Genomic DNA, 55,242 nt, shown 5'->3' on the forward strand with positions numbered 1-55,242 from the left:
CAGAGACCAACAGTCCCAAGCCGCTTAACGAAACCGTCCACGCTGCGAGGGGATGGACAGTCTCGCTGATGCGCAGGCCCGCCCCGGCCTGCAGGTACACGGTCAGGCGGTACTGGGGTGAGATCTGCTTGGCGATGAGATCGACTTCGTACAGAGTGGGGATCTCGTCCTCGTCGACCGCGTGCGTCGCGCTGCGGGGCAGCTTGATCCCCTCAGTGGGGTCATCCGCCCGCCTCTTCTCCTTGATCGCGGTCTGGAAGAGGCTGGTGACCATCTTCATTCGATCGCACACGGTACTCGCGGCGAGCTTTTCACCCAGCGCCACGACGAAAACCTCGACGTCCCTGCGCTCCACACCCGCGATCGTCTTGCCACCCAGGCGGGGAAGCAGATGGATCCTGAGAAAGCTCTCATAGTTGCGGTATGTGGAGTCACTGATTACCTGGCACTCAAGCCACTCCGCGGCGTAGGCGCGCAGGCTAATCTCACCGCGCTTGGGGTCGAGGTAGAGACCCTCGTACTTATCGCGCTGCAGCCTGTCGGCGAAAGCTTCTGCTTGAGACTTCTTCTCGAAGCTCGGCTGCCGTTCAGCGCCGCCCGGTTCGCGATACCGGACCGTCCACGCGTGTCCGCACCGGGACTTTTCACAGGGGTAGTTCACGTTCCGCTTGTCGCTCTTGCACCTCTGATAAACGGTGGCCATCGAGCCTGACTCCTTGCTCGCTCGCTTCGGGCACTCGGTCTCACCCGTAGTGCTCCTCCAGGTAGTTCGCGATGTCGCGCTCGCGGAACCGCAGGAGACGGCCGACCTTCTGAGGTTTGATCCCCCAGGCGCGGTACTTGTTCCTGACGGTGACCTCACTGACCCTCAGCCACGCCGCGACCTCTTCCACGGTCAGCAGCCGGTTGCTTCCACCTCGCGTCATGCGCGCACCGCCCTGTGCGGATGCATGGTGATCTCCTCCGTGCTCGGGTCTCCAGGTGGTGCTACATGGCGTGGTGTCGGCCCGGCTGCCGCGCCGGGCGTGGACGATGGACGCTCCGTCTCGGCCATGTCGTCAAGCCCGCGATCTTGCACTATGAAGTTGGGCGGGAGTGGGGAGGCCGCCACTCGCCAGTTGATCGGCGGGAACCGCGGTCCGGACGCGTTCGACCGCCCACTCCCGCAGCACGGGCTCGGGAGCCGGTGGCAGGGTGCAACTCGCCAGGGACAGGGGGCAGATGGTTGTCGGTACGGGGTGGAGTTACGAGGCCGCGTAGCTGGCGAAGGGCAGGGCGGAACAGCGGGCATCGGCAGATGACGCCCGGAGAGCGGGACCGAATCCGTCTGGTGCTGACATTAAGTAATAGAGAAACCGACGAGCGAAATTGTCATCGCCACTGCGAATGTTCGACGCGCGAGGAGGCAGGAAAACGTGGCTGCCGTCCGCGGAAGAGCTATTCATGTGGTCGCGTTTCCCCAGTTCAGACGCATGGGAGCCACCAGCGAGCCACTGCCGAGTCACCTCTCCACTGGCTGAATTGAGGCAGCGCAGAATTTTCTTTGTTCGATCCCAAGTGGCGTAACTGCAGCTGCATTGCGGCTCGGAGATCAAGCCGCTTTGATCACGCTGCCGAACACCCGGGTTCCTGTCGCTCGCGCTCCCCCCTGGCAGTTCTGGTGATCCCTTGTTAGGCCGGCCCTGCCGTCTTCTCCGGCATTGGACGGCACACCCTGACCGGAGGGAAGCTGAGCTGGGTTCCTGCAGCCCACCACCCTTCGGTGGAGCGCCAGCACACCGCCCCCTCATGAACGCGTCGGGAAGGCTGCCGCCCACGGCCAGCGGATCGGTTGGTGCGACCGCCCCGACCGGGGCGGTCGGGGCGGTCGGGGCGGTCGGGGCGGTCGGGGCGGTCGGGGCGGTCGGGGCGGTCGGGGCGGTCGGGGCGGTCGGGGCGGTCGGGATGACCGAACTCACCGATCAGTCCCCGTGCAACCCTCACCCCGGCTATCAGCAGCCGCCCCCGCCGACCAGCAAACATCCGCCCCTCCCGCGCTCAGCCCCGTTACCCCGCACAGGCGCCCCGGCTTCCATCACGCCCGACGTTGCCGACGACGCGCCCCGCAGCCCGCACCCCGGCTGAACCGCCACCGCCCCGGGATCCGGGCGGCAGACGCCGACTATGGCCCGCTGCCGCCCCGCCCAGACCGCCCACCACCGGCCCAAAACCACCACACCGACCGCTCACCCCAGACCGAACGAACCCTGCTCCCCCGCCGACCGACCACACCGAACAGAACCCGACCAGCCGACCGACCGCCCCCAACCCCGCCGCCCACGTACCACCCACCTACCGCCTCAAGGACCGGCCCCCAACTCGCCCGCCACCAAACCTGGAACCAGCCCCCACACTGACCCACCGCAGAACGCCAAACACCACAACAGCGACGGCGCCGCAGCCGACGCCCCCCAACCGGCACGGGGCAAGAACGGGCGGCTTGCACCGGGAGCACTTCGGCAGATGGTCATCGACCACTTCCCGGCACGCCCCGGCGAGGCATTCACCGCCACCCCCATCAGCCGCGTCATCGAGAAGTCCTCCGGCGTCATCGCCAACGCTCTCATCAAAGTCGTCGCCACCGGAGTCGCCGAACAGGTCACCGACCAAGCCCCGCCCACCATGCGGAATACGCCCGCGCCCGGCTCCTCGTTGCTCCGGCGCGGAATGCGGCTTGTCATACCGTGGCGCAACGTCACCTCCCGCTACGCCGCGACTCGCCGCGCCTCCAGGTGTCCAGCACCGTTCAGTTCGCCAGCTGCAAACAGGAAGGGAACCTGGATGAAGTCGGGGCGTGGCGGCGGGTGCCGAAAGGTGCGTGAGGCCCGCAGGCGCCGGGGCCGTTACAGGTAGATCGGGATGCTTTGCTGCACCGATATACAGTCGCCCTCGCCCGCCGGTGGCTCGCAGGCCACCTGCCCAGCGGTTAAGGCCCGTTCGGGGTGTCGTATCCAAGCGCGTATACGGGAACGACGGGGGAAACGGCCCCCGAAACGACGGCGGAATCGCCAACTGGCCTTTCGACCCGCGACCGGGTCGCTCGCAGCGGGGTTGAGCTGCACTTTCACCCTATTCGGCGATTGAGGTCCGTGGTTCGAGCGAGAGGCGCTTGCGCTGCGGGCGGAGTGGCCGACCGGGCCGAGCTGACGGTCGAAACGGCGGCCCGATGCCGACGAACACGAGGGTGGCCACAGCGTGCAAGAGCTCGACCGCCCGGAGCGGGCAGCGCGACGGGGGTGAGGTTCGCTCACGGGTGGCTCCATCCCCCGCGGCGAGCCACCACCGTGACCTTGCCGGGGTCCTCAGGTGTCCAGTGCGCACCGCCGCCTCAGACAGGGCGGAGGATGAGCCGGCCGCTCAGGATGTCGGTCACGGCAGCGTTCTGCTCCCGGAGGAGATCGCGTACGAGGTCGCCGACTTCGGCTTCGGGTGTGGTCATCGCCGGTCGGCTCCCGTGGGGCCGAGAGGGGGCCAGGAATAGAAGACCTCGACACCCAGGGTCGCCAGTTCGGTGATCGCACGGGACCGCAGACGGGCGGTGCTCGGCCATCGCGCGATGACCGCGCCGATCCGGCCGCTGTCCGCCAGTTCCCGTACATGCAACCAGCCGTCGCGGTGGTGGGGATCCTGTTTGCCGTAGCGGTCGGTGATGGTGTCGGTGACGGTCAGCCCGTGTCGGGGAGCGAAGTCGCGCCCTTCTGCCTCGGCTCGCTCCGCCACCAGGGTTGGTCTGTGGGGGCCGCGCTCGACGCAAACGTACAGGGCCGCAGGCACAGCGGCGGGACGGCGGAGGGTGTCGGTTGTGGTCATGGATGCCTCACAGGGTGGGGCCGGGGCGGTACCTCATCCCCTTCCAAGGGCGGAGGATGGGACACCGAGTCCAGAACAAGGCCGGTGGCTGACCGAGTTGCTGCACTGACGGACAGTGAACGGTTACCGGTGGCTGTGGGACCATCACGCATGCGGCACGCGCATACGGTTACCCGCTGAGCGGGTACGAGTAGGCGCCCGAGGCCGCGCGGTCTCGTAGCGTGGGGGTGCCGGTGGACTGGCAGGCGGCCGCTGTCCGGGATGCGTCCCGGACCGGGGACTACGGCCGGGTTATCGAGCTGGCCCGGCAGGGCCAACGCATGTCGCAGACACAACTTGGCGAAGCGCTTGGGCTTTCGCAGTCCGCCGTCTCGCGGTTGGAGAAGCGTGGCACGGGCTCATACAGCACGGACGTCCTGGCAGCGGCCTCCGCCCACCTGGGGATCCCACGCCTGTTGTTAGGGCTCGCGGATGGTCGCCCGGGGCGGTCGAAGGGTGACGACGTGAACCGACGAAAGTTCCTCGGCGCGGTCGCGGCTACGGCAACGACCCCAGTACTGGCTGCGCCGCCCGATACCGCCGACGCGAACGGAGGCCAAGCCGCCGCGTTGCGGCAGTCCACCATGGCCTACCGCAGACTCGACGGTTCCACCCCTTCCCGCAGCTTGCCGACGCCGTCCACTCGCACCTGCGGCTCATCCAGAACATCACCCGGGACACCTCCGGCGACGCCGACCGCAACCGCCTCGCAGCCGTAGGCAGCGAGGCTACCGGCCTCGCCGGATGGTTGGCGTGGGACATGGGCGACAACGGGTCTGCCCGCACCTGGTACGGATCGGCTATCAAGGCCGCGCGGTCCTCCGGCGACCCGCTTCTCACTGCCTACCAGGTCGGTAGCCTCGCCCAGTTCGAGGCGTACGCCGGCAATGCCGTCCAGGCCCTCAACCTCACCCGCAGGGCACGGCGAGCACTCGGTGACCGCAGGCCGCCGGTCGCCGGTCGCCGACACCTGGCTGGCGTCCGTCGAAGCTCTCTCCCATGCGGCGGCCGGCAACCGGCACGAGGCAGACAAGGCGCTGACCGCGAGCCGCGTGGCGGCCCAAACCCTCCCACCCGAACCCACGCCATGGCCGTGGGTTTTCACGTTCAACGTGGAAAAGGTCGCCGCCTGCCGGGTCACCTGCGGAGCCCGGCTCGGCCTGCCCGCATGGGTACTCGCCGAGGACGTCACGGCCCTGGCCACCGGACACGCAAAGCAACGCGCGCTCCTGGTCCTCGACATTGCCGCCGGACACTTGGCCGCCGGCCGGGTCGAAGCGGCTTTCGCTCTCGCAGGACGGGCACTGGACACCGGCCTCCAATACCGTTCCGGCCGGATCATGGAACGGGCACGCACCGTGCGCCGCTCACTGACCACCGCCACCCCGCCCAAAGTGGTACGGGATTTCGACGAGCGCCTCCACGGCGTCTACCTCTAGGGAGATCAGCGATGCGCGTAGGAATCACCGGTCACCGCGGACTCGGCCCGGAAATTGAACAGCGAGTGCTGGCCATGCTGGACACGGCCTTGCACGCGTACAGTGCGGCGGAGCTCGTCGGGATCTCCTGCATCGCGGACGGCCCCGACGCCTGGTTCGCCGAGGCCGTGCTGAAGCACAGCGGACGCCTTGAAGTGGTCGTCCCGGCCACCGAGTACCGTGATGGCCTCCCGGAATGGCACCACGCCACCTATGACGAACTACTCCGCCGCGCCGCCGGCCTCCACGAAACCGGACTCACCACCTCCGACTCCGACGCGCACATGGCAGGATCGGAAATCCTCGTCGAGGCCTCTGACGAACTGCTGGCCGTGTGGGACGGCAAGCCGGCCCGCGGTACGGCGGAACCGCCGATGTGGTCGCCTACGCCGAGCGGACCGGTACACCGGTACAGGTCCTATGGCCGAAGGGCGCCACCCGCTGACCTCCCAAAACGGCTCGCATCGGCGGCTGCCCAACGGGCAGCGTGCAATATCTGCGCAGAGCAGTCCCCGCGGGCGCGCCTCCGCAGGCTCGGCGAGTGCCGGGGTGTTCGGAGGTGTACTACCGGCCCTCTGGGAAGAATTCACGGGAGCCGCTGCACTACTGAGGTATCCCAATCAAGGCGCCGAGCTTCACTGCTCCGCCTGCGCCATCTCGACAATGCGGCGAAGTTCGGCGATGTGCCCGGCCAGGGCCTGTCGCCCTTCGGGTGTGAGCGCGAGCCAGGTGCGCGGATGAGAGCTGCCACGAACCTTCGTGACGGAGACGTAGCTCGCCGCCTGCAAGACCTTGACGTGCTTGCTCAGCACCGAGTCGCTGACCATGAGCGCATCGCGGACCACGGAGAACTCCATGGCATCCACGGCGGCGAGCGTAGTGCAGATCCGCAACCGGTTCGGCGCGTGAATTACCTCGTCAAAAGCCGCGTCGGTCATCGTCCTGCCCGGATGTCGTGTCGCGCGACCGCGTCGACGCGGTACCCGACGACGATGGTGAGCACCCCGACCACCAGCCCGGCGCCGGCGATGGCCCAGTGCACCCCCGCGCCCCACTCCAGGCACATGCCGGCCACGACGACGAGCACGAAGGCCAGCGCGTAGATGCCGAAGAGCCTGGTGGCGCCGGGAGTTGCCGTATAGCGGTCGAAGGAGACCCCCGTCGCCCGCCGGACCGCCAGACCGAGGAGGACCACCACGCCGACGAGCAGCGGAACGGCCCACGTGGCCATACGCAGGCTCATCGAGAGGAACAACAGCGCGAGCGTGACCCCCATCCCCACGTGGTACCACCAGGGGCTGGCGACGTGTGCCGCCACCTGGGTCCGGGACGCGGCGACGGCGTCGAGGGCCTTGCGTGCGGAACTGGCGTCCACGCCATGGGAGTTGCGTGAAGTGTTTTCCATGATGGAAAACACTACAAGTCACTTTCCATCACGGCAAGTGACAGCGTCGGCGCGACACGAGCCGAATGACCACCCCGCAGCGGGCGGCTTGATGCAAGCTCGACGACCGAGGGGGCGCGTGGCGCATCGAGCGGACGTCCATTCGCGATCACTTGCGAACTGGCCTTGCTCTGCGGCTCTTCGAAGGTTCCCGCGGGACTATCCGCTACGTCGGTGAGTTCGCTGTCGACCCCGTGACGCCGTACAGGTATAGCCGTGCCCCAGAGACTGGAGGCGGCGCTATGCGGCAGGTCATTCGCTTCCACCTCGTGCCTGTGGGTGCTGACTCTCAGCCAGCTACCGTTCCGGTCGGTAGCGGCTATCGAGTGGCTGACGAATCAGTCGAGCCGGCAGCCGCGCAGCCCAGCACTCCGGACTCGGATCTCACGGGAAGAAACCTTAGGGCTCATCACCGGCTTCAGAACGACTTGGCAGCGGCCGCTTCTGCACAGGGTTTGACTGTCCTCTCACCCAGCGCCGCCGACCCGGACTTTGACCTTGCGTGGCGCCGCCAGGATGAGGAACTCGTTGTCTGCGAGGTCAAGTCGCTAACGCGGCTCAATGAGACGCGCCTGCTACGCGCCGGTATTGGACAGCTTCTCGACCACCACGACAGGCTTCGCGAACGGGCGGCTCGCGTGCGAGCAGTGCCGTGGGTGGAGCACGAGCCGGCTGACGCTCGATGGCTCCGACTGTGCGAGCGCGTTGGGATCGAACTGGCTTGGCCCGGCCGGGAGGATGACGTTCTGGGGTAGGTGCACAGTCATAGCCGATCTTCCTGGATCCGGGGCGTGTCCCAGCTGTCCGACTGTCCGGTTGAACCTGTGACCTGCGGAAACTAACCGGACAGCTTTAAGTATTGCCGTCCGGGCTGACCGGCTACAAACGGCTGCAACATCTGGGGGTGGTGTTACAGCCCGTCAGTGAAGTCAACCCTCCTCGGACGTAGCCCCAGAAGGCGACTCCCTACTCGCGGCCGACCCATCGCGTACCGAACCGCCGGTCAAATGGCGACAGAACGGAGGGGTCGTGACGGTCGGACACCCAGCAGCGGGGTGTGCCCTTGAGAGGGGCACGCCCCGTGACTGCTGGGCGGTCGTGGAGAACTACCGGGACGACGGCGAAGGGCTCGCAGTCGTCGGCACCGGGCGAGCTGCCGGTGCCCGGGCCGCATCCGCCGTTGAGCTGATGAGGAAGAGGGCGACTACGGCGGCGCCCGTAAAGACGAAGCCGAGGAATACAAGTCGCTGCTTCTGCATCGCTGCTACGCGACCTTTGGTGTCGCCTGCGATGATCTGGTACTTGGTCGTACGGTGCTCGAAGAACTTGCTGATCCAGTCCTTTGGCAGGTTCTTCACGACCCTGGCCAAAGCGAGCACCACGCATACGGCACCCATGGGGATGATGGCCCCCACGGGCGCGCCATCGAGAAGTTGGAAGAACACGGTTCGCTGACCCTTTTCATGAAGGTCGGCAAGACGAGAGCAACATCAAAGGTTTCCTCCGCCGCATGAGTGCGAGGGAGCTCGACGCCTGTGAGAGACGGACGCACGGGTCGCCACAGGGATGGCGGACCTGGGGAACGCCCGCTTCGCGCAGGGCGCTGCCCCCGGGATGACTCCACTGGGGATAAGCGGGTTCACCGGGAAGAGCAACGCGCTCAGGTCAAGCCGGTGTACTCTCGCCTCCCCTTGCGAGGGGAAGGCGCCGGCTCATCGTCGAGTTAGGCTTCGATGCGATTCTCGGCCTTGCGGCCCCTGTTCCAGGCGTTCGTGACGAGGCGGTACGCGGTGGCCACTCGGGACCCCGTGCCGCTGTTGTTGAATCCGCCGCGTGACGACTGGCTAAGGATCTCGGAGCGCCATTTGGCCGCTGTGCCCATGCCCGCGATCTTCTTGGCCAGGTCCTTGTCGTCGACAAGGTCGCCCCAACGGCCAAGGAACATGCCGATACCGCCCAGGAGCATGCCGTCCCAAGTCTCTGCGGCACGGCCCCACGCTTCCTCCGCGACCGTGAGCGTGCGGTCGAACACCGGCGAGCCGTAACGGTCCACGATCTGCAGTACACCGGACACGGCACCCACGCCGTTCGTGGACGTCGAGCCGAGAGTCAGCCCGTGCTTTTCCAGGATCCTGTCGGTGTCGACGAACAGAGGTACCCCACCGGTGAGCCCCACGTGGTACTCATCGATAGGGCGCGGCTTATGGGATTCCCTGTTCTTGATCAGGAAGAGAATCGCTTCCTGCGCCTGCGTCAGGCCGTGATGGATCTCAGCCATGATGGCAGGGACCCCCGCCAGCGCACATGCGCGCCATCGGTGCTGCCCGTCGACGATGTACAGGTCACCGTCAGAACGTTCCGACACGATCACGGAGCCAACGGCCTCGCGAACCATGTTGGTGGCGATGTTCTGCGCACGTCGCTCGTTGAGAGTCCGTTGCGCCTGAGGGTCGATGTTGAGGTCTTTGATCGCAACCTCAACCCCGTAGTCCACTCGGTGCTCAGGGAGTTCAAACGTGTACCGAGCCTTAGGCATAGTTGTGCCCTTCAGCGCTGCGTTAGGGGGATGTGTCGGCTAAGCCGGGATTTTGGGATACAGCGCAGCTGGCACTCCATCACACGCTGGCACATCAGCGCAAGTCGTCCTGATTCACAAGCAGTTCAGCATGGTCGCCCGCCGGCCGACTCGCCGGTGACACGCTCCTCTGACTGCGGGTGGGCAGACCCGGGCACTACCCCGCAGTGCCTCAGCCCTGGACTGCAATGGATACTTCTGATCGCGACTGTCCGGGGGTCCGGTTACGAACGGGCTACCCCCGGGATGTTGAGCGCTTGGCTGCAAGCTCAAGGCCAGCCGAGGCCATGCACCTGCACCCAAGCGCACGATGCCGTTCCCCCACCGCCAGCCCTACGGCGCCACGAGCCCCACTCCAGCCCGTCCGCGACATCCACAGGCAACGGGCATACGCAGTTCCGACCACCCCGCGCGTCCCGTCCGCCACGAAATCCGCAGCCGGGCACGTCCCGATCCGGCGGACAGACCGTCAACCACATCCAGCCTCGATCCAGCAACGGCACGGATGACCAGGGATGACGACAGGTGACGAGGCGTCAGGAAATCCAGCACGGATCCAGCGCGGGGCATGGCGACGGGGTCGACCCCGTATAGGACCGACCCCGTTTCACCTGCACATTTGCCAGATCGCTACGCCGATGCTAAGGCGCCCATCACACGTTGAACCGGAACGTCGAGCGCAGAGCTGTCACCTGCGGAAACGCACTCTATGAAGATCGCATCCAGCACAGATCCAGCACGGTCAGAACTTAACCAGCACATCCAGCACGTCAGGCCGCCGGACCGTATCCGGAGGACTCCTCCGGGGCCTCGCTCGGGACCTCGACGGGCACCGGCCCCATGGCCTTCTGCATGATGGCACGGCAACGATCCCACGCCTCGGGGACGAGGTGGCCGTAAATGTCGACGGTGGTCTTGATCGACTTGTGGCCGAGCCACCGGGAGACCTCGTGGATCGGGATGCCGGCCGCCAGCGCGGTCGAGGCGAAGAAATGGCGAAGCGAGTGCGGGTGGTACTTCGGCTTCCCCTCGGCGTCGACGAGCCCGGCCAGCCTGCACGCCTTCTTGAAGTGGTACGTGTAGGTATTGGCGGTGGGCATGACACCCTTCCCGCGCTCGCGGGGCGCGAAGTACACCTCGACCTGCCGCGCCTTGCCTGCCGCGTTCTGGAAGGTGAGCGGGATCGGTTCCCACTGCTCAACGTGGGCGTCGATCTCGTCGCAGACGAACGGCGCGGCTGGCACGTCGCGGTACTCGCCCTCTTCGCGGTGCTTGAGCGGCACGAGGCGGGTCTTGCAGTCCTCTCGATGGGCCTTCGAGCTGATCTGCCAGCGCACACGGATCACATCGTCGCGGAGACACCCGGTGTGGAAGGCGAGGGCCTCGCTGACCCGCAGCCCTGCCCCGGCCTGGAGCCAGACGGTCAGCTTGTACTGCGGAGACATGTGCTCGTGAAGGAGGCGGACCTCGGGGAGGGTGGGGATCTCGTCCTCGTCGACCGCATGGCTGCCGGGGGCGTTCTTCACCTCCCTGGTCGGGTCCTCCTGGATGATCTTCTCTTCCTTGGCGGACCAGAAGATGTGCTTCACCATCTTCATGCGGTCGTACACCGTGCTGGCGGCGAGCTCCTTGCTGATGGCCGCCTTGAAGTGCTCGATGTCCCGCTTCGCGACTCCGGCCATCGTCTTGCGGCCCAGCCGGGGTATCAGGTGCTTGTCGATGAAGCCGCGGTAGTTCGAGAACGTCGAGTCCCCGATCACGCGACGGCTGAGCCAGTCCTCCACGTAAGCCCGGACAGTGATCTTCCCTGCGTTGGGGTCGATGTACGTCCCGACGCTCTTATCGTTCTCGACCTTGCTGGCGAACTTGTCGGCCTCGGTCTTCTTGGTGAAGCTGGCTTCCCGCTGATCGCCGGTTCGGCCGCCGGGCTCCCTGTACCGGACGGTCCAGTCGTGGCCGCAGCGCACCCCTTCGCAGGGGTAGAGCGGGCTTCTCTTGTCGGTCTTGCACCTCTGAAAAACGGTAGCCATGGGCCCCTCTCTCTTGCCGGGGCATGGCAAAGCAGCCGTTACCCGTAGTTGTCGTCGAGGTACGCGACGATGTCGCGCTCACGGAATCGGAGGAGGCGGCCAACCTTTTGGGGCCGCAGTCCCCACGTCCGGTACTTGTTCTTCACGGTGGTCTCGCTGACCTTCAGCCACGCGGCCACCTCTTCCGGCGTTAGAAGCCGGTTACTGCCACCCCGGCTCAACGGGCGGGCCTCTCACCGCGCTGCGCGTCGGTGAGGGAATGCACGGTCTCCCACGCGAGGGCGGCCGACTTCAGCGCCCGCTTCTGGTCCGCCTTGAGCCTTCGGATGCGGGCCGGCACGAGTGCCGGATCGGCGACGCCGAGGAGCTTGGCCGCCTCTTCGAGGAGCTCCTTCGGGTCCTCTATCGGAGCGTGGGCGGGCTGGGAGTACACCCGGCACTCCTGGCCGGAGACTCCGAGGACCCAGCCCCAGCCGTTCTTGAGCGCCTTCTCGGTGTGGTTCAAGCGGCGGCTCCGTGGTACTCGCTGCGGGACTGGGAGGTCAGGTGGTACATGCCGAACTCGCACTCGTAGTAGCGGTTCTCGCAGTACAGGCCACGCCGAGATCCTCGGCGGTCCCCCGCCCGGTGACGCTTCGCCTGCGCCCTGCCGAGGGCCTTCTCGGCAACGCGCTCGTCCTCGAAGGCGCGTTTGGCGCCGCACTCGCATGTGCGGAAGTCGACGGCCTTGATGGTCATGCCTGACTCTCCTTGGTCTACTTGCGGAACTTGCTGCACGGGCAGGTCGGTATCTGGCAGGCGCCCCGTGCGGCGCTTGCTGCGGAGTGGGTGAACGGGGCGTGGCCGCACTGCTCGTCCTGGCAGTAGCCCTTCCACTTCTTGCCGTCGTGGTTGGCGAGCATCACGCCAGGCGAGTGGAGTCTCACGAGGCGGCCGGTCCCGCCGAACGCCATCTTCGAGGCGAAGGCGCGGGCCTCGGCTTCGTTGCCGAACGGCGCAAAGTTCAGCCCGCGGCTTCCGTCGTGCCACGTGTGGACGAGCGCAATCCAGTCGCGCATCTGGAGGATCTCCCCGACTTCCTTGATCAGCGCCTTGGCCATCTGGTCGGCGCTGTCGAAGCCGGGGTCTTCCAGGAGTGCCTTCACCGCGTCGATCTCCTCCTTGCGGGGGGTGATCCTCACGCGGCGCCGAGTCCCTTCACTGCGACGGGATAGGCGAAGAAGTCCGCCCTCACCGGATGCGCGAATCCTGGGACGAGGTAGGCAAACCCGCTCGTCTTCAGGCCGCTGTCACCCTCGGCGTCCTCGAACTCTGAGCCGTCCGGCAACTCGTCGAGCTCGGCTGGGCTGTTGATGGTGGTACTCACGAGGCTTCCCTCCCTTCCGCAGTCGAGATTACGCAATCAGGCCAGCAAGCGCAAGCATCGCAATCAGGTGGGTGTAATGGCCTCGACGCTCGCCCGGAACCCCTCCAGAGTGCCGGTGTTCAGGATCGTCACGTCGAAGTCGTAGTCGGCGAGGGCGTTCTCGCTGATGTGGTCGGAGTCCTCGATCAGGGCCTGACTGGGCCGCAGAATCTCGACTACCAGTCCCCCGCGCTTCCGGATGGCGTCGGCTTCGTTGGGGAACCGTACGTCGCTGATGACGGTGGGGTCGGTCCACGTTTCGTCATCACGGAACAGGGCGTTCACCCACACGTCCACGCCGAGCACCTGGCGGCCGGCCTCGGTGCCAAGCCGCTGGAGGTATCCCCGTACTTCCGGGAACTCTCGCTTCACGTAGTCCCATCCGTGGTGGTCTACCTCCCACGCAACGGTGGTCGTGCCCGCCTCGCTCTCGGGGTCTATCAGGACCGGGTTGACGGCGTACAGCATGTCCCTTACGGGGTCGGCGAACGCCCTGCGGAGCCAGCCGCGCTCGACGAGGAACGAGGCCGCGGTGTCCTTGCCGGAGCGTGCGGCGCCCGCGAAACCGATCAGCGGTGTGTCCATGGTGGTCAGCAGAGTCCTTTCATCCTTCGAGACTGTCGACGAGGCGGTAGAGGCCGGGCGCTCGGACGCGGCCTTCGCATACGTCGCAGTCGCAGTTGTGCAGGCAGGTTGGGCACGGGCTCTCGTCGCAATACGGGTCCGGGCCGTGCCAGTTGTGCGATGGGTCGGGGTCGGGGCAGTTCCAGGCGGCGCAGCTCCGGTCCTTGGACCAGGTGGGGTATCGAATGTGCTCGCGCTGGCCGAGGAGACCGTGCGCCAAGGGCTCGTCCGGGCATGGGAACGTCGAGCGCTGGGCGGAGGTTTCGTCGGTGAAGGCGGCCCGGCAGCGTAGGCATTGAAGCCGCTGCTCGGGCCGTCTCCGGAGGTGGTGCTTCACGTTGCGGTGGCCAGTTCGCGCGCAGGGGCGCCGAGCCGTTCCGCCGTCTCGTGGGGCCACAGCGTGACCGAGTTCGAGCGGGTGGGGGCGCTGCCGGGCTCGTCGATGTAGAGGCGCCACTTGGTCACGCGCCGCCCCCAGTCCTGCACAGGGACCTGCTTCGGTTCGACCAGGAGTACGCCGACCCTGGTCACAGTGCGACCCATGGTGTTGTTGCCCGTGGCCCGTACCTCCTCCCCGGCCCGGAGTTCGGCGATCGGCACTTCCCCGCTTTCGGGTTCCGACTTGAGCTCCACGACGTCCCCAAGGGTGTCCTCGGGTGCGTCCTCCGGGGGTGCGGCCGGGCGCTGTGCGGCGGCGATCTCCTCCAGGTCGCCAAGCAGGCCCAGGCGGTGGCGTATGCCCTCGATCGTCTGCTCCAGCTCCTCAGCTTCCGCGATCTTCGCCTCCAGGCCGCGGCGGGTTTCGAACGTGCGGGATCGGTGGCGAGCCCTGGCATACGCGGTTGCCTGGTCGTGTACGAGTAGCTCGTCAGCGAAGTGTGTTTCGAGGACGGCCCGGAGGCCGGCACGGGTTCGTGCGGTCCCTGCATCGGACAGCTCCGAACGACGGTGCTCACCGGTCCTTCGCCAGAAGTCGAAGCGCTGGGCGTCGCTGGGCTCCGCGATGTGGAACAGTTGCGTGTCGTCCAACTCGACACCGTTCACGGTGAACTCGGCGTGGGTCTCGCTGTACCGGTTCGAGCTCATCATTACCGCGACCTGGCTGGGCAACACCTCGAAGTCGTCCGTCCGGAACTGGGGCTGGACGTGCACCAGGCCCTTCATGCGTGGGCCGGTGACCTCGTAGGAGATGGTCCAGTCCCTCTTGTCCTTCGGTACCGTGTCGCTCGCCACGCGGCGGACGGTGACCTTCCCGTACTCGCTCTCTACCTCGGTGGTGTTCGTGCTGTCCATGTGACTCTCCTTCGGTGATGCGTCGGCCGGATGGCCGTAGATCTTGCTGAGATGGATGCGGAGCTTGTGCTCCCACGGCTCCATGAGGAGTGAGCCGATGACGACGCAGCCCATGGGCGGGGCGACGACATCGCCAATCTGCTGCGTGCAGGACGAGCGGGAGCCGGTCCAGGGGTAGCCGGGCGCGAAGCCGACCAGGAGCGCTGCCTCGTCGAGGCTGAACTTGCGGTCCTTGTCGCGTTCCCAGTACCAACCGCGGATTTTGCTGGTGATGCCGGTCGCGGGTTTGTCCGCGCTCCAGCAGTTGCCGCCCGCCGTCTTGCGAACGCCTCGCGTGTTGACGCGGATGCCTGCGGGCCAACCGAGGGCCTCGGCGGCTGTGGTGGTCGGCAAGGGTTCCTGGGGGATCAGGGCGGCCATGTCGACGTAGGAGTGCCGGGCGGCCATGAGGAAGACGCGCTTGCGTCGGGACGCGAGTCCGTAGTCCACGGCATCCAGCACGCGGTACTCGGCACTGCACCAGTCCGCCGACCAGAGCTCTTCGCGTATCCCGTCGAGGATGGTCTCCGGCAGGGCCGAGCTCTGCTCCATGGCCAGCCAGCGGAGGTTGTCCCACTGTGCGGTGAGGGTGAGCGACCAGATCAGCACCTCGGCGAGCAGGCCGATCCGTTCGTCGGTCATCTCGGCTATCGGGGCCCGTACCTCGTCCAGGGTGAGCAGGGGCCCAGTGAATCCGGAGTATCCGTCCCACTCAGGGTCGTCGCAGACCAGGCAATCGCCCTCCCACTCGCAGGGGCGGGATTCATGCCAGTGCCCGAAGGTCGCCTCGAAGGCAGCGGTGAACACGTCCAGGAGAAGTTCCTGGTTGCGCGGGTCCTGCCCAGCCCTCTTCCCGGCCGGGGTCCAACACTGGCAGGGAGCCGAGACGAGCAGCCCGCGCACCCAGCGGAGGGCCGGATGCTTCGGGTCGAGAGTCCGAACGTCCGCGACGATGCGTTTGAACCCCGCTGCGCGAGCGGTGGCCGACGCGTCCTTGTGTACTTCGACGCCAACAACGTCGAGGTCGTGTTGGAGCACGTCGCGCACTCCGGCATCCCAACCACCGGGCCCCGCAAAGAGGTTGACCACTCGGTCGGGGTCGCCAGGCTGAGGAGCGAAGAGCCAGTGCACCGGCCAGGGCGCCGCGACCTCCTCCAACTCGTTGGGCGACAGGTTGTCGAGGTCCAGTTCCTCGGGGGTTCCGAGTGCCCCGGCCGTGTCGAGGGTGAACGGAGCGGTGAGCATCACTCGCCCTCGTCTTCGAACAGGCAGTAATAGCCGAAGCAGTCACAGAACATGAACTCGCCCCAGAGTCCGCCGTATCCGCACAGGTTGCAGACGGCCCACTCTCGAACGGTGAGGCGGATCGACAGGGATATGCGGCAGCGGGGGCAGCCCAGATGGCTGGGGCCGTTCATGCGGCATCGCCCATCAGTCCGTACCGAGCGCGGTCGCGGGCGGGCATAGCGGTAGGCGGGTACCAGTCGAGGGGTTCGTGCTGGTTCCTGAGTTCCTGGACGGCAAGGTGATCCGCGGCTTCCGGCCGGCCCGCGAGCTGGGCGTGCTGGAGCACCTCGTCAAGAAGGGCGTTCGGGTCGACGTCTTCGGGGTTGTGGGCCCACTTCATCTCGTGCGAGAAGTGGATGGTCGGTTGTGCCTGCCGCATGTGGGCGGCGGCTCGACCACCGCCCCAGGTGACGACCACATGGAAGGTGTCGTTGGCGAAGAACCTGGCGCCCGAGGCATTGAAGCCTACGGCGCCATGGGTAGAGCGTGAGCGCATCGTACGTATCCTTGAAGGCGATGCTGGCTGGCATCATCAGGCGAAGCGCACCACCGCTTCGCGACCCGCCTCACCAGCGGGTTTCGCCGGGCGCCCGTCCCTCGCCACTTCCGATGGCAAGGGGCGGGCGTCTTGGTTCACGGGAGATCAGGCGTCGGTGCCGTACACGTCGGTCACATCACGGGCGACGTCGTGGGCGTCGTCGGTGTCGAGGTCGTCAATCCACTGGTCCTCGTTCTCATCGAGCCAGTCCTGAAGGGCCTCGTCGTCATCGGCGATGTCGGCGGGAACCGTGACGGTGGACTCCACGTCGGTGACCGTGGTCTCGGTGACCTCGAAGCGGATGGTCAGGGTGACGGTCTCGGGCTCGGTTACGGTCGTCACTTCTTCTCCAATCGGATGCGTGCACGGCAGGGGGTGCAGGTCAGGTCTTCGTCGAGGAGCTCGGGCACAAGCCCGCACTCGAAGCACGGTTCGGTGTTGCGGTCGGTCATGAACTAGTCCTTCAGCGCACGGTCGAGAACCGGCCAGTACCAGGGGCATTCGTCCTCGGACCAGAGGCGATCTGCTGCGACGCGGCGCCGGGCCTGGGTGGCGCAGTTAGCGCACATGAACTGATCTCCGAGGACGTGAGTCGTCCAGGGGCCGCGCCCGCGCACCTTCGGCGGGCAGGTCTCGCAGGGGCCGCCACCGCGGATGTGCTGGTACGAGAGGACGGTGTTCCCGGTGTGCGGGGAGGTCGTCCAGACGGCCGCGTGCCCGCTTTCCTCGGCCTGGTCGTGAGCGAGCCGAAAGGCGTCGCGGTACCCGTAGTCGAGGAAGGTCCCCTCGGCCTTCTCCATGCGGTCGTGGCAGTAGAGACCGTGACTCAGGGCATCCGAGTCGGGGCACACGTACACGTCGTATCGCCAGGTCACTTGGCGTCCTCCTTGGTGGATTCCTGGAGGGCGTCGAGGATCTCGGCCATGGCCGGGCTCGGCTGCTCCTCTTCGGGAAGCAGCTCGGCGGGGAGGCTGATCAGGAGCCTGTGCGTTTCCTGGGCAAGGGCAACCAGGGTGTACCACTCGGCGGTGCCGGGGTCGAAGTCCTCGCGCCACGCGGTGACTTCGCGGCACATCTTCAGGACGGTGCGGATTGAATCCTTGGTGCTGTCCATGTCGGTCTTTCAAGCTCGGGGAGGTGTCTTCAGGGGGCCGCCCCCGTCCGTACAGAAGGGAGCAGGGGCGGCCGATGGGTGAGGGGTCAGACGCTCAGTGCACGGCGGCGTTGACCGACACGGGTCTGTCCGAGGTCGGCGCGGCGGCCTGCTTCCTGCCCGGCCTTGAGGCCGGTTCCGCGTCGCCTGGTACCCCCGCCCTTCCGGCTGTCGGGGTAGGCGGCGTTGAAGCGCGCCATGGTCACGGCCTTGCGGTCGGCGACGACCAGTTCGGCGGAGCGTCCCGAAGCCGATGCTGGAGCTTCCTGCCGTGCGCGGGCCTCGATCTCCTGAAGTCGCTTGTGGACGGTCAGGATGAATCCGGCCACCCACGACTTCCGGTAGGTAATCGTGCTCTCGCCAGGGGCGGGGCGGCCCTGGCGCATGCCGTTGAACATCTGGAGGAGTAGCGAGGTAAACAGCAACTCCACACGGTCAAGGTCGGACTCGTAGCCGAAGAGGTGAACCTCCGCCTTCCCCCGGCTCTTGTCCTTCGTGATGCCGTGGCAGTTCAGCACATCGGCGATGTAACCGAGCAGGTATATCCGGTCGTTGGCGTAGTTCCCCTCGACGACGATCACGCGGTCACCGGGACGGTCCAAGGCCGGGTCGGAATCGGCGAGCATGGCCCGCTCAATTCCATACTTCGCCATCAGCTCAGCGGCCTTCGCGAAGTACGCCTTGGCCTCTTCGGCGGAGGCGGCGGTGTCTTCGGCCTTGGCCAGAAGTGCGCGAATCCTCGCGAGCATCGGGTTCGACTGCTCGTTGTCGTTCATGTCTACCTCGTAAATCTTGATGCGGCTGGCATCGTCAGGAAGCGGGCACCACCCCGCCCCGACCCCCGAAGGGGTTTCGCCTTTGCATCAGGTGGCGCTTATGAGGTCCCAACCGGTCAGCAGGTGCTTGATGAAGAGGTCGTTGAACTTCGCCTCCGCTGCTGCCTTGCGGGTTTCGTGGTCGTCGTCCTCGAAGGTGAAGGCCGTCTCCATGAAGGGCTCATCGACTCCGGGCAGGAAAAGCCCGGCCACCACCACATCGTCGAATCGGAGAACCAAGCCGAGCGCACCGGTCGCCAGACTAGAAAAGGCGGCCATCTCGTCGGGGTGCAGCATCATTTCTCGCTTTCGAGCAGGTTGAAGCCGCCCCTCCCCAAGGGGGAGTAATTGAGAAGGGGCGGCAGAACGGGGGATTAAGCGCGAGCCAGGTCGCGGTTGGAAGTGACCTCCTGAACGGAGATCCCGTGCTCGTGGATGACTCCACAGTCGTCCTCGCCGCACTCGCACTCCTGGCGGAGAGTCGTGGCGTGCATGTCGGCGCAGCCCTGGGCGTACTGCCAGGCGGACCACAGGCTTGTGAAGATCGATTCGGCGTCGCGCTCGTATCCTTCGGACTGCGTCACGACGACGCGCTCCGGCCCTTCGGCCTTGACCTCCCACAGCCCCACGAGGTCACCGGTTTCGCGCCACACACGCACCTCGTGCGCAGGCTCGCATTCACCCTCGAAGGTGCACCCGGACCCGTCGCAGTAATTCGTGAAGCAGTGCCATGTCACGGCCGGATCGCAGGTGTCCGGGTTTTCTCGACACTCGCGGCACTGACGGCGATCAATGACCTGGATGCCGCAACAGTCGCAATCGTGGTATCCGCGAACGATCTCCTCGGACTGGTCCTCAATCAGGTACCAACCCTCGGGGACGTATTCCTCGGCGTCGTCGGGTTCATCCGACAGGTAGAGCCAAACGTCGTCAGTCTGGGTTCCGGTAGTCCGGTCCCCCTTCCCGATGACCAAGTACAGGCAGTACGCGGCCTCACTCGGGTTTACGACTTGGGCACTCATGTGACCCCTGTTCATGCTTGATGCGGCTGGCATCGTCAGCAGCCGGGCACCACCCCGGCCGGACGCCCTGCCCACCGCTGGCGTGCGGGGACAAGGCGTTTCGCCTAGCTGGCCAGTTGCCAGACGTCCGCGAAGGCCCTGGACTTCTGGCCCGAGCACATCGGGCACCAGCGGCTGAATTCGCCGCGCTTCGGCGCCGGTTCGGTGACCGTCATTCCGGCACCACACCGCGCCACGGCGGACGTTCCGAGCTGGCCTCGCTTCACGTGCAGCAGTCGGGAGTAGCCCCCGGTGCGGAAACCGACCTCGATCGGCATGGGTCCTCGCTTCGACTCGGCGGGCAGCCGCTCACACTTCCGATGAGAGCGACTGCCACTTTGCTAAGTTCTCGCAATCGGCCATCAAGAAGCGCGCAGCACCTCGTACTTGCGCCGCCACTCCTCGGCCTGAGCCTTGTAGTGGTTGCGGTACGCAGTCATCTGCGCCAGCTCGCGCTTCAGATCGTCGATGACGTCCTGACGAGCGGTCGCCACGAGGGCAGCAAGCTCACGCTGGTCAGCCATGGCGAACACCATGCGGATCAGCTCGATCTCACCCTCCTCGGCCTCAGCGACCTCACGCTTCAGCGCATCCAGCTCACGAGCCACCTCGAAGAGTCGGTTCGACAGGTTGGCGTTCTGCTCCCAGAGGTCCGGGTTCGTCAGAACGTCGACCTTCTTCGCGAGGCTGACACCCTGAGCCTTGAACGTGGTGGCGGACATGTATCCCCATTTCAGATAGGGGTCGGCCCTCGGCCGGCCCCGACATACACCCCACCTCTTGATGGAGTGCTGCCACCCAAGCGCCACACCCTCTCGCTTGGGTCGCAGCACCCCACCGGACCGGAGCCCGGCGGGTGCATTCACGTTCGACAATGTGTCAGGCGCAGTCACGCCGTCGCTTCTCTTCGATCAGCACAGCCAGGCATCCCGCCCCAATGGGCATTCCAGGACGCCGACCGCCCGCCCCACATGGGCATCTCAGGCGGCTCGATGGCTGCGAACTATTCGCGTTCACTGTTGAGTTCTCAAGGATCGGGCGGTGCCTTTCTGTACCAACCCCTCTCGGGGTGGCCTCGGTCCGGCCGCCCCTGGCCAGTCGCCCAGCCAGGCCCGAGTTCAGCGCACTCGGAGCGCTCGGGCACTGCGGTCTTCGCTTCTCGCGCTGACCTTGCCGTACTCCCTGCAACAGCTCGCTTTGCAGAGCGGCCCCCCGCTCCCTCGGGGGTGGGGCACCCGATGCCCGGATGCTGGCGTGATGGTCATTTCCGCCCGGCCTGTCGGCCTTGCGGTGGTTCCGACCCTAGCGGATCTTCCTCGGTCTGCCAAGTTCTCGCATTCGCTTCAACTTGACCGCCTTGCCAGGCAGTTGGCGGCGCCGCATCGTGCGGCCCGTTCTCGGTTGCCCGGTTCGGCGTGGCCCCCACCGTAGTCGGCGGCTTCCGTTCGAGTCAAGTTCTCGCTTTCGCTGGAACTCGAAGCGGCTCAGCCTTGGGTTCTGCGCTGCGCGCCTTGCCCGTTGACCTGTCCGCTTGCCGCCTTGCCTGCCTGCCTTGCGGCCGGTCGGTGTTGGCGACGGGTCAGAGCTTGGCACACGTCGGCGAGTAAGCGCAAGTCTCGCAATCGTGGGCCGGTTGTCCGCCTTGGGGGGTGCGGGGGGTGTGCGTCAGTGCGTGGCGCGCGAGGGTAGCGGAGGCCCCGGCCGGACCGTGCGGGGTGGGGGTATGACCCCCGGTACGCGAAAGCGCCGACCGCCACGTCTTAGCCGCTCGAAAACTGCCACGGTTCCAGGGTCGACCAATGACGAAGGGCCCGCCTGCCACCTGGGCAAACGGGCCCGCACGCGCGCCAAAGAACGCACCGATTTGTCTGATTGCCGTCGCCTCAGCGAGGGCCGCCGTACCTTGGAGCGGGCGGTGACTCAGGCCGCCTGAACTGCGCCGAGGTAGCGGTATCCGGTCCGCTCTGAGCAACCGAGGCGTTCCGCCAAGGTCTTGCCGTTGACCTTCGTGCCTTCGGACACCATGGCGGCGACGGTCTCCTTCACGACTGTCAGGGGGACCGCCTTCTTGGCACTGCCGTTGTGGCAGGGCTTGGGCTCTGACACCCCGGCGGTTGCCACTTCGCCGATCAGTTCCTCTGCCAATTCGTCGGCTGCGACTGTCAGCTCCTCGGCCGCCTCGGTCAGCTCGTCGAGGGTGTTCTTGACGCCATGAGCCTTGGAGAGGAGGACTCGGCCTTCGAGGTCGAGCGACTCGGCGAGGTCGGTTGCCATGAGGAGGAGGGACTCCTCCAGCTCGGTGATGCGCTGCTCGGCTGTCACGGAGGCCGGCGGGGTCGCCGCCATGTGGAGCATGTGTGCCACGACGAGTGGCGGCACCGCTGATACGACGGCGACGAGTAGCGGGGACGTTGCCATGTAGCTCCTGTCAATCAGGTGTGCCACGACCTGAGCTGACAGTGCCAGCCCGAGGGCGGCTCCGGCGCCGATGGTGGCAGTGACACGGCCTGGCGCTTGGGCGCGGCGGCGCACTTCGGAGATGACAGCGGCGCACGCGGCGTAGGCGGAGATGGACACCGGCATGAGCCAGGTGATCCAGCCGTGCCAGCCTGCCAGTTCTGCCATGCGGATCTCGCCAGGCACGGACATGACGAGGGCGGCGACGAGGACGAGCGGACGACCGCCGGTGAAGACGGAGCGGGCGTACCAGGGCATGTGCATCGAAGACATGGGCTTGCCTTTCAGGTCTACCGGTGGCGGTCAGGCAGCGGCCAGGGCGGCGCGGACGAGGGCGCGGCCCCGCGTGTTGGTGTCGATGGCTTCGTCGACCTGGGGCGCAGGCGTGTCGCTGTCAGTGCCAAGGAAGGCGGCGGCGCGGTCGAGTTCATCGCGGCAAGCACCGCACACGGTGCCTCGGCGGCCGAGCGGGAATGGCGCGCGGCAGACCTCGCAGCGAGCGCGGGTGTCCGGGGCAGGCTTCGGCTTCGGCTGCGGCCGGGCGGGCATTTGGTTCTTCAGCCGGTAGGAGATGAGCGCTGCGGCGCTGTCGACCTGTTCAGGGAGTCGGGTGGTCAAGGCGTTGGTGATCTTCAGGGCGCTGTGGCCCTCGGTGAGCCAGGCGGCGGCGAGCGGGGCCAGGCGGAGCACTTCGCTGGTGCTGAGCTTCAGGCGCCGGTCGGCTTCGCCGAGTGCGGCGAGCGCCTGGGCGGCTCGGCCGGTTTCGGCGTCTGCCGGGTTGTGCTTGGTGTTGGGGACTTCCTCCTCCTCGCGGGCCCTGGCCTGCTTGGTGCCCTCGCTGTCAGCGGCGGAGGGGTCGGGGAGGAGGTTCTTCCCCTGGTTCTTTTCTCCCTTGGGAGAGCCGCCGATGGGCCGACCGTCCGGCTTACCGACCGCCGGAATGTGGTCAGTCGGAAGATCGGTGACATGGGTCTCCGTGCACCACGTGCCGGTGCTGGGGTTCTGGAAGCGCTCGCGGCGGAAGTAGCCCGCTGCTTCGAGCTGCCGGAACGCCTTGGAGACGGCTGCCCGCCCTTCCTCTACGGCGTCGGCGAGTGACTCGACAGTGACCTTCGCGTCGTCGGGCATGGACAGGAGCGTGACGAGTAGGCCGCGGGCGACCAGCGACAGCTTCTTATGCCGTGCGGCCTGGTTGGGCACGACCACGAAGGCGTGGTCGTGGCGGTTACGATGCACGCGCATCGAGAGACAACCCCTCTCGGTGTCGGCCCCGGCGAGGTGTTCGCGCACCTACGACCCGGGGCCGTTTGCTTGGATGCTGCGCAACCTACGCGATACTTTGACTGCATGTCCAGCACGGTGACGACTGAGCCAAGATCTCGCCATCGGATGTGACGGGCGTCACCTGCTGGCTCCTTTCCGAAAAGAAGCCACCGCTCCGTATATATAAGTAGAGGCTTGAGCGAATTAAGTTCCTCGCCCATTGGGGCCCCTTCGGGGCCCACAGATCGAATCTCCTTCGCCGCTGCGACTTTCTCCCTTTGGCCCCTTCGGGGCCCCTCGGAGAAGACCTTCGCCGCTGCTCTCCTCCTTGAGGAATGTCAAGTAATAGGGAGGGAAGTTGGCTTGGTCTACTTCAAGTCGAAGAGAACGTCTGCCAGCGAACTGGGAGAAGATTCGGCGCCGCGTCCTGAACCGCGACGGCCATGAGTGCACAGCCAGAGACCAATACGGCGTGCGGTGTGCCGAGCCAGCCACCGACGTGGACCACATTCGACCCGGTGACGACCATCGAGAGGCCAACCTGACATCGCTCTGCGGGTGGCATCACCGGGTCAAGTCCTCCCGAGAGGGAGCCACGGTCAAGGCTGCCGTACGTCGGCGCCAAGACCGCAAGTTCCGCAGGACCGAGTCTCATCCGGGCCTGCTGTGAGCGCGCAGAGCTCTGGGCTTCGAGCCTGTTGAGCCGCGCCGGCCCCCGAGGTCTCCCCTCCCTCGGGGGCCCTTGACTTGAAAGGAGGTGGGCGAGATCCCTGGCCCCGTACCGAACCGCGAGGCGGATCTCGCCCGCCCCCGCGAACGCAAGGGTAGTGATGTCCAGTCGGTGACCAAGGGTGTCCTCCGAGACGTCAAGGTCCCCAATGCCGACCGGAATTGGCACCCGATCGCAAAGCGCCTGTGGGACTCGCTGAAGTCCTCCGGCCAGTCCGACTTCTACCAGAACAGCGACTGGGCTTTCGCCTACTCGCTGTGCGAAGACCTCAGCTATTACAAGAAGGCTGGCAAACGTTCCGGCCAGATGCTTCAGACCATCTATTCGGCCTTTGAACGGCTTCTCGTTACCGAAGGCGACCGGCGTCGTGTGCGCATCGAGCTTCACGAGCCCGAGGCAGAGGAACAGTCCGCTGCTGTACTCGCCATCGCCGACTACAAGCGGGATCTCGGCCTCGACTGACCGCCGCTCCCCCTGAGTTACCCGAGGGGGTGAGACCCATCGCAGCCCTGACAGCAGAAGAGATCGATGCCCTCGAACCGTCCTTCCTTGGCCCCACCTGGCAGCGCGAGCCTGATGGCGCGTGGAAGCTGCCCGAGCACACCCTCGGGTGGCAGATCGCCGGATGGTGCGCCGAGTACCTGAAGGCCGAGGACGGCGGGCCCTGGCGCTTCACGCGCGAGCAGCTCCGCTTCGTTCTTCACTGGTACGCCGTTGACGAGTCCGGCCGGTTCACACACCGGAAGGGCGTCCTTCAACGGCTCAAGGGCTGGGGCTAACCCGGTAAGGACCCCCTCCTCGCAGTGATCTCCCTGGTTGAGTTCGTCGGGCCGTCCCGCTTCTCCCACTGGGACAGCGGACAGCCGGTCGGCGTCCCACATCCCCAGGCGTGGGTGCAGATCGCAGCCGTGTCCCGCGACCAGACTCGCAACACCATGACCCTGATGCCGTCTCTGATCTCGGACAAGATGATCGAGACGTACGGCATCAAGGCAGGGGCCGAGCTGATCCGCGCCAACGGCGGCCGGCAGAGGCTCGAAGCGGTCACCTCGTCGTTCCGAGCCCTTGAGGGCGGCCGAGTCACGTTCACGGTGCTCAACGAAACGCACCACTGGGTGACTGGCAACAACGGCGACCGCATGTACGAGACGATCGACGGCAACGCCACCAAGAAGGACAGCCGTTACCTCGCGATCACGAACGCCTACCTCCCCGGGGAGGACAGCGTCGCCGAGAAGATGCGCGAGGCGTACGAGAAGATCCTCGACGGCCGGGCCGTGGACGTCGGCTTCATGTACGACTCGATCGAGGCGCACCCCGCGACCCCTCTGACGCCCGAAGCCATGCGCATTGTCCTGCCGAAGATCCGCGGTGACGCGGTGTGGCTGCGCGTCGAGACGATCCTTCAGTCGATCCTCGATACGACGATGGCGCCGAGCCGCTCGCGACGGATGTGGCTGAACCAGATCGTTGCATCCGAGGATGCCCTGTACGGCCCGGCCGAATGGGATGTGCTCCGCGACGAGACGTTGCTGCTCCAGCCTGGTGACGAGATCACGCTCGGCTTCGACGGCGGCAAGACGGACGACGCGACCGCTCTGGTCGCGCTCCGTACGAAGGACATGGCGGCCTTCATCCTCGGTCTGTGGGAGAAGCCGGACGGTCCGAAGGGTGACGGCTGGATCGTCCCCCGTGAGCGGGTCGACTCGGCCGTGCATGAGGCGTTCCGTGTGTTCGAGGTGCAGGGCTTCTACGCCGACGTGGCGCTGTGGGAGTCGTACATCTCCGAGTGGGACGCCACGTACGGCGAGGGCCTGGCCGTGAAGGCGCCGGGCAAGGACCGTATCGGCTGGGACATGCGCTCCAGTTTGAAGCTGTCGACGCTCGCGCACGAACGGCTGATGCGCTCGGTCTTTGACCGCAAGCTCAAACACGACGGCGACCGCAAGCTCCGCCGACACTCGCTGAACGCAATGCGCCGCACCAACAACTACGGAGTCTCGTTCGGCAAGGAGCGCCGCGAGTCACCCAGGAAGATCGACGCCTACGCCGCGCTGATGCTCGCGCACGAGGCCCTGGTCGATCTGCGCGCCCGTGGCAAGAAGGTTCGCAAGCGGACCGGCCGGGGCTTTTTCCTTTAACCGAATGCGAGATCTTAGCAAGGGTGGTGTCTCTTGGCTGCCTCCGTTTCGCCCGCCGCGCTCGCGCGGCAGCTCCTCGCCATCCTGAATCGGGACGGCGACCGACTGAAGCGGGTCGACGACTACCTCCACGGCCGTCATGACGACCCGTACATGCCGCCACAGGCCGACGACGAGTACCGACTCCTCGCGCGCCGCTCGGTCTCGAACTGGATGCCGTTGCTCGTCGGCACCCCGGCCCAGGCCCTGTATGTCGACGGGTTCCGGCCGGGCAGCACCGAGGACGGGTTGCCGGCCGAGGTCGAGACGACCTCGCCGGAGTGGGAGCACTGGCAGCGGTCGCGTCTCGACGCGCGCCAGGCCGCCGTCTATCGCGGAGCCCTGGCGTACGGCCACGCCTTCACCGTCACCGAGCGGGACGACAAGGACGGACTGGTGCGCACGAAGGGGCTGTCCGCGCTCCGGACGGCCGCTCTGTACGAGGACCCAGCGAATGATGACACCCCGCACGCGGCGCTGACGGTCACGGCCTGGCCGTCGGGCGATACGCGCGGCAAGGCGCGGATGTGGGATGCCGCGCACGAGTACGCCGTGACGTTCCGCGGCTTGGACGACGAGAAGAGCATCACGGTCGCCCCGCTGCGGAGGCACGGCTCGTCGGAGTGTCCGGTGACCCGGTTCGCCTCCCTCGTCGACCTTGAGGGGCGGACGCTCGGAGTGATCGAGCCGATGATCGCCCTGCAAGACCGAATCAATCAGACGATCTTCGACTTGCTTGTTGCGCAGACGTACGCCTCGGTGAAGGTCCGGACGGCCACGGGGATGGCGCCGCCTATTCAGCGCGACCTCGAAACGGGCGAACCGGTCCTCGACGCGCAGGGCAACCCCATCCCCCTGCCGATCAACCACAACGCGCGCCGGTTCCTCTTCGCCGAGGACCCGGACGTTCGTTTCGGAAGCCTCGACGAGACTCCGCTCGGCGGGTTCATCGACAGCGTGGACATGTCCATAAGGCACTTGGCCGCAGTCAGCCAGACCCCACCGCACCACCTACTCGGCCAGATCGCGAACCTGTCGGCCGAGGCCCTTCTTGCTGCCGAGACGGCCCTGAGCCGCAAGATCGCCGAGTTCCGTACGGCCTTCGGGGAGAGCTGGGAGAGGGTATTCCGCCTGGCCGCCGAACTGGCCGGCCACTCCGCCATCGACTTCAAGGGCGAGGTCATCTGGCGCGACATGGAGTCGCGGTCCCTGGCTCAGGCAGCCGATGCGCTCGGCAAGCTGCGCGAGCAGCTCGGCATTCCCGCCCGTGGCCTGTGGCGACGCGTTCCCGGCGTGACGCAGACCGAGCTTGAGGACTGGGAACGGACGGCCGAAGAGGACGACTCGGTAGGACAGTTGGCCACCGCACTGACCCGGGCCACACCTGAAGTCCCGGCCGCACCTGCGGCGGTTGCGGCATGACCAGTGCCGCACGGCAGGCGGAGACCGATCGGGCATCAGTGGCCTTCCATGTCGCGCTGAGCCAGATCGGCGCGAAGACCACGGTCGAGGCCCTGTCCCTGTGGAACGAGGTTCCGGCCGCGCAGCGCGCGGCTACGGCGTCGGGCTGGCTGCGGAAGGCGATCACGCTGGTCATGTCGAGGAGGCGCATGTCGCGCGACCTCGCTCGGGCCTACTACCGGCTCGCCCGCGCCCTTCAGACGGGCCGCACCGTCGCCGACCCGTACCACCCGGAGCCGACGCACGTCACGCTCGGCGACCTCCGGCGGGAGTTCGCCGCGCTGGCTGGCACCTATTCACCCGGCAACGATCAGGCGGGCGGGGCCGCGACCGGCGAGTCCGGGGAAGCCTCGTCCGCCCGTGATGATGAGTCCGGCCCCGCCGATCAGGATGCCCCGGAGGCGCCCAAGGTCGACGACGGTCCGGAGCTCGGCGACGGAGACGACGACTGGGAGAGGGTGCTCGTCGAAGAGCTCGACGGTCTCCGCGAGGAAGAGGAGCGCATCGAGCGGGAGGCGGAGGAGGAACTCCGCACGGTCCTGGATGCGCTCGGCACACAGAACCTCGACCGGCGGCTGTCCCGGGTCGACGACGAGCAGGCCGCGAAGGACGCCGATCGCCAGCGCGCCGAGGCTCACCAGCAGGCAGGCGCTCAACAGGCCGCAGCAGCCAGCCGAGTTGCGATGAACGGCGGCCGGTCAACGACGTGGAACCACATGCGGCGTGATCGCCGCTCCCTCGGGTACGTCCGGCTGTCGCGCACAGGGACGCCGTGCGGCTGGTGCGCGATGCTGATCAGTCGGGGCCCGGTCTACAAGAGCCGCGAGTCCGCCACCTTCGCGGACGGCGACCGCTATCACGACAACTGCCACTGCTACGCGATGCCGGTCTTCTCCTGGCAGCAGTACGGCTCATCCGAGCTGTTCGCCCTGTCCCGCGAGTACGAGGCCCTGTGGCCCAAGGTCACCCGAGGACTCAGCGGCAAGGCCGCAGTGAGCGCTTGGCGGCGCTTCATCCGCCAAAAGCAGCGCGAAGCGCACAAGGCCGCAGCCCAGGAGGCGCGGCGATCCACGACCACAGCCCAGGAGGCGTGACCCGTGTCCGAACAGACCCCTGCCCCGACCGACGAGCAGGCCAGCGAGAACGAGCAGTTCCAGGACGAATCGCCCTCCCCGGAGCCGCAGGCCGGCGCCTCGGAAAGCGACCTCCCCGAGTGGGCACGCAAGGAACTGACCAAGGTACGGGGCGAGGCCGCCTCGTACCGCACGCGGCTCCGTGATGCCGAGTCGAAGCTCTCAGAGGCGAAGTCGCCGGAGGAGTTCGAGGCCGCGTTCGCCGAGGTCAAGGCAAAGAACGCCGAGCTCGAACGCTCGGTCCTCGTCGGCTCGGTCGCCCGGAAGTTCGACCTCCCTGACGAGCTCGCCTCCCGTCTGCGCGGCGAGACGCCCGAAGAGCTGGAGAGCGACGCGAAGGCGCTTCAAGTGCTGCTCGCCCCGAAGGCTCCCCCGTCTCTCGGTGGCGGCCTGAATCCGTCCGACGAGGACGACGGCGAGATGGACCCGCGCAAGCTCGCTCGCCGCACTCGGCGCGTTTAGCGCCATGAAGAAGCGTTTCCCCTAACCCCCGAGCCGACCGGCCGGGGGTTTCCCCATGCCCCCGGAGTAGCTCTTTTGCCCACCACACAGCACCAGGTCGTCAAGCCGCAGAAGCTCGTGAACACCGCAGTCGGGATGCTCGAACAGGAGTTGATCATCCCGAACCTGTTCCAGAAGCAGGGACTCGACGCCTTCAAGGGCGCCGAGAACGACACCATCTCCATGAAGGTCGAAGGCATCCTGCCGTTCCACGACTACGCGTGGCGCAACGACCGCAGTCAGCCGATCCAGTTCGACGAGTACAGCGAGCGCAAGATCGCTGTGAGTTTCGGCGGCAACTCCTACAGTGCCGTCAAGCTGACCGACGAGCAGAACGACTTCGATATCGACCAGTGGTCGAAGCTGCTCCGCCCGCAGGTCAAGGCGGTCTCCCGCGGCCTTCAGCGCCGCGCGGTGAAGACCCTGACCGGCCAGGCGTACAACGTCACCATCGGCAACGCGGCCCAGAACCTCCGCTCCGCGCTCATCGAGGCCCGACGCGTCCTCAACGCCTTCCACGCCCCGCGCGAGGGCCGCTATCTCCTGGTCGGCTCCGACTTCGAGTCGGCGCTACTGAACGACGAGAAGCTCAACTTGGCGCAGAACGTGGGCGATTCGGAGGCTGAGTCCGCGCTTCGCACCGCAACGCTGGGCGAGCGGTTCGGCTTCCGGATCGTCGTCGACCAGACCATTCCGAGCGACGCCGCGTACGCCTTCGCCTCCAGCGCCTTCATCTTCCTGTCCGGCGCCCCGAGCGTCCCGCAGTCCGTTCCGTATGGCGCTACCACCAGCTTCGAGGGCATCGCTCTCCGCTGGATTCGCGACTACGACTCGCTGTACCTCCAGGACCGCTCGGTCGTGAACACGTACAACGGCTTCCGCTCCGTGACGGACATCCTTGTCGGCTGGGACGACGCCGCCGAGAAGGAGATCATCTCGACGCAGGAGCACTTCGTGCGCGGGATCAAGCTCTCCCTCGACGGCAAGAGCGACTACCCCGAGGCCGCCTCCGAGCTGGCCAAGATCACGGGTGTCTCTGACGCGAAGGTCTGGACTCCGACCGGCCCGAAGCCGGAGGACGACCCGGCCAACGCCTGACCCCCGCGGCGCAGGGGCCGGTGCCATGTGTGCCGGCCCCTGCTTGGTCTGCCCGAAAGGAGGTTGAGACGTGGCGTACGCGACGCTCGACGAGCTGAAGGGCCGCCTCGACTGGGAGTTGGACGAGGACGAACTCCGCATCGCCTCAGCGGCGTTGGAGGATGCCTCCGACTTGGCGGTGACGTACGGGCGGGAGTGGCCGGAGGCCACGGCTCCTCGCCTGGTGAAGACGCTCGTGCTGAAGTCCGCGGCGAGGTACATGCGCAACCCGAACGGCTACACGCAGAGCCGGGCGGGAGACGAGACGCTCGCCTGGTCGGACATCGGTCGCGACGCGGGCTCCATCTACTTCACGCGCGAGGAGATCCGGCTCCTTGAGGAGCTAGCCGGTCGCAGGCGAGGTCTCAGCAGCGTCCCCGTCTCGGCCTGGGGTACGCGGCTCCGCCCCGGCCGGTCCTCGGTCCCCGTCGACTACGGCGGCGACCCCTTCCCGCTGTTCGCTGACAAAGCGAGCCCCTGGTGAGCGTGCAACGACGACGCGGCCAGAAGGCGCGCGTCTGGCGAACGGTCGAAGTCGTCGACAACCGAGGCAACAAAGTCGTCGTGGCCGACCCCGAGGGCCCGATCTCGGTTCGGGCGGCCTTCATCCCTCAACGCTCCTCCAAGGCGGAGGTGCCGGGTCAGCAGCAGATCAACGTCACCAGGATGGTGGTCGATGCCCATCTCACGGGCGTCTCCCTGTGGTCACGCGTGGAGTACAACGGCCGTGAGTGGGACATCGTGTCCCCTCCCTCCTACCACCACGGCGACCGCCGCACCCGTCACTGGAGCATCGACATACGGGAGCGGCCCTGATGGCGAACATCTACAACAGCGTCGGCGGTAGGAAGCTCTCAAAGGTCATCGCCCTGAATGAGGGCGTACAGGCCGAACTCGAAGCGCGGACCTTCGAGATTGCCGTCCGCGCCGAGGAGATTCTTCAGCAGCACCGCGCCGACGGGCATTCGGAAATCCTCATCGAGGAGGGGAAGGTCGACAAGTACGTCATCCTCTCCGACGATCGCGGCCAAAGGGCCGCCATGTCGATCGAGTACGGGCGCAAGGCTTCCGTGGTCGTCCGCAAGGACAAGCACGGGAACGAGTTCCTGGACGTCGTACCCGAGATGGATGGCCTGTACGTCCTGGCCACTGCATCGAACCTTCCCAAGAAAAGGAAGGGCAAGGTGAAGGTCGACTAAGTGGCCGGCATACCAGACCACATCAAGGCCCTCGCCGAGCTCTCCCCCGTCGAAGACCTCTTGCTGGCCATCCTCCGCAAGGGTCTGCCGGGCATTCGTGTGAAGTCCCTCATCGACCAGCACGAGAAGTTTCCTCTGGTGCTGATCCGCCGCGATCCGTCCTTCGGTCAATGGTCTGCCGACACGCGCTTCACGGACTCGGCGCGAGTGGTGATCAACGCCTTCGCGCCCGATCCCAACGGCGACGAAGACGCCGCGATCCTGAGCGAAGCCGTGCGTGTCACCCTGCGGGATGCCTGGCTCAAGCCTCAAGTCATCCCAGGCCGGGGGCACATCACCCGCGTCGACATGAACTCATCCCCTCGCCGGGCAAGCGACTGGGCCACGGCCACCGGTCCCGTGCAGTACGCGGACCTCCCCACGGACGTGTGGCGTTACGAGTCGATCTACGACATCCAGATCCGGAAGCCGCGGACGCGCCCCTACCCCCCTCCCTGAAATCCCCCAGTAAGGAGTGCGCCCCTTGGCGCTGAACGACAATGCAACCCTTGTCGTTGGGAGTGGCAATTACCTGACCGCGCCGGTCGGTACCGCCATGCCCGATGACCTTCTGGTGCCTGTTTCCCCGTGGCAGTCCGTTGGCCACACGAGTCTTGAGGACGTTTTCGGCATCACGTCCGAAGGCGGCGAGGCCACCACCATCGGCACCCTCCAGAACAAGTCTCTGCGAACGAAGTATTCGGCTCGTACTGAGACCATGACCTTCACGCTTCAGCAGTTCGACACGACTGGACTGAAGCTCTACTTCGGCGCCAACGCGCCGATCCTTCCGGATGGTTCGGTCGGCGTGCCTGCCGATCCGGTGCCCACTCAGTCGGCATTTCTCGCCATCTTCATCGACGGTGAGAACCACTTCGCGTTCTACGCCCCCAAGGCGGAGATTTACCGCAACGACGACATGGCGATTGCGGACACCGAGTCTCTCGCGGGTCTGCCGCTCGGCGTGAAGCCGATGACGCTCGGCAACAACTCCTGGACGTACGCGGTGACTCCGCTCGGCGGAACGGTTGCGACCGGCGCTACGGCCGGTTCGCCTGGCACGTACACCCCGGCCGGAGCCGTCGCCCCTGTTGACCTCGCCGCTCTCGGCGCGGTGATCGCCACCCCGTCGAGCGCTTGGTCTGCCGGTCAGCACGTCGTGCTCGGCGACAGCTCGAAGGCGCACTGGGACGGCTCGAACTGGGTGACCGGCCCGGCCGCCTGACCCCTTCCCAGCCCCCGGTGCGAGCGCACGCGGACCCCGTTCGCACCGGGCCCTCCCCTTTCTCGGTCCGCCCCAACTTCCGGAGGTCCGCACCCCCATGGCTTCTTTCTCCCTCGACAACATCCGCACCGCCGCCGAGGCCAAGTACGGCAGCACGGACATCGAGCTCGGCGACGACACCGTTCGCCTCCTCAATCCGCTCCGCCTGCCGAAGGCGAAGCGCACGGCGCTGTCGCAGCTCCAGGACCGCATGGGCGGCGAGGACGCTGACCAGGAAGAGCTTCTGTCCGAGGCGATCCGTCTCGTCGCCGAGCACCCGAAGGCTGCTGACAAGCTCCTCAAGGAGGTTGGCGGCGACCTCGCTGTCCTAGCCGAGATCTTCGACCGGTACGGCAAGGGTGCCCAGGTGGGGGAAGCCTCGGCCTCTGCCACCTGATCGACGACTTCGGCGAGGGCCTGTATGCGGACCTGCGCTTCTACTACGGCGTTGATCTTGCCGACGTGATCGCAGGCCGCGGGCCCTCGCCCGCGTTGGTCCTCGCCTTGGTGCAGAGGCTGCCTGACACCTCCTTGACCGTCGCCCTCGCGTCCGGCGGCCGGGAGCACTTCGGCTGGGGCGTCGATCGCCACATGGCCGCAGACATCTTCGACGCGGTGAACCAGAACACGCGCGCCACGGGGCAGTGGGGCAAGGGCAAGGCCCCGAAGATCCCGCCGTTCCCCCGCCCGCAGATCAAGGCCAAGGCCAAACCGAAGGCCGGAAAGCGGGCCGCTTCGGTGGCCGCGATCTACAAGCACTTTCAGCGGAGGTAGCCCTTGGCAACGGGGCAGATCATCGGCCGCGTCGCCGTCAAGGTTCTTCCCGACACGTCGGACTTCCGCAAGCGGGCGGAGCGTCAGCTCGAACGCGTCGAGCAGCAGCTCAAGTTGACGGTCGCAACGAAGATCGACATGAGCGGTGCGTCGAAGGAGTTCGTCGAGGAGCTCCGGAAGATCAACAAGCGGAACAAGCAGTCCGACGCCCGCAAGATCAGGTTCTACACGACGATCAGCACCGACGGCATGGCGACCGCTGTGCGGAACGCCGCCCGCGAGCTACAGCACCGGGCGAACAGTCAGAAGATCGATTTCAAGGTCGACGACCTCAAGGCGGCCGGCAAGGTCGAGCTGGAGCTTGACGAGGAGTCCGCCCGCAGGGTCAAGCACAAGCTCAAGGACTGGGCCGACGACCTCAGCCCGCTGAAGATCAAGGTCGAGCTCGACATCCCCAACGGGGCCGGGGCCCGCATCTCCGCTCGGCTCCAGGTGCTCACGCGTCCGCGCACTGTGCCGATCGTGCCGAAGCTGGACAGCACCGCCGTCACGAAGGTGGCGACCGCGCTGGCCGCGCTGTCGGGTGCCCGCGTGCTGAACCGGATGTTCGAGAGGCTCAGCAACACCCTCAAGAACCTGGACAAGAGCGTGCCGGTCATCGGCTCACTGGCCCTGGCCATCGCGGGCCTGGCCGGGTGGGGCCTCTCCGCCGCGAGCAACCTGGCCGCGCTGTCGTCGAGCCTCGCCTCGATCGGCGCAACCTCGCTTCTCCTGCCCGGCCTCCTCGGCGGCATGGCGGTCGGCCTCGGTACGACGATCGCCGCGTTCAAGGACTTCAACAAGGTCCTGCCGGAGGTCAAGACCCAGCTCTCGGCGCTCCAGGACACCATCTCCGAGAACTTCTGGGCGAAGGCCGCGGAGCCCATCCGCACGATGGTCGACGAGCTCCTCCCGGAGTTCACGGCCGGTGTCGCCAAGACCGCCACCCAGCTCGGCGGATTCTTCGGCGGTCTCGCCAAGTCCCTTCAGGGCGCGCTCGATCCGGCCCTGAACCAGATGTTCACCGACCTCTCGTCGTCGATCAACATCGCGACGAGCGGCACGAACGCCTTCGCGAACATCATCGCCGTCCTCGGCAAGGTCGGCACCAGCTACCTGCCGTCGCTGGCTCAGTGGTTCGTCGACATCTCGGAGCGCTTCTCCGACTTCCTCACCAAGAGTGAGGGGAACGGCAAGCTCAAGGGCTGGATCGACGAAGGAATCCAGTCCCTCAAGGATCTGGGGTCGGTCCTCTTCAACGTCGGTGGGATTTTCGCCGGCATCAGTCGCGCGGCCGAGGCTGCGGGCGGCTCCTCGCTCGGCATGATGGCCGACACCCTCGAAAAGATCCACACGACGGTGGACAGCGAGGGCTTCCAGACCGGCCTGACCAACGTCTTCGCCGCAGCCCACACGGCGATGAACGCCATCGCCACCCAGTCGGGCCCGGCGGTCAAGAACCTCTTCGCTGAGCTCGGCAACCTTCTCACGGAGCTTCTGCCGCAGGTCGGCGAGATCATCGGCACTGCCCTGGACGCGGTCGCCTCAGCACTGGCGCAGCCAGCTGTGACCGAGGGCGTCAAGGCGATGTTCAACGGCATTCAGACTGCCGTCGAGGCCCTCGCCCCGGCCATGGCCCCTCTGGGCCAGGCGCTCGGCGCGCTGATGCAGGTAATCGGCGCGTTCGCCGCGATGCTCGGCCCGCTGATCGCAGCCGCGCTCGTTCCGTTGGCCAATGCGTTCACGGCGCTGGCGCCGTCGATCACGCCGATCATCCAGCTCCTCGGTGGTGCGCTGACGCAGGCGATCCAGGCCATCGCGCCAGTCCTGACGCAGCTCGTCCCGGTGATCGGCCAAGCGCTCAACGGTGCCTTCCAGTCGCTGAGCGGCATCCTGCCGACCATCGCCGAGGCGTTCGGGCAGATCGTCACGGCGATGGCGCCAGTCATCGCCCAGCTCGTGAGCGCGCTCGCGCCGATCCTGCCGATCATCGCGCAGCTCTTCGCGCAGATCTTCTCGGCACTCGCGCCGCTCGTGTCGACCCTGGCGTCCGCGCTGGCGCCAATCCTTCCGGTCCTGTCGCAGGCCCTCCAACAGGTACTGACGGCACTCCAGCCGATCATCCAGGTCGCGCTACAGATCATTACGGCGGTCATCCAGCCGCTGTTGCCGATGCTGAGCGAGGTCATCCAGTCGGTTCTTCCGCCACTGGCTGACGCGATTCAGCGACTGCTCGAAGCGCTCCAGCCGGTATTCGACGCCCTGCTCAAGGTCGTCAACATCCTGATGCCGGTCCTCGTGCCGGTCATCCAGTTCATCGTCGAGCTGTTGGCCAAAACGCTGGTCGACGCGGTCAACGGCGTTGCCCTGGTCTTCGAGGGCCTGGTCGAGATCGTGAAGGGTGTCTGGGACACCATCGTCGGCGTCCTGAAGATCGCCTGGGGCTTGATCGAGGGCCTGTTCACCGGCAACTTCAGCACGCTGAAGGAGGGCTGGTCTCAGTTCTGGTCCGGCATCTGGAGCTTCGTCAAGGGCATCTGGGACACCATCCTCGGCGCGTTCAAGACCTTCTTGAGCGTCGGCATCCTCGGCGCGGCCGGCAAGGGCCTCAAGGCCATTGGCGCCGCGTTCAAGGCGGGCTGGAAGGCCGTCCTGGAGTTCGGCAAGTCCGCCTGGTCGGCCATCACCAGCGGCTTCAGCTCCTTCGGCTCGTTCCTCGCCAACCTGGGCCGCTCGATGATGTCCCGTCTCGGCAGCCTGTTCTCTGCGGGCTGGTCGGCGATCAAGGACGTGGCCGGTAGGGCAATGTCCGCACTCGGCCGGGCGATCTCCACGGGCATCACCGAGACGATCGGGTTCGTCCGACAACTGCCCGGCAGGGCCAAGGACGCGCTGAGCAACCTCGGTTCGACACTCGTCGGCGCAGGCAAGGCGCTGATCCGGGGCCTGATCGACGGCATCAAATCCATGTTCGGCGCGGTCAAGAACAAGCTCGGCGAGCTGACCTCGAAGCTGACCGACTGGAAGGGACCGGCACCGAAGGACGCCGTACTCCTCTATGACGCCGGTCGGCTGATCATCAAGGGCCTGGTCAAGGGGCTGGAGTCGGAGTTCGACAGCGTCAAGGCGGCGCTCAACGACCTCACGGCGCAGATCCCCGCGAACGCCTCTCAGGGCCTGAAGGACCGGATCAACAGAGACCGCGCCCAGCTCCTGAAGCTCGCAGCCCAGTGGGATGGCGGAGCCAAGAAGCTCGAAGCCGCCCGTGACAAGCTCGACAAGCTCCGCGAGGAGGCCGCGGACTACGCGTCCCGCGTGGCAGACAAGATCGTCGACACGGGCAATGTGACCCGCTTCGAGGACTCCACGTTCCAGGGCATCGTCACCGGCCTGCAAACGGCAGTCGACCAGGCCAAGCGGTTCGCGCGTGCTCTGGCCGATCTGAAGGCCAAGGGTCTGAATCAGACGGCCATCGACCAGATCGCCAGTGCCGGGCCGGAGGCAGGGCTCTCTGCGGCCGAGTCGATCGCGGCGGCCGGCAAGGACGGCATCGCCGAGATCAACCGTCTGCAAGACGAACTCGCGAAGTACGGCAAGCAGGCGGGCAAGACCGCCGCGGACGCGATGTACGCCAACGGCATCGCCATAGCCGAGGGCCTGGTCAAGGGCCTGGAGGCACAGCAGAAGTCCATCGAGAAGCAGATGCTCAAGATCGCTGATGCCATGGTGGCGGCGATCAAGAAGAGCCTCGGCATTCACTCGCCCTCGCGCGTATTCGCAAAGCTCGGCGGCTTCGTCGGCCAGGGCTTCGCCAAGGGCATCGAAGGCGAGTCCGACCGCGTGGCCAAGGCTGTCGACGCCATCACGGCCCGCCCCGGCTCGGCGGACTACGCCAGCGCCGCCCGCTCCGTCTCGGCCGCCGTGTCACACGGACTCGGCGCGGGCTCCTCTGGCGCGGTGACCAAGGTTCTCAACTACTACGCGGCCCCAGGGGCGTCGCTCAGCTCCGAAGAGGAGCTGTTCGCCGCGACCGGCCGCGCACGAATGGTGGGGTGGTGAGTGACTGCACTCCTACTGCAAACCGAGCGTGACGCGCTCGATCTGAACGGAGTGGCAGGGCAGGGTTCGGGCTTCCAGGCTACGGCCGGGCTGACCGGCCTCGGCCTGCCCTCCGTGTCCGCACAGTGGCTGGAGGGCGCGGGGGACGGCTCGCGCTTTCGAGGTCAGCGGGTCCTCTCCCGCGACTTGGACATGCCTCTCGACATCGTGGGCCGGGACAGGAAGCACCTGCGGCAGCTCATCTCTCGTCTCGCGCGGGCGGTGGCCGGGGAGTGCTCCCTCGTCCTGGTCGACGACGAGGGCGTTCGCTGGACGACACCCGTGTACCGCACGGGCGGCGGAGACATCGAGCTCAGCAACGGCAACGACCTGCAAACCGTCATCTCCTTCCGCGCTCCGGACCCGTACTTCACCGCCGGAACCGTCTCCACCCAAACCGTGGGTGGCGATCCCGGCAGTCAGCCGTTCCTCTCGTCGCTTGTCTCCCTGCCCCTCGCGGCCTCGCAGGCGATCGGCGAAGTGCAGCTCGACAACATCGGCGACGCTGACGCCTACCCGAAGTGGGAGGTGTACGGACCAGGCCGCGAACTGACCGTGGTCTCACCGACTGGCGAGACGCTCCAGTGGCACGGCACGCTCTCCGCCACGGAGAAGCTGATCGTGGACGTACGGGCCGGAGCCGTGAAGGACGGCACCGGGGCCAACCGGTACGCCGACCTGGCGTCGGCCCCCCGCTTCTGGACCGTGCCCCCTGGCACGTCGACCGCGAGCGTGAGCCTCCTCGACACCACCGCGGCCTCCAAGGTCGTGTGCTCGTGGAGGCCGCGCCGATGGATGGTGATCTGAACTGAAGCTCAGTGACCTCACGGTCGAGGTCCGCGACAAGTCCTTGACCCGCCTCGGTCTGATCCGGCCGGAAGACCTGTCGCTAGAGATCCAGGACCAGTACAACAACGTCGGCACGTGGAAGTTGACCTTGGCCAGCGAACACCCGCTCGCCGACGTTCTTCGGGTTCCCGGCTCCGGCCTCATCATCACCGGCCCCGGTGATGTGCTGATGTCCGGGCCGGTCACCTCGTCCGAGTACGCGGCCACCCCGGAGGACCGACACGGCAGCATCGTCTTCGATGGTGTTTCCGACACGGTGATCCTCTCGGACATGCTTGCCTGGCCCGAGCCGTCCAACCCCGACGTGACCAAGCAGTCCACTGGCCACGACGAGCGCACGGGCCCGGCCGAGTCCCTGATGCACGCGTACGTCAGCGCAAACTGCGGACCAGCGGCACCGGCCGCTCGGCGGCGAGCCGGGCTGGCCATGGGGCCGGACCAGGGCCGGGGCCCTTCCATCTCCAAGTCGGCTCGGTTCCCCCCGCTCGGTGAGCTGCTGACGGCTATCGCGGTCGTTGCCGATCTGGGCTTCCGCATCGTCCAGCGCGGCACACGCCTCGTCTTCGAGACGTACCAGATCGCCGACCGCACGAAGGAGGTCCGCCTCGACGTATTGGCGGGCACCCTCGCAGGCCAGCGCGTCTCGGTGTCGACCCCTGGTGCCACGCGCGTCATCGTCGCGGGCCAAGGCCAACAAGCAGACCGCACCTTCGTGCCGGTCGACAACGAGACCTCGATCGGCGCCGAAGCCGACTGGGGCCGACGAATTGAGAGGTTCGTCGACCAGCGCAACACCGACAACCTCGACGAGCTGACGCAGGCCGGCAACGAGGTCCTGGCTGACCAAGGGTTCACATCAACTGCTGTGCAAGCAGTGCCGGTTGAAGATTCGGCAGCCGAGTTCGGCGTCGACTGGGCCCTCGGCGACCGCGTGAGCGTCATCGCTGGCGGCCAGGAACTGACGGCGCCCGTAACCGGCATGGTCATCAAGGCCAACGACTCCGGGTTCCAAGCCGGAGCACTCCTCGGTGACCCGACCGGCTTCAACCCCAACGCCCTGGCGGCCAAGCGCGCGCAGAGCACCGAGAACCGCGTCTCCGCCCTGGAGCGCAACACAGAAGGAGGCGGGGCAGATCCCGTCATGAGTCTCATGGGAGCGTGGTAGTGGCGAATACGCCGAAGGCTTTCTTTCGAGCGGCGATGCCCACCGCGATGTCGACGGCCTACACCGTCCCCAATGCCGGTCTCGCCGTCGTGACGAACATCGTCGCCACCAACCCTTCGCCCACGGCAAGCGCGAGTGTGACTGTGCGGCTCGGCGGGGTGCCCCTCCTCTCGGGTGTCGGCATCGCGCCGAGCGGTGTCCTCACCCTCGACCTCCGGCAGGTGCTCACCTCGGGCGACACGATCGAGATCCAGGGCAGCGGCGCCCAGGCCCATACCCACATCAGCGGCGTGGAGGTGATCTGATGAGCCTCACTGTGTGGCCCGCCCCGGAGGACAAGGGAGTTGTCGGCCCCACTGGAGCATCCGGCGTCCAGGGGCCGAAAGGCGACACCGGCCAGCCCGGACCGCGAGGCGACACGGGAGCCACCGGCCCCGCAGGGCCCATCGGACCAACCGGGCCCCAAGGCGCAGCCGGACCCCAGGGCCCGGCCGGAGCGCCCGGAGTCGTTCAGTCGGTGTGCGGCATCAGTGCCGCGTCCATCACCCTCACCGCAGCCAACGTCGGCGCTCTCGCTGTGTCGTCGCGCGGGGCGGCGAACGGAGTCGCAGCACTTGACCCCTCCGGCCGGGTGCCGGCCGCCCAGCTCCCAGAGACGCTGCTGAACGAATGGGGCCCGGAGGATCACGGCCTGGTCGCGTGGGCCTTCGATCCAGCGGTGGCCAACTCCACCGGTCTCTTCCCTGGCTCCGGCCCAATCCGGGTCACAGCCGTACGTCTCCGCCAGTCCGCGCCGGTGAGCCGAATCGCCTGGCACGCCACCGGCTATGCGGGCGGCCTGACCTCCGGCTCCTGGGCCGCGCTCTACGACGCCAACGGCAACCGCGTTGCCGCGACGGGAGACCTGTCCACCGCCACCTACGAGCCCGCCGAGGTCCACAACGGAGGTGGCGCCGCTATCAGTTCGCCCCTCGCCTCGCCAACCCTGCTCGCCCCAGGTGTCTACTTCATCGCCTGGCGCATGCAGTACAGCACCTCGGCCGGGGACGGTCCGATGCTCCTGGCGGCCGAGTCGTCAGCCGGAGCCCCACCGAACTTCTTCGGCCTCAACACGGTGAAGCGGTTCGGCTATTACGCCTCCGGCGCCGCCACCGCCCCCGCCTCCATCTCTGTCTCTTCCATGCTCAACGGCGCGAACCGCTTCTGGGCTGCCGTGGCATAACGAAAGGCCCGTGAGTGAAAGCCATCTCCGCCGCCGTCCCGTTCCACCAGACCGGCGAGTACCAGAAGGTGTACGGCACGGTGACGATCACCATCGGCGAGCCCTACGCCTCCTACCCCGATCTCACCGCACCGGAGCGAGAAGCGATCCTGCGGGCAGCCATCGCTGCGATCCGCGGCGCCCTGCCCAGCGACCTGGAGTCCATGTTCCCCTCGCTGCGGTTCGCCGAGGACTCGACCGTCTGACTTCCCCTCCCTACCACCGGCCTCCGCGACATGAGCGGGGGCCTTTCCGTTGCCACAGGAAGGACCCGCTTAGTGGCGAAAAGCTCGTACCCCTTCGATGGGCAGACCGCGACCGAATCCCAGTACAGCCGTCTCTTCCGTGAGTTCCAGGACTCCGGAGTCGTCGGCACAGCTGACGGCCTCGATCTCAAGGTCTACGCGGACGGGTCTGGCATGAAGGTCTTCGTGCAGCCGGGCTTCGCGATCCTGCGGGGGCACGCCTTCTTCTCCACCGCAGTGGAGGCCCTGAACATCGCCGCACCCGACAGCGCCGAGCGACGCGACCGCATTGTCCTGCGCCTCGACCCGGCAGCGAACCGCATCGACCTTGCCGTGCTCAAGGGCGTAGCGGGCGGTGCCGCCATCGAGCCCACTCAGACCGATACCGACATCTTCGAGTTGTCGCTTGGACTGGTGCGCGTCTCCCCCGGCGTCACGAACATCGCGGCTGACGCGGTGATCGAAGCGCGGCGCTACTCCGGATCGCGCGTCGGCACATGGACGACGAATACCCGGCCGATGACGCCGCGCGTCGCCCAACTCGGCCTGAACCGAAACACCATGGGGTGGGAATACTGGGACGGAACGTCCTGGGTAGACCTCGCCCCCGTGGTCACGTGGTCGAACATCTCCGGCCGTCCAGCCACGTTCGCTCCGGCCGCCCACTCCCACGGCTGGGCTGAAGTAACCGGCAGGCCGACCACGTTCCCTCCGTCAAGCCACACGCACGACTGGGATTCGATTTCCGGCAAGCCCTCGACGTTCGCCCCTGCGACGCACTCACACTCGTGGGCGTCGATCACGAGCAAGCCGACCACATTCCCTCCGTCGGGCCACTCGCACGGCTCGTACCTGGAGGCCGGCGACACGATCGCCTGGGCGAACGGCTCGAAACAGCCACACGCTCGCGGCGTCTCCGGCTCCGGCACGTACTACGCCGTGTGGGTCCGTGGCGACGGCGGCTTCTGCCGAAACACCTCCTCGATCCGCTTCAAGGAGAACGTCCGCGATCAGGAGGTCGCCCCCGATGACGTGCTCGCCCTGCGCCCGGTTGTCTACGACCGGAAGCCGGAGGACGGGCAACCCGGACGGAAGGGCGAGGTCGGGCTGATCGCGGAGGAGGTCGAGAAGACCCTTCCGTGGCTCGTGAACTACCTGGACGGCGAGGTCGACGGTCTTCGGTACGACCTGCTTGGCGTCGCCCTTCTGTCCGTCGTCCAAGACCAGGACGCACGCATCAAGGCCCTGGAAGCGCGGCTCGCGGAGTCCGCCGGGTGATCGAGCCGAGCGTGCAAGTCGCCTTGGTCTCAGCGGGCGGCACCGTAACCGTCGCCCTGGTGGGGGTCCTGGTGGAGCTCGTACGGCGCCAGGGCCAAGCGCTGAGCGAAGTGCGCGAGCACACGGAAGAGGCCCGCCACCAGGTCGCGAACACGCACAGCACCAACCTGCGCGACGACGTGGACCGCGTACTCGACGGCATGGAGCAGCTCCTCGCGGGCCAGCTCCGCCATGACGAAGCCCTCGGCCGGCACGGCGACGAGATCAATGCCCTGCGCCGCGAGATGGCCCACGAACGTGTCGAGCGCCTGGCCGTCGCCGAGCGCCTCGACAACCACCTGTCCGCCAACTGACCTACCTCCCAGGCCCCTTCTCCATTCCGGAGAGGGGCCTTCGTCATGTCCAGAAGGAGAACTCCCCCTGTCTGCAACGAAGTACCCGTCGGCCGACACCGCTCAGTGGTTCTCGGGTCGGCACCCCGGCGACACCATGCCGCACCCGAACGTGATCGTCCTGCACACCACCGAGGGCGGCTCGTGGCCGGACTACTCCGGTGGCTCAGTCGCCCCGAACTTCACCGTGAAGGGCGGCCAGGTCCGGCAGCACTTCGCCGCGAACGAGTCGTCTCGCGCGCTGGTCAACAAGAGCGGCGGCGTCCAGACGAACACCCTGAACGTCATCCAGATCGAGCTGGTTGGCACCTGCGAGAAGGGCGGGCCCGGCCTGTACTGGCCCAACGCCAGTGACGCCGACCTGAAGCCCCTCGCGGATCTCGTGCGTTGGCTCACCCAGCAGTACCCCATCCCGCTCGTGTCAACCTCGAAGCCCTGGCTGGCCTACCCGTCGAGCTACGGGTCGAAGAACGGGCAGCGGATGAACTTCGCTGAGTGGACCAACTTCCGTGGAATCTGCGGCCATCAGCACGTACCGGAAAACGATCACGGCGATCCGGGAAACTTCCCCATCGACCGCCTGATTGCGCTGGTCAAGGGCGGGAAGCCCGCGCCCTCGAAGCCGTCGTCCGGCATCGTCGCCCTGTCGGCCGGCGTGCGTCCCGGGGCTCGGCACCCGCAGGTGAAGGATCTTCAGCAGCTCCTCATCAAGGCCGGGTACGGGCCGATCAAGGGTGCGGTCACCGACTACTACGGGGTGAACACCCAGGCCGCGGTGGCGCGTTTCCACGACCGCAATCCGAAGTACAAGTCGATCGGGCTGATCCGCGATCCCCGCATCGGGCCGTCCGGGTTCGTCGCTCTGCAGAAGCTGGCGGGCCGCCGATGAGCAAGATGCACACGCCCGGCTTCAAGCCGGTCTCGCTGGTGAGCCTGCTTCCCGTTCGCTACCGCTCGCGGGTCGGCGCAGTCCTGGCCGCGCTCGGCGTGGTGGTCAGCGTGCTGTCCGTCGCCTACGCGGACAGGCCCGAGATCGCGGTGATCGTCCAGATCCTGACGGCACTTGGTGTCGTCGCTCCGGCCGAGGAGCAGCCGGACGACCCGATCGAGTAATGACGAAGGCCCCGTTGACCTCTTCGGTCAGCGGGGCCTTCTCGTCGTTGCGCTACTTGCGCTTTGACTGCTCGATCTCGGCGACGGTGGTCACCTTGGGGCGGCGCGATTGCGCCTTCTTGGCAACTGCCTTCTTCGCTGCGGTCTTCTTCGCGGGGGCGGCAGCCTTCTTCGCGGCAGGCTTCGACTCGGGCTCGACCAACTTCCGCGTCATCGTGGCCACCTCGTCGGCAGGAGCACTCGGGGCAGCGGAGGAACCCTCCTCTACCTGCGGAGACTCCGCTTCGAGGATCTCCTCCAGCGTGTCAGCGTGGTCCCCGCATCGGTCCGTTTCGACCATGCGCCCACCCTCGGTGACGGTGTAGTGACGGGTCTCGATGCCGACCCTCTTGCACACATCGCAAACACGTACGCTGAGTAGCACAACCATCGCACCCATTCGTTTGTCTTGACGAGTCAAAGTCTCGCGTGTCAGTGTAGGGGTGTATTGGGGCGCAGTAGAAGTTGCGCCCGGGGGGATGCCACACGCCGAAGGGACAACATGCCCGCCAAGAGCAAGATCCAGGATGAGCAGGAGGCAATCCGTTGGATTGAAGAGGGCAAAACCTACTCCTGGATCGTCGAGCAGTACAAGACTAAGTACAACATCGAGACGACGCCTTCCCTCTGGGCCTCCTTCCGCTCCCGAAGAGGGCTGAAGAGGCGCACGGCAAGGAATACTGAACTCATTCCTTGGACCGTAAAGGAAGAGCACTGGTTCGCTTACCCTTTGGCGATGCTACGCATTGAGGCTCGCGTGCGCGAGGGATTTAAGCTGCGTGATGTGGATGCCAAGCGACACGCCTCCTGGAAGGAATTCCTCAAGGAGGAGAACGCTGTCGTGTATTACGACCCCGACACCGAAGAAGGCTTCCACTACGTCCCCCGCGAAGCTAGTGATACCGACATCATCCGCCAGCCCAAGCAGGCTACACGCAAGCTCTGACAGCCAGCTCCCCTAGGGGTACGCACCCCTCTTGAGCTGCATAAACAGGCTCAGCCTCCACCCCAGGGATGACACCCCCTGGGGTTTGTTCTACTTCAGGCGTAGTCACGCCCCACCTCTCCTACGAAAGTTGATAGGACTTCTTCCATTAGGCTCGGTTTGGGGTTGACCAAGGCAACGTAAAAGGTCAAACTCTCAACAACTGTTCGGTTTGCGCGTTCGAGGCGTATGGAAGCCGCTTCGCACGTTTGGGGAGAGGAGCCTGTGCATGTCGCACGGCCGCGGGGTGGTCTCCGATAATGAGGGGGAAACGACTGGAAACCCTGAACAGAACTGCACGCCTTCGGTCGCGCTGCACATTGACCACGACAACTTCGACTTCCATATCACGGCGCACCCTGACTACCGGGCGAGCGAAATGCGGAGCGTGCTGGCCCTTGCGAAAGAGCGAGGGCTGACGCTGTTCGACGAGGACGACCGCGATCCCGAGATCCTGGAGGATGGCTCGGTCCGCCTCTACCTGATGCCCGTAGTCAAGATCTGACGAAGGACGACACCGAGTGCCCATACGGCTCACAGACCTGCCGGTCCACACCCCCGACGTCCCCCGCGACGGGCGGGGGCGCCCCCTTGTAGTGCCCAAGAGCGGCGGCAAACCGCGCGCCCTGACCCGCACCACCACATTCATCGACGCGATCGAGGACAAGTCGGCCCTGACCGCGTGGGGTAAGCGCATGGTGCTGGTCGGTGCCGCCACGCAACCTTCACTGCTGGACCGAACGCGAGATCTTGATCCAGCGTCATATGAGGGGAAGAGTACGCTCAACTCTCTGGCAGAGCGAGCCGTCCAGCTCGCCGGAGCGCACACCAAACGGGAGAGGGGCACCCACCTTCACGCACTCTCGGAGCGCGTCGACCAGGGCGAGGAGCTCCCCGCCAGCGCAAGCGCCGCGGACTTGGCCGACATGGCGGCGTACAAGGTCTCCACGGTCGCACTCGACGTGGTGGCAGTAGAGACGTTCGTCGTCGTCCCCGAGCTGGGCGTCGCGGGCACCTTCGACCGCATGGTCCGCTACAGCGGCCCCGGCCCAGATGGAGAGCGGATCGAGGGCCAGTTCATCGCCGACCTCAAGACGGGGTCGGTGGAGTACGGGGGCCTGAAGATGGCTTCCCAACTCGCGGTGTACGCCCATGGCGAGCTCTACGACCCCACCAGGTTCCCCGCCGACCTGAGCGACGCGAAGGCTTTCGCCCGCTGGAAGAAGAGCGACGTGCCCGCCGGGGAAGCCGCGTCCGCGTACGGCCCACTGCCGCCCGTGAACCAGGACTGGGGCATCGTGATCCACCTTCCGGCCGGCCAGGCCGAGTGCACCCTGTACTGGGCCGACCTGCGGTTGGGCTGGACTGCCGCCAAGCTCGCCGGGGAGGTCCGGGCCATGCGGGGCGCCAAGGGCGCCTTGCAGAAGTTCGCGCCCAACGTTGCCTTTTCGGACCTGATTGCGTAATCTTGACTAACAGGCGGGCGCGCGGCCCGCTTCACAAGAGAGGGGTTCCGAGTGGCCCATGACGGCCTGTCCGTCGAGGTGAGCGTCCCGTTCGGGGCGGACACCGAAGACCCGACCATCCGCCTCAGCGGCCCAGAGGGGGCCGTCCGCGAAGCCATCGGCTCGTCCTTCAGGTTCGATAGCGATACTTTGACTAATGCGACGCTGGCGGAGCTCATCATCGAGGCCAGTCGCATGGCCCGGAGTGCATCGCAGATCGTTCACGGCCTCGGCGCAAGCGTCGTTCCGTCGCAGCCCGACTCGCAGGCCAGCACTCCGAGACCAGCCGCACAGCCGCCCATGCCGGAGCAGTCCGGGGCGAAGGCGCTCCTGGAGCAGATCGATTCGTGCCGCACCATCGACGAGCTGAAGAGGCTGTGGGCGGAGAACCAGGCCGCGTTCTCCGACTCCAGTGTGATGGACGCCTGGAAAGCCCGCGGCCGGGTCCTGGCGGGCTCGTGATGCCCCGCCGAATCCTCGGCGCGGCTGTGGCCGTCGCCATAGCGGCTGGCTCCCGCATGCCCCGTGTTCCGACCCGCCGTGCCCCGTACACCGTTCACCGACAGAGTGGAGATCAGTAGTGCCCCTGAACCTCATGGACATCCCGACCGCCAACGGCGGCTGGTTCAAGCCGAAGGACAACGCCGACGCGGTTGCGATCCTCCTGGAGGTCAAGCAGTTCGACCGACAGCGCCCCACCCCCAATGGGCCGAAGGACAGCGTGCTCGCCGACGTGACGGTCTTCCAGACGCACGACGCGCTCTCCCGGCAGGCCCCAGAGGTCTCGAAGGGCCAGCGCATCGAACAAACCGTTCTGGCCCGCGACCTTGAGACGGTCGTCGGCGGCGCGGTGCTCGTCACCGTCACCCAGGTACCTCCCTCGAAGCCGGGCGCCCACCCTGCATGGGTGTGGAAGCAGGTCACCGACATGGGGATTCGCAACCAGGTCGTTGCGTACGCCGAGCAGCGCGACGCGGCGATTCAGTCGGCCGTCGCGGACGCTCCGTCCTTCGACTGACGCCAGCCAGTAGACGGGGGCGGCCACTGTGCCGCCCCCTCCCCTCAGCGATTGGAGCGCGCATTCTTACCCCTGGCCGGTCCCTGGCCCTTCATGCAGAGTCGGGCCGTGAGCTGCCTCGCGTCGAGGCGTTCGAGGCCCTCTACAACATCGGCTGCCGCCCGCGTCACGGCGAGGTCGTAATGATCGCCGGACGGTCCGGCACTCAGAAGAGTGGGCTGGCCCTGTTCTGGGTGGCCCAGATGAACTTGCCCACCCTCTACTTCTCCGCCGACATGAGCGCCTTCACTGCCTCGTCGCGGCTCGCCTCGATGGCGACCGGCGATACGACGGAGATGGTCGAGGCGGGCATGGCGGCCGGCGGGCGCTACAGAGAGACGTACCTCAATGCCGTCAGCGGTTCGCGGATCACCTTCTCCTTCGGAAGCCCGATCACCTGGAAGGCCGTAGACGAGGAGCTGGAGGCGTGGGTCGAGCTGTGGGACGACTATCCCGCCATCATCGTCTTCGACAACCTCATGGACTTCGAGGGCGCAGAGTCGGACTACACCGAGCAGATGGCCGTGATGAGCAGCGCGACCGAGCTCGCCCGCGCCACAGGCGCGACCGTCATCCTGCTGCACCACGCCAGTGACAAGAGCTGGGAGGCCAAAAGCGATCCGTGGGCGCCCCCTTCCCGCGACCAGGTGAAGGGCGGCCTCTCGGAGAAGCCGGAGCTGAGCCTTTCTGTGGCGCTGGACCCGAACTCGCTGGAGTACAGGGTCGCGGTCATCAAACAGCGGATGGGCCCTTGCGATCCGACGGCCCGCCGGTACGCAACGCTGCGGTGCCACCCCGAAGTCACCCGGTTCTCGAAGCTGGAACGCCTTGCGCCGCTCAACCAAAACCCGGCGGCGCAGTGGTCGCCGCTCGACGCCCTGAAGAAGGCCGCTTAACCAGAGAGGAATGCGAGATCTTGACAGATGTGGCGGCTAGGAACCGCAGGAACAAGAGGCGGGGAGCAGACTGGGAGACAGAGCTCCGCGATGAACTGCGCTCCGCCGGCATGGACGTTGAGCGACTTCGGTTGACCGGCAAGGACGACGAGGGAGACCTCGTGATCCGCCGGGGCGACGGCACCTTCCTGGTCATCGAGGCGAAGAACGCGAAGTTCGAGCCCGGCACGTTCGTCAGTGAAGCCGAGAGGGAGCGCGCCAACTTCGCGCAGCACCGGGGACTCGACCCCGCTTCGGTCGACTCGGTGGTCATCGTCCGGCGCAGGGGGGCTAGTTGGCGGCGGGCGTACGTCTTGTCCACCGTCGAGCGGTACTTCGAGCTAGAGGCGGATCGGTGATCACCTACGAGGAGACCGAGGAACTCCGGCGTCTGGCCCGCGAGCTGAACGACCTACTCAGCGAAGGCTCGGTGCCGCAAGGACTCACCGAACTCGGCTACGACCAGGACGCGGAGAGCTTCCGGGGGCGGAGGGTCGCGTGAGGCTCCGCCGCATGGATAACGACGCCCCGGAGCGCGAGAAGCCAGCCTTGGAGGCCGTGCTCGAACACTACGGCGTCGACATCAACTCGCATCGGGCCATGGGGATGGCGCGCTGCCCACTGCACGAGGACAACACCCCGTCCTTCTCCTACAACACCGACCGGCAGCTCTGGAAGTGCCACTCGTGCGGTGAGGGCGGGGACACCTACACGCTGATCATGAAGAAGGAGAGCACGGACTTTGTCGGAGCGCGAGCCTTTGCGGCCTCTCTCGCCCTCGCAACGCGAGATGGTGGAGGAGGCGACGAGCGCGTATCAGGCAGCGCTTACGGCGGACGCCGCGCGGTACCTGCTGGATCGCGGGATCGGAAAGGCCGAGGCGGATACACACCGGCTTGGCGTCGTTGACGACCCGCTCCCCGGCCACGAGCGCTACCGGGGGATGCTCGCCATTCCCTACCTCGGGCACCGGGGTCAGCCGCTGACGATCCGGTTCCGGTGCCTCAAGGATCACAACCACCGCGAGTACGGCCACGGCAAGTACAACACCATTGCCGGAGACCCGCCCCGCATGTACGGGGTCGATTCGATCCACGCGGCGGGCGACGAGATCCACCTCACCGAGGGCGAACTCGACCGCATCATCCTCCGCAAGATCGGCTGGCACGCGGTTGCCGTGCCGGGGGTGGAGATGTGGTTCGCCCGGCACCGCCGAATGCTCGCGGGCTTCTCGCGCGTCTGGGTCTGGAGCGATCCGGACGAGGCCGGAAGCAAACTCACGACGACCGTCTGTCGCTCCCTCCGGTCAGCCAAGCCGGTCCGTCTCCGCACGGGCGATGTCACCGATACCTACATGGCCGGCGGCTCTCAAGCCCTGTTCGACGCGAAGGAGGCCGCGGCTTGACCGCGCCAAAGACGACGAAGCGGCCCGCACGCAAGCCCGATCCCGTAACCGCGATCCTGGCGAACGTGAAGGCGACCCATCGTTCGGTGGCCGACAAGCGGATGCCGATCGGCGGCGGGCACAACCCTGCGAAGGCACGACGCTATTTCGCTGAGGAGGCCGACCGCTGGGCCTTCATCAAGATGACTCGCGACAAGGCGGAGCTCTCCGGCTGGGACGCCGAACTGCTGGAGCAGCTCTTCCACGCCCTCGCCGAGACCGGTCACCCGGAGACTGCGAAGTTCCACCTGGAAAAGGTCGCAGCGTACGCGGTCGCCGCGATCGGGCAGCTCGACCGGGAGGCTGCGTGACTCCCCGCCCCCTGCCTGGAACACCGGGCCCACGCCTTCAGGCGATCTGGGAGGCCCTCGACGAACGCGAGCGCGAAGCCTTCGAGCGGCACCTCCTCCAGGACACCGCAGCGGAAGACCTCGTCTGGATTCTGAGCCGCTTCGGGCACCGGGTCTCCGCCTCCACCATCCGCACATACCGGCGCCGCCTGCGCCAGGAAGCGACTGATTCTTGAGCAACCTTCTCGACGAGCTCCTCTCGAAGCCCGTGGGCCCATCCATACCGGCCCGCCAGACCGACCCCGACCGCGACTTCACCCGCCAGATCGAGGTCAGCGGGGACGGCGCCGAGGTGACCGTCCGAGGTCCGGCCGGCATGGACCCCAAGAGCACCGCGGCCTCTGTCCTGCTCTCTCAGGGCCTCGACCCCGACGAGTGGGAGATCAAGGGGTTCCGCTCCTCGGAGTGGACCATGCCCGGAGGCGAGACCGGACTCAGCACCCGCTTCTCCTTCGCTCGTATGAAGCCCGCGACGCACGCCGCGCACGACATCGACGAACTCTTGGCCGCGATCGACAACCATCGCCCCAACCAGAGTGACGCCGTGACCGTTGAGGGTGATCACACCTTCGTGATCGCGCTCGGCGACATGCAGTTCGGGAAGGCTGACGGGGACGGCCCGGCGGGCACACTGAAGCGCACGATCGAATGCATCGACCGCGCGGCCGAGCTCCTGGACGTGTATCGCCAGCGCTTCGACATCGGTCACGTCCATATGGGGTGGCTCGGCGATCACGTCGAGGGCTTCGTGTCGCAAGGTGGCTCGAACGCCTGGCGTACCTCGCTCACGCTCACCGAACAGATCCGACTGACCCGCCGCGTCATGCTGCACGGAGCCCTGACCATGGCTCCGCTCGCGCCTCGCGTATCGCTGGCAGCCGTACCCGGCAACCATGGAGAGGCCGTCCGGATCGCAGGCCGGGGCGTAACGCGCTACGACGACTCACACGACACGGAGTCCCTCATCTCTGTCCGCGACGCATTGGCGCTCGACGCCGAGCGGTTCAGCCACGTCGAGTTTTACGTACCGGACACGGACGAACTGACCGTTGTCGTCGACTGCTCGGGCACGACAGTGGCTCATGCCCACGGCCACCAGTGGAGGCCGGGTCGGCACTTCGAGTGGTGGAAGGGCCAGGCGTTCAACAAGGCGAGCGCGATGCACCAGGCCGATCTTCTGCTCGCGGGTCACTTGCATCACGAGTTCGTGGATACGGACGGCCCGCGCACGTTCATCCAGCCTCCGGCCATGGAGAGCGAGTCGACGTGGTGGCGGCACGCGAAGGGCACGACTGGCGCCCCCGGCCTGGTGGTCGCCGTGACGAAGAACGGCGAGGTGCCGGTGAAGGAGGTGGTCCGATGAGTCTCCAGCTCGTCGACATCGGGAAGCCCGAGGTCGTCACCGAGGCTGACTGGACGATCCTCGCTGACCCGCAGGTGGAGAGCGTCGCTCAGGCAGTGGCCCGCGGATTTGCCCGTGACTACGGCCTGACGCTGGAGTACGAAGACGCCTACCAGGAGACGGTCATCATCGCCGCCGAGCGGGCTGCGTACGTGCGCCAGCTCCTCGCGGAGGCCGGGGCCGGGCTGCTGCACCGCTGGCTCTCCCAGCGCCTTCGGGATCGATGGCTCACCGAGGCCAAGCACCGGTCCGGGCACGTCTCCTACGAAGCCGCCCGGCACGCGGCAGAACGGACGGGCCAGTGACGGCGTACGACCGGCGGCTCGTCGAGCACCTCCTCCCGGCGGTGTGGGACGCCGAGGCCGCGTACGGCATTCGGAACCCGCAGACCCCCGACGCCGACATGCCCAAGGCCGCCACGGACCCGAAGTCGGCCACCACGCTCTTCGCCCACCTTGCCGACATTCGACGGGGCTGGGCGACGGCCCCGCTCTCCCTCGGCGAGCGCCAGGCCCTCGTCCTGCGGTACGGGGCCGACCTGCCAGACGACGAGTCCGGAGCGCTCCAAGGGGTCACCGGGCGGGCGGCGCGCTACCGCTGCGAGAGGGGCGTCGGGAAGATCGCCGCCCAGCTCAACGGGCGTGAGTACACCGACGGGTACGAAGAACTGAAGATCGCCGCGTGAGACTTGTGCACCATACGAACGCAGGCGTCCAGGCCACGAGCGCTGGGACGCCTGCGTTCCTGGCTATGCCGCTGCGTTGAGCTCCCTGACTCGCTCGTTGAAGTCGGCGACGAGCCGATGTCCGCCGAAGGGCCGCATGCGCCGCTGAAGGTCGTGTACTGCTTCCACGGCACGAGAGGACTTGACCTGCCTCGTCAAGCTGAGGGTGCGAACACCAGCAGCGTGAGCCGCCTCCAAGTCGTTTCGCTGCAAATGAGATACCGCGAGGGCCGCCTGAGACATGGCCCCGCGCCGGGCACGCCTCTGGCTTCTGGCGTGGTCGATGGACTTCCGGGCATGCTCATCCGCGGCGTTCGCATCCCCGAGGTCGCGGAACGTGTTGGCGTGCTCTCCATGCAGATAGGCCGGGTCGATGAAGGCCGCCCATTCCGGCTCATCTCCTGTCCGCGCCTTCGCATACGCCTTCTCAGACTCGATCACGGCGCGCGCCGCCGCAGACTTGTCATTGAGCAGTGCGAGCGCTCGCGCTTCGAGGCACCAGAGGTCTGCCAGGCAGGCCGGCGAGTCGACCCTTGACAACCCGAGGCGCCCAGCCTGAGCAAGGCGGCGCCCTTCGGCCGGGTCTCCGAGCAGCGTGGCTTGGTCTGCCATGCCAGCCAGGACGTGCGAACCCAAGGCGGCGTTGGCGGACTCCTCGGCAAGCCGAAGGGACTGGATCAGATAGCGCTGGGCGAGGCCGTGTTCGCCGTTGTCGTAGGCCATCCATCCTAGAAGGTAGGTCTGTTCGGCGGCGGCCTCGCAGAGGGCTCGTCGCACGTCATCGCTGTACGTGCGACGAAGGAGGGGATAGACGTGCTGGTTCATGTACTCGGCGAGGATCAAGCGGCCGGAGCCGCCCCCCTGTAGCACGTCCATCTTCTGGAACTCGCCGAACATGTTCTTCACTGCCGTCACGTCTTCCAGACGGACGCGAGGACCGGGCTCCGGCGCCTGGTCCAGGACGTTCATCAGCCAGTCGCGCGACGGCCCAACGCCAGCGAGGGCGGCGAAAGGTGCACCTGCAAGGAAGTTTCGTCGATCCACGTCAGCTCTCCCGAGGTCTGCGACAACCTCCACGGTAGCCGCGTAGGAAGAGTTGTACACGAGTGCACTCTCCACCCCCGCTCCGTCACCGAGCCCGAGATCGTACGTTGTGACCCGGTATCCGACACAGTCTGAGAAGACCGCCGCGATGATGTCAGGTAATGGCTGGCGCGGTATCTGGCCTTCGAGCCAGAAGCGGACTCGTGTCGTGCTGGTGGCGACATGGGGTTCGTTCCACAGCGCTGCCTTGGCTTTCACCCTTCTCGCCAACTCGCCACGGCTCATGCCGGATCGGTCGAGCCACCTTGCGAGTTTGTCGTTCGTCATGCTCAGCCTCTCTGTGACGGGAGGTAGCGGAAGCGACACCCTTCGACACCCCTGTCGACGGTACCGCGCAACACGCTCATGAGGTTGTCTAGGACCACGTTGATCACGGGGAGGGCAACATCATGGCGACTAGTGCATTGCAGGCCAGCACCACTGACCCTCAGCTCGCGGGGTACGGGCCAGCCGCGGTGAAGCCCAACTCAATCACGCGATGGGCCCTCGACGGGAGTTCACTACTCAAGGTCTACCGCACGATCACCCCGCACGAGAGGCGGCGTCGCGAGGTACACGCGCTCAAGATCGCCGCCGGGTGGGGCCTTTCGGTCCCTTCTGTGGTGGCGACTGGCGAGCATGGGGCCCACCCCTGGGCCGTGTTCGGAGCCGTGCCGGGGAAGCCCTACTCAATCCGCACCGCACGAGGAGTGCAGGGCTTTGTCCGGCGCGTCGGCACAGCGACTCAGCAGCTCCATCACGGAGTTGTCGGGATGCGTCCCGGCTCAGGGTGGCGGTGGAACCCAGGCGACACGCTCGGGTCCAACCGCGGGTTCCTTCTCGACCAGCTCACCAGTCGCTGTCGGCAACTCTCCTGGTGGCATGACCTGGAGGATGCCCTTGAGCCCTGCGATGAGCTCCCCACGGTGTACCTGCACGGTGACCTCAAGCCTGAGCACCTCCTGTTCGACGGCGAGCGCCTTCACATAGTCGATTGGGAGGCCAGCGGACGAGGCCCTGCCATGAGCGATCAGGCCGATGCCGTCTTCCATGTCATACGCGACTTGATCTATACGGCAGTAACGCCTCGCCGATTGCCCGTTGGACTCGTCAGCCAACTTGGCGCTCCGGGTGCCGCGTTGGCTTGGCGACTCGCTCTCTGGCTCGATCGACGACGCTCCGGAGACATCCACCTTATTCCGGCGCGTGACCTCTACCAGCTCGCCGCGGAAGACGATCCTTTGGCGGCCTGTGAGCAACTCGCCCGACAAGTCTCGCGCTTGCGGACTGCGGGCGTCCCGCGATGATCTTGGTTCGTCTGGCCGACCGGCCCGACGAGATCCACGCACATCCCTTCCAGCTCTGCGAGGAGTAGGCCATGCACCGAACCAGCACGACCTTCGGCAACAGCCACATAGTGATCGAGGCTGGAGCGCCCCAGCCGGACGCGACGACCATCGTCGAGCGAAAGGGCCTCGGCCACCCGGACACTCTCGCCGATCACCTCGCC

At 66.6% G+C, this 55,242-nt stretch carries 72 protein-coding genes, 3 other RNA genes and 1 pseudogene (1 of these 76 only partly in view); 44 read left to right on the forward strand and 32 right to left on the reverse strand.

Annotation, left to right across the window (positions count from 1 at the left end):
• The 3 genes from IEZ17_RS42705 to IEZ17_RS23450 form a co-directional block, all read right to left on the reverse strand.
• Positions 1-703 (reverse strand): site-specific integrase (locus IEZ17_RS42705; protein ID WP_506005255.1); only part of this gene is annotated, 703 nt, incomplete at its 3' end.
• Between the two features lie 40 nt (positions 704-743).
• Complete coding sequence (locus tag IEZ17_RS23445; protein WP_038521543.1) at positions 744-926, reverse strand: helix-turn-helix domain-containing protein; 183 nt, start codon at positions 924-926, stop codon at positions 744-746.
• A gap of 2,548 nt (positions 927-3,474) precedes the next feature.
• Positions 3,475-3,759: a hypothetical protein gene (locus IEZ17_RS23450; protein ID WP_189303289.1), complete on the reverse strand. Its 285-nt coding sequence runs from the start codon at positions 3,757-3,759 to the stop codon at positions 3,475-3,477.
• A 410-nt stretch (positions 3,760-4,169) separates the two neighbouring features.
• Between IEZ17_RS23450 and IEZ17_RS42710 the strand changes: the two genes are divergently transcribed.
• The 3 genes and pseudogenes from IEZ17_RS42710 to IEZ17_RS42720 all read left to right on the forward strand — a co-directional run bounded on the left by IEZ17_RS42710 (position 4,170) and on the right by IEZ17_RS42720 (position 5,811).
• Complete coding sequence (locus tag IEZ17_RS42710; protein ID WP_229852592.1) at positions 4,170-4,607, forward strand: helix-turn-helix domain-containing protein; 438 nt, start codon at positions 4,170-4,172, stop codon at positions 4,605-4,607.
• Positions 4,608-4,823: 216 nt separating this feature from the next.
• Positions 4,824-5,327 (forward strand): NsdA family TPR-like regulatory protein, encoded by a 504-nt coding sequence (locus IEZ17_RS42715; protein WP_229852558.1) that lies wholly within the window; start codon positions 4,824-4,826, stop codon positions 5,325-5,327.
• Between the two features lie 11 nt (positions 5,328-5,338).
• Positions 5,339-5,811: pseudogene (locus IEZ17_RS42720) on the forward strand (hypothetical protein).
• A 190-nt stretch (positions 5,812-6,001) separates the two neighbouring features.
• Here the strand turns inward: IEZ17_RS42720 and IEZ17_RS23460 are convergent.
• From IEZ17_RS23460 to IEZ17_RS23590, 27 genes are all read right to left on the reverse strand, one after another.
• Positions 6,002-6,304, reverse strand: a complete 303-nt coding sequence (locus IEZ17_RS23460) for a transcriptional regulator (protein ID WP_189303291.1) — start codon at positions 6,302-6,304, stop codon at positions 6,002-6,004.
• Complete coding sequence (locus IEZ17_RS23465; RefSeq protein WP_229852559.1) at positions 6,301-6,771, reverse strand: hypothetical protein; 471 nt, start codon at positions 6,769-6,771, stop codon at positions 6,301-6,303. The genes IEZ17_RS23460 and IEZ17_RS23465 overlap by 4 nt, the downstream gene beginning before the upstream one ends.
• Positions 6,772-7,916: 1,145 nt before the next feature.
• Entirely contained in the window at positions 7,917-8,255 is a 339-nt protein-coding gene (locus IEZ17_RS23470) for a hypothetical protein (RefSeq protein ID WP_189303293.1), read from the reverse strand.
• Between the two features lie 278 nt (positions 8,256-8,533).
• The gene (locus IEZ17_RS23475; RefSeq protein WP_229852560.1) at positions 8,534-9,304 is read right to left on the reverse strand and encodes a DUF6551 family protein; all 771 of its coding nucleotides are present in this window, start codon (positions 9,302-9,304) and stop codon (positions 8,534-8,536) included.
• Between the two features lie 851 nt (positions 9,305-10,155).
• On the reverse strand, positions 10,156-11,415 hold the full coding sequence (locus tag IEZ17_RS23480; protein ID WP_189303297.1) for a tyrosine-type recombinase/integrase: 1,260 nt from the start codon (positions 11,413-11,415) through the stop codon (positions 10,156-10,158).
• 38 nt (positions 11,416-11,453) lie between these two features.
• The gene (locus tag IEZ17_RS23485) at positions 11,454-11,636 is read right to left on the reverse strand and encodes a helix-turn-helix domain-containing protein (RefSeq protein ID WP_067120301.1); all 183 of its coding nucleotides are present in this window, start codon (positions 11,634-11,636) and stop codon (positions 11,454-11,456) included.
• Complete coding sequence (locus IEZ17_RS23490) at positions 11,633-11,920, reverse strand: hypothetical protein (RefSeq protein ID WP_067120299.1); 288 nt, start codon at positions 11,918-11,920, stop codon at positions 11,633-11,635. Before IEZ17_RS23490 ends, IEZ17_RS23485 begins: the two co-directional genes overlap by 4 nt.
• The gene (locus IEZ17_RS23495) at positions 11,917-12,153 is read right to left on the reverse strand and encodes a hypothetical protein (RefSeq protein WP_067120297.1); all 237 of its coding nucleotides are present in this window, start codon (positions 12,151-12,153) and stop codon (positions 11,917-11,919) included. The genes IEZ17_RS23490 and IEZ17_RS23495 overlap by 4 nt, the downstream gene beginning before the upstream one ends.
• Before the next feature lie 17 nt (positions 12,154-12,170).
• Positions 12,171-12,596 carry a hypothetical protein gene (locus tag IEZ17_RS23500; protein WP_067120295.1) on the reverse strand — a complete coding sequence of 142 codons (426 nt, stop codon included), beginning with the start codon at positions 12,594-12,596 and terminating at the stop codon, positions 12,171-12,173.
• Positions 12,593-12,781 (reverse strand): hypothetical protein, encoded by a 189-nt coding sequence (locus IEZ17_RS23505; protein WP_067120293.1) that lies wholly within the window; start codon positions 12,779-12,781, stop codon positions 12,593-12,595. Before IEZ17_RS23505 ends, IEZ17_RS23500 begins: the two co-directional genes overlap by 4 nt.
• A gap of 63 nt (positions 12,782-12,844) precedes the next feature.
• Entirely contained in the window at positions 12,845-13,405 is a 561-nt protein-coding gene (locus IEZ17_RS23510) for a deoxynucleotide monophosphate kinase family protein (RefSeq protein ID WP_189303299.1), read from the reverse strand.
• A gap of 372 nt (positions 13,406-13,777) precedes the next feature.
• Positions 13,778-16,021, reverse strand: a complete 2,244-nt coding sequence (locus tag IEZ17_RS23515) for a DNA cytosine methyltransferase (RefSeq protein ID WP_189303301.1) — start codon at positions 16,019-16,021, stop codon at positions 13,778-13,780.
• Positions 16,021-16,194: a hypothetical protein gene (locus tag IEZ17_RS23520; protein WP_189303303.1), complete on the reverse strand. Its 174-nt coding sequence runs from the start codon at positions 16,192-16,194 to the stop codon at positions 16,021-16,023. The genes IEZ17_RS23515 and IEZ17_RS23520 overlap by 1 nt, the downstream gene beginning before the upstream one ends.
• The gene (locus IEZ17_RS23525; RefSeq protein ID WP_189303305.1) at positions 16,191-16,559 is read right to left on the reverse strand and encodes a hypothetical protein; all 369 of its coding nucleotides are present in this window, start codon (positions 16,557-16,559) and stop codon (positions 16,191-16,193) included. Before IEZ17_RS23525 ends, IEZ17_RS23520 begins: the two co-directional genes overlap by 4 nt.
• A 21-nt stretch (positions 16,560-16,580) precedes the next feature.
• An RNA gene (locus IEZ17_RS23530) (hammerhead ribozyme type II) lies at positions 16,581-16,648 on the reverse strand.
• Positions 16,649-16,706: 58 nt separating this feature from the next.
• Positions 16,707-16,943, reverse strand: coding sequence for a hypothetical protein (locus tag IEZ17_RS23535; RefSeq protein ID WP_067120285.1), 237 nt, complete (start codon positions 16,941-16,943; stop codon positions 16,707-16,709).
• Between the two features lie 113 nt (positions 16,944-17,056).
• The gene (locus IEZ17_RS23540; protein ID WP_067120283.1) at positions 17,057-17,476 is read right to left on the reverse strand and encodes a hypothetical protein; all 420 of its coding nucleotides are present in this window, start codon (positions 17,474-17,476) and stop codon (positions 17,057-17,059) included.
• Positions 17,473-17,715, reverse strand: a complete 243-nt coding sequence (locus tag IEZ17_RS23545) for a hypothetical protein (protein ID WP_067120281.1) — start codon at positions 17,713-17,715, stop codon at positions 17,473-17,475. Before IEZ17_RS23545 ends, IEZ17_RS23540 begins: the two co-directional genes overlap by 4 nt.
• An 86-nt stretch (positions 17,716-17,801) precedes the next feature.
• Positions 17,802-18,530, reverse strand: a complete 729-nt coding sequence (locus IEZ17_RS23550) for a DUF2786 domain-containing protein (RefSeq protein ID WP_067120279.1) — start codon at positions 18,528-18,530, stop codon at positions 17,802-17,804.
• Positions 18,531-18,549: 19 nt separating this feature from the next.
• Positions 18,550-18,612, reverse strand: an RNA gene (locus IEZ17_RS23555) — hammerhead ribozyme type II.
• A 5-nt stretch (positions 18,613-18,617) separates the two neighbouring features.
• Entirely contained in the window at positions 18,618-18,869 is a 252-nt protein-coding gene (locus IEZ17_RS23560) for a hypothetical protein (protein WP_067120277.1), read from the reverse strand.
• Between the two features lie 74 nt (positions 18,870-18,943).
• Complete coding sequence (locus IEZ17_RS23565) at positions 18,944-19,591, reverse strand: hypothetical protein (RefSeq protein WP_067120275.1); 648 nt, start codon at positions 19,589-19,591, stop codon at positions 18,944-18,946.
• A gap of 20 nt (positions 19,592-19,611) precedes the next feature.
• Positions 19,612-19,697: hammerhead ribozyme type II (locus tag IEZ17_RS23570), an RNA gene on the reverse strand.
• Entirely contained in the window at positions 19,696-19,908 is a 213-nt protein-coding gene (locus IEZ17_RS23575) for a hypothetical protein (protein ID WP_189303307.1), read from the reverse strand. The genes IEZ17_RS23570 and IEZ17_RS23575 overlap by 2 nt, the downstream gene beginning before the upstream one ends.
• 84 nt (positions 19,909-19,992) lie before the next feature.
• The gene (locus IEZ17_RS23580) at positions 19,993-20,352 is read right to left on the reverse strand and encodes a hypothetical protein (RefSeq protein WP_189303309.1); all 360 of its coding nucleotides are present in this window, start codon (positions 20,350-20,352) and stop codon (positions 19,993-19,995) included.
• 1,198 nt (positions 20,353-21,550) lie between these two features.
• The gene (locus IEZ17_RS23585) at positions 21,551-22,360 is read right to left on the reverse strand and encodes a hypothetical protein (protein ID WP_067120269.1); all 810 of its coding nucleotides are present in this window, start codon (positions 22,358-22,360) and stop codon (positions 21,551-21,553) included.
• A gap of 30 nt (positions 22,361-22,390) precedes the next feature.
• Positions 22,391-23,329, reverse strand: a complete 939-nt coding sequence (locus IEZ17_RS23590) for a hypothetical protein (RefSeq protein ID WP_189303311.1) — start codon at positions 23,327-23,329, stop codon at positions 22,391-22,393.
• Between the two features lie 778 nt (positions 23,330-24,107).
• Here IEZ17_RS23590 and IEZ17_RS23595 point away from each other — a divergent pair.
• From IEZ17_RS23595 to IEZ17_RS23705, 24 genes are all read left to right on the forward strand, one after another.
• The gene (locus IEZ17_RS23595) at positions 24,108-24,542 is read left to right on the forward strand and encodes a phage terminase small subunit (RefSeq protein ID WP_229852562.1); all 435 of its coding nucleotides are present in this window, start codon (positions 24,108-24,110) and stop codon (positions 24,540-24,542) included.
• 29 nt (positions 24,543-24,571) lie between these two features.
• A complete protein-coding gene (locus IEZ17_RS42725) occupies positions 24,572-24,859 on the forward strand; it encodes a hypothetical protein (RefSeq protein WP_229852564.1) in 288 nt (95 codons plus the stop codon).
• 24 nt (positions 24,860-24,883) lie between these two features.
• Positions 24,884-26,221, forward strand: coding sequence for a terminase large subunit domain-containing protein (locus IEZ17_RS23600; protein WP_229852566.1), 1,338 nt, complete (start codon positions 24,884-24,886; stop codon positions 26,219-26,221).
• Between the two features lie 33 nt (positions 26,222-26,254).
• Positions 26,255-27,682 (forward strand): phage portal protein, encoded by a 1,428-nt coding sequence (locus IEZ17_RS23605; protein WP_189303313.1) that lies wholly within the window; start codon positions 26,255-26,257, stop codon positions 27,680-27,682.
• Positions 27,679-28,815: a VG15 protein gene (locus IEZ17_RS23610; protein WP_189303315.1), complete on the forward strand. Its 1,137-nt coding sequence runs from the start codon at positions 27,679-27,681 to the stop codon at positions 28,813-28,815. The genes IEZ17_RS23605 and IEZ17_RS23610 overlap by 4 nt, the downstream gene beginning before the upstream one ends.
• A 3-nt stretch (positions 28,816-28,818) precedes the next feature.
• Positions 28,819-29,316: a hypothetical protein gene (locus IEZ17_RS23615; protein ID WP_189303317.1), complete on the forward strand. Its 498-nt coding sequence runs from the start codon at positions 28,819-28,821 to the stop codon at positions 29,314-29,316.
• A gap of 75 nt (positions 29,317-29,391) precedes the next feature.
• Positions 29,392-30,453, forward strand: a complete 1,062-nt coding sequence (locus tag IEZ17_RS23620) for a phage major capsid protein (protein ID WP_229852567.1) — start codon at positions 29,392-29,394, stop codon at positions 30,451-30,453.
• Between the two features lie 70 nt (positions 30,454-30,523).
• The gene (locus IEZ17_RS23625) at positions 30,524-30,976 is read left to right on the forward strand and encodes a hypothetical protein (RefSeq protein ID WP_189303319.1); all 453 of its coding nucleotides are present in this window, start codon (positions 30,524-30,526) and stop codon (positions 30,974-30,976) included.
• 2 nt (positions 30,977-30,978) lie between these two features.
• Entirely contained in the window at positions 30,979-31,308 is a 330-nt protein-coding gene (locus tag IEZ17_RS23630; RefSeq protein ID WP_229852569.1) for a head-tail adaptor protein, read from the forward strand.
• Positions 31,308-31,691, forward strand: coding sequence for a DUF5403 family protein (locus tag IEZ17_RS23635; protein WP_067120252.1), 384 nt, complete (start codon positions 31,308-31,310; stop codon positions 31,689-31,691). Before IEZ17_RS23630 ends, IEZ17_RS23635 begins: the two co-directional genes overlap by 1 nt.
• Positions 31,692-32,189, forward strand: coding sequence for a phage tail termination protein (locus tag IEZ17_RS23640; RefSeq protein ID WP_067120250.1), 498 nt, complete (start codon positions 31,692-31,694; stop codon positions 32,187-32,189).
• Between the two features lie 25 nt (positions 32,190-32,214).
• Positions 32,215-32,955, forward strand: coding sequence for a phage tail tube protein (locus IEZ17_RS23645; RefSeq protein ID WP_067120248.1), 741 nt, complete (start codon positions 32,215-32,217; stop codon positions 32,953-32,955).
• A 97-nt stretch (positions 32,956-33,052) separates the two neighbouring features.
• Positions 33,053-33,391, forward strand: a complete 339-nt coding sequence (locus IEZ17_RS23650) for a phage tail assembly protein (RefSeq protein ID WP_189303321.1) — start codon at positions 33,053-33,055, stop codon at positions 33,389-33,391.
• 134 nt (positions 33,392-33,525) lie between these two features.
• Positions 33,526-33,768 carry a hypothetical protein gene (locus tag IEZ17_RS23655; RefSeq protein WP_229852570.1) on the forward strand — a complete coding sequence of 81 codons (243 nt, stop codon included), beginning with the start codon at positions 33,526-33,528 and terminating at the stop codon, positions 33,766-33,768.
• 3 nt (positions 33,769-33,771) lie between these two features.
• Positions 33,772-37,866 (forward strand): hypothetical protein, encoded by a 4,095-nt coding sequence (locus IEZ17_RS23660; protein WP_067120243.1) that lies wholly within the window; start codon positions 33,772-33,774, stop codon positions 37,864-37,866.
• Positions 37,867-38,712: a phage tail family protein gene (locus tag IEZ17_RS23665; RefSeq protein WP_229852571.1), complete on the forward strand. Its 846-nt coding sequence runs from the start codon at positions 37,867-37,869 to the stop codon at positions 38,710-38,712.
• Position 38,713: 1 nt separating this feature from the next.
• Entirely contained in the window at positions 38,714-39,919 is a 1,206-nt protein-coding gene (locus tag IEZ17_RS23670; RefSeq protein WP_067120241.1) for a siphovirus ReqiPepy6 Gp37-like family protein, read from the forward strand.
• 35 nt (positions 39,920-39,954) lie between these two features.
• Positions 39,955-40,224 (forward strand): hypothetical protein, encoded by a 270-nt coding sequence (locus tag IEZ17_RS23675; RefSeq protein WP_067120239.1) that lies wholly within the window; start codon positions 39,955-39,957, stop codon positions 40,222-40,224.
• Positions 40,225-40,436: 212 nt separating this feature from the next.
• On the forward strand, positions 40,437-41,141 hold the full coding sequence (locus IEZ17_RS23680; protein ID WP_229852600.1) for a hypothetical protein: 705 nt from the start codon (positions 40,437-40,439) through the stop codon (positions 41,139-41,141).
• 14 nt (positions 41,142-41,155) lie between these two features.
• Positions 41,156-41,386 carry a hypothetical protein gene (locus IEZ17_RS23685; protein ID WP_067120235.1) on the forward strand — a complete coding sequence of 77 codons (231 nt, stop codon included), beginning with the start codon at positions 41,156-41,158 and terminating at the stop codon, positions 41,384-41,386.
• Between the two features lie 72 nt (positions 41,387-41,458).
• Positions 41,459-42,703, forward strand: a complete 1,245-nt coding sequence (locus tag IEZ17_RS23690; protein ID WP_067120233.1) for a tail fiber domain-containing protein — start codon at positions 41,459-41,461, stop codon at positions 42,701-42,703.
• An 11-nt stretch (positions 42,704-42,714) separates the two neighbouring features.
• Positions 42,715-43,056, forward strand: a complete 342-nt coding sequence (locus IEZ17_RS23695) for a DUF2746 domain-containing protein (RefSeq protein ID WP_229852572.1) — start codon at positions 42,715-42,717, stop codon at positions 43,054-43,056.
• Between the two features lie 151 nt (positions 43,057-43,207).
• Positions 43,208-43,984 (forward strand): peptidoglycan recognition protein family protein, encoded by a 777-nt coding sequence (locus tag IEZ17_RS42735; protein ID WP_229852573.1) that lies wholly within the window; start codon positions 43,208-43,210, stop codon positions 43,982-43,984.
• Positions 43,981-44,208, forward strand: a complete 228-nt coding sequence (locus IEZ17_RS23705; RefSeq protein WP_067120229.1) for a DUF7439 family protein — start codon at positions 43,981-43,983, stop codon at positions 44,206-44,208. The genes IEZ17_RS42735 and IEZ17_RS23705 overlap by 4 nt, the downstream gene beginning before the upstream one ends.
• A 52-nt stretch (positions 44,209-44,260) precedes the next feature.
• Here IEZ17_RS23705 and IEZ17_RS42740 read toward each other — a convergent pair whose 3' ends face one another.
• Positions 44,261-44,548, reverse strand: a complete 288-nt coding sequence (locus IEZ17_RS42740) for a hypothetical protein (protein WP_229852574.1) — start codon at positions 44,546-44,548, stop codon at positions 44,261-44,263.
• A 201-nt stretch (positions 44,549-44,749) separates the two neighbouring features.
• Here IEZ17_RS42740 and IEZ17_RS23715 point away from each other — a divergent pair, with 201 nt between their 5' ends.
• The 15 genes from IEZ17_RS23715 to IEZ17_RS23785 all read left to right on the forward strand — a co-directional run bounded on the left by IEZ17_RS23715 (position 44,750) and on the right by IEZ17_RS23785 (position 52,610).
• On the forward strand, positions 44,750-45,193 hold the full coding sequence (locus IEZ17_RS23715) for a hypothetical protein (protein ID WP_067120225.1): 444 nt from the start codon (positions 44,750-44,752) through the stop codon (positions 45,191-45,193).
• Positions 45,194-45,461: 268 nt separating this feature from the next.
• Entirely contained in the window at positions 45,462-45,737 is a 276-nt protein-coding gene (locus IEZ17_RS23720) for a hypothetical protein (RefSeq protein WP_067120224.1), read from the forward strand.
• 16 nt (positions 45,738-45,753) lie between these two features.
• Positions 45,754-46,698 carry a hypothetical protein gene (locus tag IEZ17_RS23725; protein ID WP_067120222.1) on the forward strand — a complete coding sequence of 315 codons (945 nt, stop codon included), beginning with the start codon at positions 45,754-45,756 and terminating at the stop codon, positions 46,696-46,698.
• 51 nt (positions 46,699-46,749) lie between these two features.
• Positions 46,750-47,199, forward strand: coding sequence for a hypothetical protein (locus IEZ17_RS23730; protein ID WP_067120221.1), 450 nt, complete (start codon positions 46,750-46,752; stop codon positions 47,197-47,199).
• 118 nt (positions 47,200-47,317) lie between these two features.
• Positions 47,318-47,755, forward strand: a complete 438-nt coding sequence (locus IEZ17_RS23735; protein ID WP_067120220.1) for a hypothetical protein — start codon at positions 47,318-47,320, stop codon at positions 47,753-47,755.
• Positions 47,641-48,690, forward strand: a complete 1,050-nt coding sequence (locus IEZ17_RS23740; protein ID WP_268249840.1) for an AAA family ATPase — start codon at positions 47,641-47,643, stop codon at positions 48,688-48,690. The genes IEZ17_RS23735 and IEZ17_RS23740 overlap by 115 nt, the downstream gene beginning before the upstream one ends.
• Positions 48,691-48,800: 110 nt before the next feature.
• Entirely contained in the window at positions 48,801-49,088 is a 288-nt protein-coding gene (locus tag IEZ17_RS23745; RefSeq protein ID WP_229852575.1) for a hypothetical protein, read from the forward strand.
• Positions 49,085-49,231 carry a hypothetical protein gene (locus tag IEZ17_RS23750; RefSeq protein ID WP_159056490.1) on the forward strand — a complete coding sequence of 49 codons (147 nt, stop codon included), beginning with the start codon at positions 49,085-49,087 and terminating at the stop codon, positions 49,229-49,231. Before IEZ17_RS23745 ends, IEZ17_RS23750 begins: the two co-directional genes overlap by 4 nt.
• Positions 49,232-49,335: 104 nt before the next feature.
• Complete coding sequence (locus IEZ17_RS23755; protein WP_229852593.1) at positions 49,336-49,638, forward strand: CHC2 zinc finger domain-containing protein; 303 nt, start codon at positions 49,336-49,338, stop codon at positions 49,636-49,638.
• Complete coding sequence (locus IEZ17_RS23760) at positions 49,520-50,134, forward strand: topoisomerase (RefSeq protein WP_208614112.1); 615 nt, start codon at positions 49,520-49,522, stop codon at positions 50,132-50,134. The genes IEZ17_RS23755 and IEZ17_RS23760 overlap by 119 nt, the downstream gene beginning before the upstream one ends.
• Positions 50,131-50,484 carry a hypothetical protein gene (locus IEZ17_RS23765; protein WP_067120213.1) on the forward strand — a complete coding sequence of 118 codons (354 nt, stop codon included), beginning with the start codon at positions 50,131-50,133 and terminating at the stop codon, positions 50,482-50,484. Before IEZ17_RS23760 ends, IEZ17_RS23765 begins: the two co-directional genes overlap by 4 nt.
• Positions 50,481-50,699: a hypothetical protein gene (locus IEZ17_RS23770; RefSeq protein WP_067120212.1), complete on the forward strand. Its 219-nt coding sequence runs from the start codon at positions 50,481-50,483 to the stop codon at positions 50,697-50,699. The genes IEZ17_RS23765 and IEZ17_RS23770 overlap by 4 nt, the downstream gene beginning before the upstream one ends.
• Positions 50,700-50,839: 140 nt before the next feature.
• Positions 50,840-51,886, forward strand: coding sequence for a hypothetical protein (locus IEZ17_RS23775; RefSeq protein WP_229852577.1), 1,047 nt, complete (start codon positions 50,840-50,842; stop codon positions 51,884-51,886).
• Entirely contained in the window at positions 51,883-52,230 is a 348-nt protein-coding gene (locus IEZ17_RS23780; protein ID WP_067120208.1) for a hypothetical protein, read from the forward strand. The genes IEZ17_RS23775 and IEZ17_RS23780 overlap by 4 nt, the downstream gene beginning before the upstream one ends.
• The gene (locus IEZ17_RS23785) at positions 52,227-52,610 is read left to right on the forward strand and encodes a hypothetical protein (protein WP_067120206.1); all 384 of its coding nucleotides are present in this window, start codon (positions 52,227-52,229) and stop codon (positions 52,608-52,610) included. The genes IEZ17_RS23780 and IEZ17_RS23785 overlap by 4 nt, the downstream gene beginning before the upstream one ends.
• 63 nt (positions 52,611-52,673) lie before the next feature.
• Here IEZ17_RS23785 and IEZ17_RS23790 read toward each other — a convergent pair whose 3' ends face one another.
• A complete protein-coding gene (locus IEZ17_RS23790) occupies positions 52,674-54,020 on the reverse strand; it encodes an NsdA family TPR-like regulatory protein (protein WP_067120204.1) in 1,347 nt (448 codons plus the stop codon).
• A gap of 122 nt (positions 54,021-54,142) precedes the next feature.
• Between IEZ17_RS23790 and IEZ17_RS44535 the strand changes: the two genes are divergently transcribed.
• Both IEZ17_RS44535 and IEZ17_RS23800 read left to right on the forward strand, forming a co-directional pair.
• Complete coding sequence (locus IEZ17_RS44535; RefSeq protein WP_079071151.1) at positions 54,143-55,039, forward strand: aminoglycoside phosphotransferase family protein; 897 nt, start codon at positions 54,143-54,145, stop codon at positions 55,037-55,039.
• 71 nt (positions 55,040-55,110) lie between these two features.
• Positions 55,111-55,242, forward strand: the start of a protein-coding gene (locus tag IEZ17_RS23800) for a methionine adenosyltransferase (RefSeq protein ID WP_067120200.1). Its footprint extends 1,119 nt past the window's final position; only the first 132 of its 1,251 coding nucleotides appear in the window; the start codon lies at positions 55,111-55,113; the stop codon falls past the right edge of the window.

This window comes from Streptomyces albospinus (genome assembly GCF_014648695.1).
In the GTDB taxonomy this organism is placed as follows: Bacteria; Actinomycetota; Actinomycetes; order Streptomycetales; family Streptomycetaceae; genus Streptomyces; species Streptomyces albospinus.

Coding starts and splice junctions, on each gene's coding strand:
- IEZ17_RS23760 (WP_208614112.1), top strand. CDS start 49,520: ATGGTGGAGGAGGCGACGAGCGCGTATCAGGCAGCGCTTACGGCGGAC.
- IEZ17_RS23745 (WP_229852575.1), top strand. CDS start 48,801: ATGGACGTTGAGCGACTTCGGTTGACCGGCAAGGACGACGAGGGAGAC.
- IEZ17_RS23780 (WP_067120208.1), top strand. CDS start 51,883: ATGAGTCTCCAGCTCGTCGACATCGGGAAGCCCGAGGTCGTCACCGAG.
- IEZ17_RS23580 (WP_189303309.1), bottom strand. CDS start 20,352: ATGTCCGCCACCACGTTCAAGGCTCAGGGTGTCAGCCTCGCGAAGAAG.
- IEZ17_RS23635 (WP_067120252.1), top strand. CDS start 31,308: ATGGCGAACATCTACAACAGCGTCGGCGGTAGGAAGCTCTCAAAGGTC.
- IEZ17_RS23445 (WP_038521543.1), bottom strand. CDS start 926: ATGACGCGAGGTGGAAGCAACCGGCTGCTGACCGTGGAAGAGGTCGCG.
- IEZ17_RS23510 (WP_189303299.1), bottom strand. CDS start 13,405: ATGGACACACCGCTGATCGGTTTCGCGGGCGCCGCACGCTCCGGCAAG.
- IEZ17_RS23480 (WP_189303297.1), bottom strand. CDS start 11,415: ATGGCTACCGTTTTTCAGAGGTGCAAGACCGACAAGAGAAGCCCGCTC.
- IEZ17_RS23585 (WP_067120269.1), bottom strand. CDS start 22,360: ATGTCTTCGATGCACATGCCCTGGTACGCCCGCTCCGTCTTCACCGGC.
- IEZ17_RS23755 (WP_229852593.1), top strand. CDS start 49,336: ATGGCGCGCTGCCCACTGCACGAGGACAACACCCCGTCCTTCTCCTAC.
- IEZ17_RS23565 (WP_067120275.1), bottom strand. CDS start 19,591: ATGAGTGCCCAAGTCGTAAACCCGAGTGAGGCCGCGTACTGCCTGTAC.
- IEZ17_RS23590 (WP_189303311.1), bottom strand. CDS start 23,329: ATGCGCGTGCATCGTAACCGCCACGACCACGCCTTCGTGGTCGTGCCC.
- IEZ17_RS44535 (WP_079071151.1), top strand. CDS start 54,143: ATGGCGACTAGTGCATTGCAGGCCAGCACCACTGACCCTCAGCTCGCG.
- IEZ17_RS23460 (WP_189303291.1), bottom strand. CDS start 6,304: ATGACCGACGCGGCTTTTGACGAGGTAATTCACGCGCCGAACCGGTTG.
- IEZ17_RS23790 (WP_067120204.1), bottom strand. CDS start 54,020: ATGACGAACGACAAACTCGCAAGGTGGCTCGACCGATCCGGCATGAGC.
- IEZ17_RS23560 (WP_067120277.1), bottom strand. CDS start 18,869: ATGATGCTGCACCCCGACGAGATGGCCGCCTTTTCTAGTCTGGCGACC.
- IEZ17_RS23525 (WP_189303305.1), bottom strand. CDS start 16,559: ATGCGCTCACGCTCTACCCATGGCGCCGTAGGCTTCAATGCCTCGGGC.
- IEZ17_RS42740 (WP_229852574.1), bottom strand. CDS start 44,548: ATGGTCGAAACGGACCGATGCGGGGACCACGCTGACACGCTGGAGGAG.
- IEZ17_RS23740 (WP_268249840.1), top strand. CDS start 47,641: ATGGGTGTGGAAGCAGGTCACCGACATGGGGATTCGCAACCAGGTCGT.
- IEZ17_RS23720 (WP_067120224.1), top strand. CDS start 45,462: ATGTCGCACGGCCGCGGGGTGGTCTCCGATAATGAGGGGGAAACGACT.
- IEZ17_RS42710 (WP_229852592.1), top strand. CDS start 4,170: ATGTCGCAGACACAACTTGGCGAAGCGCTTGGGCTTTCGCAGTCCGCC.
- IEZ17_RS23650 (WP_189303321.1), top strand. CDS start 33,053: ATGGCTTCTTTCTCCCTCGACAACATCCGCACCGCCGCCGAGGCCAAG.
- IEZ17_RS23775 (WP_229852577.1), top strand. CDS start 50,840: ATGGACCCCAAGAGCACCGCGGCCTCTGTCCTGCTCTCTCAGGGCCTC.
- IEZ17_RS23465 (WP_229852559.1), bottom strand. CDS start 6,771: ATGGAAAACACTTCACGCAACTCCCATGGCGTGGACGCCAGTTCCGCA.
- IEZ17_RS23550 (WP_067120279.1), bottom strand. CDS start 18,530: ATGAACGACAACGAGCAGTCGAACCCGATGCTCGCGAGGATTCGCGCA.
- IEZ17_RS23715 (WP_067120225.1), top strand. CDS start 44,750: ATGCCCGCCAAGAGCAAGATCCAGGATGAGCAGGAGGCAATCCGTTGG.
- IEZ17_RS23675 (WP_067120239.1), top strand. CDS start 39,955: ATGCCCACCGCGATGTCGACGGCCTACACCGTCCCCAATGCCGGTCTC.
- IEZ17_RS23610 (WP_189303315.1), top strand. CDS start 27,679: ATGACCAGTGCCGCACGGCAGGCGGAGACCGATCGGGCATCAGTGGCC.
- IEZ17_RS23705 (WP_067120229.1), top strand. CDS start 43,981: ATGAGCAAGATGCACACGCCCGGCTTCAAGCCGGTCTCGCTGGTGAGC.
- IEZ17_RS23495 (WP_067120297.1), bottom strand. CDS start 12,153: ATGACCATCAAGGCCGTCGACTTCCGCACATGCGAGTGCGGCGCCAAA.
- IEZ17_RS23575 (WP_189303307.1), bottom strand. CDS start 19,908: ATGCCGATCGAGGTCGGTTTCCGCACCGGGGGCTACTCCCGACTGCTG.
- IEZ17_RS23520 (WP_189303303.1), bottom strand. CDS start 16,194: ATGAACGGCCCCAGCCATCTGGGCTGCCCCCGCTGCCGCATATCCCTG.
- IEZ17_RS23515 (WP_189303301.1), bottom strand. CDS start 16,021: ATGCTCACCGCTCCGTTCACCCTCGACACGGCCGGGGCACTCGGAACC.
- IEZ17_RS23545 (WP_067120281.1), bottom strand. CDS start 17,715: ATGGACAGCACCAAGGATTCAATCCGCACCGTCCTGAAGATGTGCCGC.